The 52914-nt window shown below is 59.1% G+C and carries 51 protein-coding genes (1 of these 51 cut by a window edge); 23 read left to right on the top strand and 28 right to left on the bottom strand.

All coding sequences use genetic code 11. The features are described from left to right. The 3 genes in view from IB252_RS27410 to IB252_RS27420 are tightly spaced (at most 17 nt apart) and all read left to right on the top strand, a layout consistent with a single transcriptional unit that may run on beyond the window. Window positions 1-497 carry the final stretch of an aromatic acid/H+ symport family MFS transporter gene (locus IB252_RS27410; RefSeq protein WP_192410875.1) on the top strand. 868 nt of this gene lie to the left of the window's left edge, so 497 of the gene's 1365 nt are visible here — the last part of the coding sequence; its start codon lies beyond the left edge, outside the window; it ends in the stop codon at window positions 495-497. After that, window positions 494-1714 carry a benzoate/H(+) symporter BenE family transporter gene (locus IB252_RS27415; protein ID WP_192410876.1) on the top strand — a complete coding sequence of 407 codons (1221 nt, stop codon included), beginning with the start codon at window positions 494-496 and terminating at the stop codon, window positions 1712-1714. Before IB252_RS27410 ends, IB252_RS27415 begins: the two co-directional genes overlap by 4 nt. A gap of 17 nt (window positions 1715-1731) precedes the next feature. Continuing rightward, window positions 1732-3000, top strand: a complete 1269-nt coding sequence (locus tag IB252_RS27420) for an OprD family porin (protein WP_192410877.1) — start codon at window positions 1732-1734, stop codon at window positions 2998-3000. A gap of 8 nt (window positions 3001-3008) precedes the next feature. Here the strand turns inward: IB252_RS27420 and IB252_RS27425 are convergent, their stop codons facing one another. Then, window positions 3009-3251, bottom strand: coding sequence for a DUF2790 domain-containing protein (locus IB252_RS27425; RefSeq protein ID WP_192410878.1), 243 nt, complete (start codon window positions 3249-3251; stop codon window positions 3009-3011). Between the two features lie 121 nt (window positions 3252-3372). On the opposite strand from IB252_RS27425, the gene IB252_RS27430 reads away from it, so the two are divergent. The 3 genes from IB252_RS27430 to IB252_RS27440 all read left to right on the top strand — a co-directional run bounded on the left by IB252_RS27430 (window position 3373) and on the right by IB252_RS27440 (window position 5350). Next, complete coding sequence (locus IB252_RS27430) at window positions 3373-4305, top strand: LysR family transcriptional regulator (RefSeq protein ID WP_111451076.1); 933 nt, start codon at window positions 3373-3375, stop codon at window positions 4303-4305. A 76-nt stretch (window positions 4306-4381) separates the two neighbouring features. Continuing rightward, a complete protein-coding gene (locus IB252_RS27435; RefSeq protein ID WP_008153325.1) occupies window positions 4382-5071 on the top strand; it encodes an energy-coupling factor ABC transporter permease in 690 nt (229 codons plus the stop codon). 63 nt (window positions 5072-5134) lie between these two features. Further along, complete coding sequence (locus IB252_RS27440; RefSeq protein WP_111451074.1) at window positions 5135-5350, top strand: hypothetical protein; 216 nt, start codon at window positions 5135-5137, stop codon at window positions 5348-5350. A gap of 3 nt (window positions 5351-5353) precedes the next feature. On the opposite strand, the gene yacG is transcribed toward IB252_RS27440, so the two are convergent. Genes yacG through pilB form a run of 5 tightly spaced genes read right to left on the bottom strand, consistent with a single transcriptional unit; the run spans window position 5354 to window position 9965 of the window. Continuing rightward, window positions 5354-5554 (bottom strand): DNA gyrase inhibitor YacG, encoded by a 201-nt coding sequence (yacG, locus tag IB252_RS27445; RefSeq protein WP_008153323.1) that lies wholly within the window; start codon window positions 5552-5554, stop codon window positions 5354-5356. Next, on the bottom strand, window positions 5551-6174 hold the full coding sequence (coaE, locus tag IB252_RS27450) for a dephospho-CoA kinase (RefSeq protein WP_192410879.1): 624 nt from the start codon (window positions 6172-6174) through the stop codon (window positions 5551-5553). Before coaE ends, yacG begins: the two co-directional genes overlap by 4 nt. Beyond that, complete coding sequence (locus IB252_RS27455) at window positions 6171-7043, bottom strand: prepilin peptidase (protein ID WP_192410880.1); 873 nt, start codon at window positions 7041-7043, stop codon at window positions 6171-6173. Before IB252_RS27455 ends, coaE begins: the two co-directional genes overlap by 4 nt. 1 nt (window position 7044) lies before the next feature. Continuing rightward, the gene (locus IB252_RS27460; protein WP_192410881.1) at window positions 7045-8262 is read right to left on the bottom strand and encodes a type II secretion system F family protein; all 1218 of its coding nucleotides are present in this window, start codon (window positions 8260-8262) and stop codon (window positions 7045-7047) included. A 2-nt stretch (window positions 8263-8264) separates the two neighbouring features. Next, on the bottom strand, window positions 8265-9965 hold the full coding sequence (gene pilB / locus IB252_RS27465; protein WP_192410882.1) for a type IV-A pilus assembly ATPase PilB: 1701 nt from the start codon (window positions 9963-9965) through the stop codon (window positions 8265-8267). Between the two features lie 225 nt (window positions 9966-10190). On the opposite strand from pilB, the gene IB252_RS27470 reads away from it, so the two are divergent. Next, window positions 10191-10601 (top strand): pilin, encoded by a 411-nt coding sequence (locus IB252_RS27470; RefSeq protein WP_192410883.1) that lies wholly within the window; start codon window positions 10191-10193, stop codon window positions 10599-10601. A gap of 310 nt (window positions 10602-10911) precedes the next feature. Beyond that, the gene (locus IB252_RS27475) at window positions 10912-11268 is read left to right on the top strand and encodes a BON domain-containing protein (RefSeq protein WP_111451068.1); all 357 of its coding nucleotides are present in this window, start codon (window positions 10912-10914) and stop codon (window positions 11266-11268) included. Between the two features lie 286 nt (window positions 11269-11554). On the opposite strand, the gene IB252_RS27480 is transcribed toward IB252_RS27475, so the two are convergent. From IB252_RS27480 to dksA, 16 genes are all read right to left on the bottom strand, one after another. After that, window positions 11555-11851 carry a DUF2845 domain-containing protein gene (locus tag IB252_RS27480; protein ID WP_111451067.1) on the bottom strand — a complete coding sequence of 99 codons (297 nt, stop codon included), beginning with the start codon at window positions 11849-11851 and terminating at the stop codon, window positions 11555-11557. Then, entirely contained in the window at window positions 11851-14835 is a 2985-nt protein-coding gene (locus tag IB252_RS27485) for a DUF748 domain-containing protein (protein ID WP_192410884.1), read from the bottom strand. The genes IB252_RS27480 and IB252_RS27485 overlap by 1 nt, the downstream gene beginning before the upstream one ends. A gap of 60 nt (window positions 14836-14895) precedes the next feature. Continuing rightward, the gene (locus IB252_RS27490; protein WP_192410885.1) at window positions 14896-15912 is read right to left on the bottom strand and encodes a class I SAM-dependent rRNA methyltransferase; all 1017 of its coding nucleotides are present in this window, start codon (window positions 15910-15912) and stop codon (window positions 14896-14898) included. 215 nt (window positions 15913-16127) lie between these two features. After that, on the bottom strand, window positions 16128-16997 hold the full coding sequence (locus IB252_RS27495) for an oxygenase MpaB family protein (RefSeq protein WP_192410886.1): 870 nt from the start codon (window positions 16995-16997) through the stop codon (window positions 16128-16130). Between the two features lie 65 nt (window positions 16998-17062). Further along, complete coding sequence (acs, locus tag IB252_RS27500; protein WP_192410887.1) at window positions 17063-19000, bottom strand: acetate--CoA ligase; 1938 nt, start codon at window positions 18998-19000, stop codon at window positions 17063-17065. A gap of 234 nt (window positions 19001-19234) precedes the next feature. Beyond that, window positions 19235-20899 carry a glucose-6-phosphate isomerase gene (gene pgi, locus IB252_RS27505; protein WP_192410888.1) on the bottom strand — a complete coding sequence of 555 codons (1665 nt, stop codon included), beginning with the start codon at window positions 20897-20899 and terminating at the stop codon, window positions 19235-19237. A 229-nt stretch (window positions 20900-21128) separates the two neighbouring features. Next, complete coding sequence (gene panD, locus IB252_RS27510; protein ID WP_008153310.1) at window positions 21129-21509, bottom strand: aspartate 1-decarboxylase; 381 nt, start codon at window positions 21507-21509, stop codon at window positions 21129-21131. Window positions 21510-21721: 212 nt separating this feature from the next. Continuing rightward, window positions 21722-22582, bottom strand: coding sequence for a pantoate--beta-alanine ligase (panC, locus tag IB252_RS27515; protein WP_008153309.1), 861 nt, complete (start codon window positions 22580-22582; stop codon window positions 21722-21724). Continuing rightward, window positions 22579-23379, bottom strand: a complete 801-nt coding sequence (gene panB / locus IB252_RS27520) for a 3-methyl-2-oxobutanoate hydroxymethyltransferase (protein WP_076029729.1) — start codon at window positions 23377-23379, stop codon at window positions 22579-22581. The genes panC and panB overlap by 4 nt, the downstream gene beginning before the upstream one ends. 363 nt (window positions 23380-23742) lie before the next feature. Next, window positions 23743-24228 (bottom strand): 2-amino-4-hydroxy-6-hydroxymethyldihydropteridine diphosphokinase, encoded by a 486-nt coding sequence (gene folK / locus IB252_RS27525; RefSeq protein ID WP_192410889.1) that lies wholly within the window; start codon window positions 24226-24228, stop codon window positions 23743-23745. A gap of 3 nt (window positions 24229-24231) precedes the next feature. Next, window positions 24232-25632, bottom strand: a complete 1401-nt coding sequence (locus IB252_RS27530) for a polynucleotide adenylyltransferase PcnB (protein ID WP_192410890.1) — start codon at window positions 25630-25632, stop codon at window positions 24232-24234. A 737-nt stretch (window positions 25633-26369) separates the two neighbouring features. Beyond that, on the bottom strand, window positions 26370-27806 hold the full coding sequence (locus tag IB252_RS27535) for a sigma-54-dependent transcriptional regulator (RefSeq protein ID WP_134103509.1): 1437 nt from the start codon (window positions 27804-27806) through the stop codon (window positions 26370-26372). Between the two features lie 22 nt (window positions 27807-27828). Next, window positions 27829-30783, bottom strand: coding sequence for a sensor histidine kinase (locus IB252_RS27540; RefSeq protein ID WP_162247459.1), 2955 nt, complete (start codon window positions 30781-30783; stop codon window positions 27829-27831). Further along, window positions 30767-30943, bottom strand: a complete 177-nt coding sequence (locus IB252_RS27545; protein ID WP_003176118.1) for a hypothetical protein — start codon at window positions 30941-30943, stop codon at window positions 30767-30769. Before IB252_RS27545 ends, IB252_RS27540 begins: the two co-directional genes overlap by 17 nt. A 77-nt stretch (window positions 30944-31020) precedes the next feature. Next, window positions 31021-31917, bottom strand: a complete 897-nt coding sequence (gene gluQRS / locus IB252_RS27550; RefSeq protein WP_192410891.1) for a tRNA glutamyl-Q(34) synthetase GluQRS — start codon at window positions 31915-31917, stop codon at window positions 31021-31023. 200 nt (window positions 31918-32117) lie between these two features. Further along, on the bottom strand, window positions 32118-32561 hold the full coding sequence (dksA, locus tag IB252_RS27555) for an RNA polymerase-binding protein DksA (RefSeq protein ID WP_008153293.1): 444 nt from the start codon (window positions 32559-32561) through the stop codon (window positions 32118-32120). A 332-nt stretch (window positions 32562-32893) separates the two neighbouring features. On the opposite strand from dksA, the gene IB252_RS27560 reads away from it, so the two are divergent. Both IB252_RS27560 and sfsA read left to right on the top strand, forming a co-directional pair. Next, a complete protein-coding gene (locus IB252_RS27560) occupies window positions 32894-34066 on the top strand; it encodes a pyridoxal phosphate-dependent aminotransferase (protein WP_192410892.1) in 1173 nt (390 codons plus the stop codon). Beyond that, window positions 34066-34779 (top strand): DNA/RNA nuclease SfsA, encoded by a 714-nt coding sequence (sfsA, locus tag IB252_RS27565; protein WP_192410893.1) that lies wholly within the window; start codon window positions 34066-34068, stop codon window positions 34777-34779. The genes IB252_RS27560 and sfsA overlap by 1 nt, the downstream gene beginning before the upstream one ends. On the opposite strand, the gene IB252_RS27570 is transcribed toward sfsA, so the two are convergent. After that, entirely contained in the window at window positions 34776-35093 is a 318-nt protein-coding gene (locus IB252_RS27570) for a Rieske (2Fe-2S) protein (RefSeq protein ID WP_008153288.1), read from the bottom strand. The two genes, sfsA and IB252_RS27570, sit on opposite strands and share 4 nt — an antisense overlap. A gap of 166 nt (window positions 35094-35259) precedes the next feature. On the opposite strand from IB252_RS27570, the gene IB252_RS27575 reads away from it, so the two are divergent. From IB252_RS27575 to IB252_RS27590, 4 genes are read left to right on the top strand one after another with little or no spacing between them, the layout of a single operon-like run. Then, entirely contained in the window at window positions 35260-36132 is an 873-nt protein-coding gene (locus IB252_RS27575; protein WP_192410894.1) for a heme/hemin ABC transporter substrate-binding protein, read from the top strand. Between the two features lie 50 nt (window positions 36133-36182). Beyond that, complete coding sequence (locus IB252_RS27580; RefSeq protein ID WP_178082221.1) at window positions 36183-37166, top strand: FecCD family ABC transporter permease; 984 nt, start codon at window positions 36183-36185, stop codon at window positions 37164-37166. Then, window positions 37166-37933: a heme ABC transporter ATP-binding protein gene (locus IB252_RS27585; RefSeq protein ID WP_192410895.1), complete on the top strand. Its 768-nt coding sequence runs from the start codon at window positions 37166-37168 to the stop codon at window positions 37931-37933. The genes IB252_RS27580 and IB252_RS27585 overlap by 1 nt, the downstream gene beginning before the upstream one ends. A gap of 20 nt (window positions 37934-37953) precedes the next feature. Continuing rightward, window positions 37954-38805 (top strand): ChaN family lipoprotein, encoded by an 852-nt coding sequence (locus tag IB252_RS27590; protein WP_192410896.1) that lies wholly within the window; start codon window positions 37954-37956, stop codon window positions 38803-38805. 232 nt (window positions 38806-39037) lie between these two features. On the opposite strand, the gene IB252_RS27595 is transcribed toward IB252_RS27590, so the two are convergent. The 4 genes from IB252_RS27595 to IB252_RS27610 form a co-directional block, all read right to left on the bottom strand. After that, window positions 39038-39838 (bottom strand): Crp/Fnr family transcriptional regulator, encoded by an 801-nt coding sequence (locus IB252_RS27595; protein ID WP_192410897.1) that lies wholly within the window; start codon window positions 39836-39838, stop codon window positions 39038-39040. A 15-nt stretch (window positions 39839-39853) separates the two neighbouring features. After that, window positions 39854-40126, bottom strand: coding sequence for a TfoX/Sxy family protein (locus IB252_RS27600; RefSeq protein ID WP_003228231.1), 273 nt, complete (start codon window positions 40124-40126; stop codon window positions 39854-39856). Between the two features lie 226 nt (window positions 40127-40352). Then, on the bottom strand, window positions 40353-40697 hold the full coding sequence (locus IB252_RS27605; RefSeq protein ID WP_008015079.1) for a pentapeptide repeat-containing protein: 345 nt from the start codon (window positions 40695-40697) through the stop codon (window positions 40353-40355). 91 nt (window positions 40698-40788) lie between these two features. After that, window positions 40789-42345 carry an AAA family ATPase gene (locus tag IB252_RS27610; RefSeq protein WP_192410898.1) on the bottom strand — a complete coding sequence of 519 codons (1557 nt, stop codon included), beginning with the start codon at window positions 42343-42345 and terminating at the stop codon, window positions 40789-40791. Window positions 42346-42463: 118 nt separating this feature from the next. Between IB252_RS27610 and mrcB the strand changes: the two genes are divergently transcribed. Genes mrcB through IB252_RS27625 form a run of 3 tightly spaced genes read left to right on the top strand, consistent with a single transcriptional unit; the run spans window position 42464 to window position 45874 of the window. Continuing rightward, entirely contained in the window at window positions 42464-44788 is a 2325-nt protein-coding gene (gene mrcB / locus IB252_RS27615; protein ID WP_111451045.1) for a penicillin-binding protein 1B, read from the top strand. 16 nt (window positions 44789-44804) lie between these two features. Next, a complete protein-coding gene (locus IB252_RS27620; RefSeq protein ID WP_192410899.1) occupies window positions 44805-45539 on the top strand; it encodes a tetratricopeptide repeat protein in 735 nt (244 codons plus the stop codon). Then, window positions 45539-45874 carry a YqcC family protein gene (locus IB252_RS27625; RefSeq protein WP_008156787.1) on the top strand — a complete coding sequence of 112 codons (336 nt, stop codon included), beginning with the start codon at window positions 45539-45541 and terminating at the stop codon, window positions 45872-45874. Before IB252_RS27620 ends, IB252_RS27625 begins: the two co-directional genes overlap by 1 nt. 108 nt (window positions 45875-45982) lie before the next feature. Here the strand turns inward: IB252_RS27625 and IB252_RS27630 are convergent, their stop codons facing one another. Beyond that, entirely contained in the window at window positions 45983-46405 is a 423-nt protein-coding gene (locus IB252_RS27630; RefSeq protein WP_192410900.1) for a DUF4124 domain-containing protein, read from the bottom strand. Window positions 46406-46805: 400 nt separating this feature from the next. Here IB252_RS27630 and IB252_RS27635 point away from each other — a divergent pair, with 400 nt between their 5' ends. The 6 genes from IB252_RS27635 (at window position 46806) to msrQ (ending at window position 52782) form a co-directional block, all read left to right on the top strand. After that, on the top strand, window positions 46806-48530 hold the full coding sequence (locus tag IB252_RS27635; protein ID WP_008156791.1) for an acetolactate synthase 3 large subunit: 1725 nt from the start codon (window positions 46806-46808) through the stop codon (window positions 48528-48530). A 2-nt stretch (window positions 48531-48532) separates the two neighbouring features. Then, window positions 48533-49024, top strand: coding sequence for an acetolactate synthase small subunit (gene ilvN / locus IB252_RS27640; protein ID WP_003176102.1), 492 nt, complete (start codon window positions 48533-48535; stop codon window positions 49022-49024). Between the two features lie 48 nt (window positions 49025-49072). Next, window positions 49073-50089 (top strand): ketol-acid reductoisomerase, encoded by a 1017-nt coding sequence (ilvC, locus tag IB252_RS27645; protein ID WP_007948647.1) that lies wholly within the window; start codon window positions 49073-49075, stop codon window positions 50087-50089. Between the two features lie 146 nt (window positions 50090-50235). Continuing rightward, window positions 50236-51090 (top strand): CDP-diacylglycerol--serine O-phosphatidyltransferase, encoded by an 855-nt coding sequence (gene pssA / locus IB252_RS27650; RefSeq protein WP_008156794.1) that lies wholly within the window; start codon window positions 50236-50238, stop codon window positions 51088-51090. A gap of 58 nt (window positions 51091-51148) precedes the next feature. Continuing rightward, window positions 51149-52162 carry a protein-methionine-sulfoxide reductase catalytic subunit MsrP gene (gene msrP, locus IB252_RS27655; RefSeq protein WP_192410901.1) on the top strand — a complete coding sequence of 338 codons (1014 nt, stop codon included), beginning with the start codon at window positions 51149-51151 and terminating at the stop codon, window positions 52160-52162. Further along, window positions 52162-52782, top strand: coding sequence for a protein-methionine-sulfoxide reductase heme-binding subunit MsrQ (gene msrQ / locus IB252_RS27660; RefSeq protein ID WP_192410902.1), 621 nt, complete (start codon window positions 52162-52164; stop codon window positions 52780-52782). The genes msrP and msrQ overlap by 1 nt, the downstream gene beginning before the upstream one ends. Window positions 52783-52914 lie beyond the last annotated feature (132 nt).

Consider the following 52914-nt stretch of genomic DNA (forward strand, 5'->3'; position numbering starts at 1 on the left):
TGTCGTTCCTGCTGGTGCTCAACTTCGGTGCCATTTTCGGCGCGGTGGGCGGCGGTGTGCTGGGAGACAAACTCAACCTGCCGCGCGTATTGGCGGTGTTCTTCGCCGTGGCTGCGGTGTCGATCACCTTGCTGGGTTTCAACAGCCCGATGCCGCTGTTGTATTTGTTGATCGCCATTGCCGGCGCCACCACCATCGGCTCGCAGATTCTGTTGTACGCCTGCGCCGCGCAGTTCTACTCCATGACCATTCGCTCCACCGGTTTGGGCTGGGCCTCGGGCATCGGGCGCAACGGTGCCATTGTCGGACCGCTGCTGGGCGGTGCCTTGCTCGGGATCAGCCTGCCACTGCAACTGAACTTCATGGCATTCGCCTTACCCGGTGCAGTGGCCGCGATTGCCATGACCGTGTACGCCGTGAGCAGTCGGCGCAGTGCCAAACAAACGTTGCCGGGTATCCACGGATCGCCTGACGGGGCTGTTGGCGAGGTTTCATGAAAACCTTATTCCAGGACTTTTCCCTGTCTGCGGCCGTCGCCGGTTTTATCGCCACAGTGATTTCCTACGCAGGCCCGTTGGTGATCATCTTTCAGGCTGCCGAGACCGCGCACCTCTCGCGGGAAGTGTTGTCTTCCTGGGTCTGGGCGATTTCCATCGGCAGCGCCGTGCTCGGCATCGGTCTGAGCCTGCGTTACCGCGTCCCGGTGATCATCGCGTGGTCGGCGCCGGGTTCGGCGTTGCTGGTGGCGCTGTTGCCGGGGATCTCCATGCCGGAAGCGGTAGGCGCGTATCTGGTCAGCAGCCTGATTATCTTTCTGGTCGGGGTCTCGGGAGCGTTTGACCGGATCATCGGCAAACTGCCCGCGGCGATTGCGGCAGCGATGCTGGCGGGGATTCTGTTCAGCTTCGGCACCGGGTTATTCGTCTCGTTGCAGGGCAAACCGTTGCTGGTGCTGGCGATGTTCGCCACGTACCTGGTCTGCAAACGGCTGATGCCGCGGTATGCGGTGTTGATGGTGCTGCTGGTGGGCTGCTCGATGGCTTTTCTCGCCGGTGATTTGCGCAGCGAGGCATTGGTGATCGGTTTGGCCACGCCGGTGTGGATCACACCCGCGTTCAGCCTGAGCGCGACCCTGAATATCGCCTTGCCGCTGGTGATGGTGGCGCTGACCGGCCAGTTCGTTCCCGGCATGGCGGTGCTACGTGCCAGCGGATTCGCCATGCCGGCCGGCCCGATCATCGCCAGCAGTGCGGTGGGCACGGCGCTGTTGGCGCCGTTCGGTTGCCATGGGCTGAATCTGGCAGCCATCACCGCGGCGATTTGTACCGGGCGCGAGGCCCATGAAAATCCCGGCAAACGCTATGTGGCCGGGGTTGTGGGCGGGCTGTGTTACCTGGTGCTGGGGATCTTCGGCGCCACCCTGGTTTCACTGTTTTCGGCGTTCCCCAAAGAACTGATCGCCGCCCTGGCCGGGCTGGCGCTGTTCGCCGCAATTGCCGGTGCGTTGGCCGGCGCAATGGCCGTGCCGAGCGATCGCGAAGCCGCGCTGGTGACTTTTCTGACCACCGCGTCGGGCATGTCGTTGTTGGGTTTGTCCGCTGCTTTTTGGGGGCTGATTTTCGGCATGGTCACCCACGTGTTGTTGAACGCCCGTCGTCCCGTTCACCGCCGCAAATCCGCTGCGGCTGAAGCACTTCAACCTGTCGATCAATAAAAATAAGAGAAAAAACAATGAAACAGATTCTTCCAACAACCGGTTCAGTGTTGTCCATGGCGGTCGTCTCGAGTTTCTCCGCCGGTGCGATGGCGGCCGAGAGTGGCTTCATCGAAGACACCACCGCCACCTTGCAAGCACGCAACTATTACTTCAGCCGGGACTTTTCCGACATCGTCGGGGCCAACCAGCAATCGAAGGCTGAAGAGTGGGCGCAGGGCTTCATCCTCAACGTCAAATCCGGTTACACCCCGGGCCCCGTCGGTTTTGGTGTGGATGTTATTGGCCTGCTCGGCCTCAAGCTCGACAGCAGCCCGGATCGGGTCAATACCGGTTTGCTGCCGGTGCAGGGTGACGGGCGCGCGGCGAATGAATACAGCCGTCTGGAAGGCGCGTTGAAGGTGCGTTTCTCCAAAACCGAACTGAAGGTGGGTGAACTGCAACCCAACCTGCCGGTGCTGGCTTTCAGCGATATCCGTTTGCTGCCGCCAAGCTATCAGGGCGCGAGCATCAGCTCGAACGAGATCAATGGCCTGACCTTACAAGGTGGTCACTTGAGTTCGACCAGCCTGCGCAACGAAGCCGGCGACGAAAAGATGCAAGCCATGCTCGGTCATGTGCCGCAGCGTCAGGTCAGCAGCGATGGTTTCAACTTTGCCGGCGCCGATTATTCCTTCAACGATAAACGCAGCTCGGTCAGCGCCTGGTTCGGGCAACTAGAAGATATCTACAACCAGCGCTTTCTCGGCCTCAAGCACAGCGAGCCACTCGGTAACTGGATCCTTGGCGCCAACCTTGGGTATTACGATTCGCGCGAAGACGGCAAAAAACTGCTGGGCAACATCGATAACCAGGCGTTCTTCTCCTTGCTGTCGGCCAAGCGTGGCGGCCACACGTTTTATGTCGGCTATCAGGGCATGTTCGGCGACAGCGCCTTCCCGCGAGTGTTTGCCAACATCAGCCCTCTGGGTAACGAGGTGCCGACCTATGAGTTTGCCTACACCGATGAGCGCTCCTGGCAGGCGCGTTACGACTACGATTTCGCCGCCCTCGGCGTGCCGGGGTTGACCAGCACCGTGCGCTACATCACCGGCAGCAATGTCGATACCGGCAAAGGGTTCGAGGGCAAGGACCGCGAGCGCGATCTGGACATCGGCTATGTGCTGCAGAGCGGCAGCCTCAAAGGCCTCGGGATCCGCGTGCGCAACGCGATGGCTCGCTCCAACTACCGCAGCGATATCGACGAAAACCGCCTGATCCTCAGTTACACCTGGACGTTGCTATGAAGCAGGGATCACAGATTGCTCATGCAGTTACCCATCACTTGATACGTCACGCGATGAGTCTCGCCCTGATGATCGATGTAGACCATGGTGGCTGGCACGACGTCGCAGGCGGTCGCGGTGTTCGACACTGAAACCACTTCGGCGATGTCCAGCCGCTGTGCCGGGTTGTACGAGGTGGCGGCGGGTTCGTTGCCGGCGGCCAAGGCTGAGGTGGCGACAACGGTCAGAAACAGGCTGATCAGGGTTTTCATTTTTCCGTGCTCCGTGTTGATTTCGATACCTGAATTCTAGTCTTTGCCCGCGACCGATAAAGGGGCCAGCGCCTGATGCAGCCTTACATGAAACGTAACAGTCACTGCCCGTGGAGGGCTTATGGATCTGCTCAATAACTTGCGGGTGTTCGTCCGCGTGGTGGAGTGCGCAAGCTTTACGGCCGCCGCCGACGCGTTGGAACTGTCGACCGCGCAAGTGTCCCGATTGGTGGCGGATCTGGAGCAGCATGTGCAAGCACGCTTGCTGCAACGCACCACGCGGCGGTTGAGCCTGACCGAGGCCGGTGAGCGCTTTTTGGTACGCAGTCGGCAAATACTCGAAGAAATGGAGGTGGCAACGGCAGAGGCTCGCGGCGCCCATCTCAAACCGAGTGGACGGCTGCGGGTTCACAGCATGAGTGGCCTGGGCGTGCTGATCACACCATTGATCGCCCGCTACAGCGAGCTTTACCCCGACGTGGTGTTCGAGTTGACCCTGTCGCAGCGCAATCCCGATCCAATGGAGGAAGGGCACGACGTGGTGATTTCGATTGCCCACGAACTGGCCGATTCGCAAATGGTCGCCCAGGCCATCGGGCAGATTTACAGCGTGCCCTGCGCCTCCCCGCACTACCTGCAACGTCGTGGCGTGCCGCGCACACCGCTGGCGCTGAACGATCATCAGTGCCTGCGCATGCTCGACCCTTTGTACAGCGATGAATGGGTGTTCCGGGACGAAGTCGGAGAGCATGCCGTCAGCCCGGCCAGAACCTTTCAATGCAATGTTGCCGAGTCGATGGTCAAGGCGTCGGAGGCCGGCATGGGGATCAGCCTGATTCCGTTCTACACCGCGACGCGTCCGTTGAGCGATGGCACGTTGTTGCGCTTGCTGCCGGCCTGGCGCCCCCGTGAACGCAACGTATATGCGCTGTACCCGTCGCGGCGTTTTCTCGATGCCAAGGTTCGGACCTGGGTGGACTTTCTCAAAGCCGAATTACCCAAGCTGTTCGCTGAACACGAGGCGGTGATGAACGATCCACGGCATTGGGCCTGAAGTCGAAGGGTGTACAAGGGGCGGTGTAGACTGAGGGCCTGTTCTCTTTCGGCAAGACAAGGGAGTGTGCCCAGCCATGATCGGCGCCGAGTTACTGTCACCTGAAACCCTCACGGCGGGGTGGTTGATCTATGTGCCGGTGCTGATCTGGGCCGTTGCGCGAGCACCGTGGGTCGAACTGTTCAGCGACAGTCGCCGCCAGCATCTGTTGTTCGGCACGGTGTTCGCGCTGTTCATGCTCTGGCTGGTGCGACAAGACTTCGATACCGGCGTGTCCTACCACTTTATCGGCATGACCGCCGTGACCCTGTTGCTCGACTGGCCGCTGGCGATTGTCGGCGGGTTGGTGGCGCAAGCGGGACTGGTGCTGCTCGGGCGGCAAGATCTGGCGGCGATGGGGGTCAACGGCGCGCTGCTGATTCTACTGCCGGTGCTGGTTACCGAATGCTGCGCCATCCTGGTGGAGCGAGCGCAACCGCGTAATCCCTTTGTGTATATCTTCGTGTCCGGTTTCTTTGCAGCGGCGCTCTCGGCGTTGCTGTGCCTGCTGCTGGCGCTGTGGCTGCTGTGGTTCGACGAACGTTTCGCCATGCCGTATTGGCTGGAAGATTTTGTCGGTTATCTGTGGCTGTTGATTTTTCCGGAAGCGTTCATCAACGGCATGGTGGTCAGCGCGTTGGTGGTGTTTTGCCCCGAGTGGCTGGAGACGTTCAATCGCACGCGCTACCTTTCGGCCCCCTGGAAAGACGACGATCCCAAATCTTGATCCACATCAAAGGCAAAAATCGCTCACGAATCCATGCTCTGGAAAACCTTCAGGAGCATCGAAATGAGTGTCTACGAATGGGCAAGGCAGGAGTTGCGTCACAGTCTGGATGGGGCGCAGGAAGTGGGTTTTGATCCGGGGTTGAGCCTGCGTGCCTTGCTCAGTGCAGTGGTGCAACAGAGCAAGGCAGTGCGCAGTGTCGAAGACCTGGCCGATGAGTTGCGTTTTCTTGCGGAAAACCTCGATGACAGCCAGGACTACGGTTTTATGCGGCCTTGAAGATCAGTGACGCGGCTCGAAGTCTTCGCTGAACAGGTCGTCTTCGGCATCCGGGCTGACCGGAATCTTGTGTTCTTCCGAGGCCCATGCCCCGAGGTCGATCAGTTTGCAGCGATCCGAGCAGAACGGCCGGTTGACGTTGCTGGCGACCCATTCGACAGGGGCGCCACAGGTTGGGCAATTGACGGTTGGGGTCTGGCTCATGACTGGCCTCCACGCAAAGTAAGGTAAAAGTGATGCAGGCGTTCGATCTCGCTGTGCAGCCAGGCGAGGTCGCGGTCGTTGACCACTACATCGTCGGCGTGGCTCACGCGGTCCTGTCGGCTGGATTGGGCCTTGAGGATCGCCTGGACCTGTTGCTCGCTGGTCTGGTCACGCTGCAAGGTGCGCTCGATCTGTAGTTGTTCCGGGGCATCGATCACCAGGACTCGCTGGGTCATGGCGTATTGCCCGGACTCGATCAGCAGCGGCGAAACCAGAATCGCGTAAGGCGATTGTGCCTTGGCCAGATGCTCGGCGATTTCCTTGGCGATCAGCGGATGCAGCAACGCTTCGAGCCAGCGGCGTTCCTCTGGCACTTCGAAGATCAGTTTGCGCAACGCCGCGCGATCCAGCTGCCCGTCGGCTTGCAATACGTCGGGGCCGAAGTGTTCGGCGATCCTGGCCAGCGCCGGGCGCCCCGGCTCTACCACCCAACGCGCCGCGTGATCGGCGTCCACTACGTGCACGCCCAAGTCGATGAAGTGCTGGGCAGCCGCGCTTTTGCCGCTGCCGATGCCGCCGGTCAGGCCGAGAATCCAGGGTTTTTCCACAGGGGTATTCATTTCAAACCGACAAACTGCCAATAGAAGCCGGTTATTTGACCACCCCAGAGCAAGGCAATCCAGCCGGCAATTGCCAGATAGGGTCCGAAGGGGATCGGCGTGGAGGTTTTCGCGTTGCGCAAACGCAGCAAAATCACGCCGACAACGGCGCCCACCATCGACGATAACAAGATGGTCAGCGGCAAGATCTGCCAGCCACCCCAGGCGCCGAACATCGCTAGCAACTTGAAATCACCGTAGCCCATGCCTTCCTTGCCGGTGATCAGCTTGAACAGCCAGAACACCGACCACAACGCCATATAGCCGGCCACAGCGCCCCACAATGCATCATGCAATGGCACGAACAAGGTGAAACTGTTGAGGATCAGCCCCAGCCATATCAGCGGCAGCACCAGCACATCCGGCAGCAGTTGGTGCTCGGCGTCGATCAGGCTCATCGTCAGCAACCCCCAGCTCAGGAGCAGCACCATGCAGGCCTGCCAGCCGAAACCGAAATGCCAGGCGATGAACGCCGAGAGCAGACCGCAGGCCAGTTCGGTCAGCGGGTAGCGTTTGCTGATGGCTGCCGTGCAGTTCGAGCATCGACCCCGTAAGAACAGATAACTGAGCAGCGGAATATTTTCCCAGGCGCGGATTCGATGGCCGCAATGTGGGCACTGGGAATGGGGCAGCATCAGGTTGAAGGTCGGCAGCGGTGTTTCGCCTGGCAGGCCCAGCACTTCACGAGCCTCCTCACGCCATTCGCGGTCAAGCATTTTTGGCAGGCGCCAGACCACCACGTTGAGAAAGCTGCCAATCAGCAGGCCGAGCAACATGGCTGCAATCACGAAGGTCAACGGGTGGAGGGTCGGAATGTCGTTCAAGGGCATGTCAGATCGCTGTGCCGAGTTGGAAGATGGGCAGGTACATCGCAACCACCAGGCCCCCGACGATAACACCCAGCACCACCATGATGAACGGCTCCATCAGGCTGGTGAGGTTATCGACCATGTTGTCCACTTCGTCCTCGTAGAAGCTCGCGACCTTGTCGAGCATATCGTCCAGCGCGCCGGACTCTTCGCCAATCGCAGTCATCTGGATCGCCATATTCGGAAAGATACCGGAGGCGCGCATGGAAAAATTCAGCTGCATACCGGTCGCCACGTCCTGCTTGATGCGCAGCACCGCGCGTTTGAACACGATGTTGCCGGTGGCGCCGGCCACCGAATCCAGCGCTTCCACCAGTGGCACACCCGCCGCAAAGGTAGTCGACAGCGTGCGGGCGTAACGGGCCACGGCGGACTTGTACATCAGCGTGCCAATCAGCGGCAGTTTCAGCAGCCAGGTGTCCATTCGGTCTCGAAAGGTTTGCGACGTTTTAAACGCGTGGCGCACGCCGAAGATGGCCGCGATCAGCACGCCGAGCATCGCCCACCACCAGTCCTGCATGAATTCCGAGAGGCCGATGACCATCACCGTGAAGGCTGGCAATTCGGCGCCAAACCCTTTGAATACCGATTCGAACTGCGGCACCACTTTGACCAGCAGAATCCCGGTCACAATGATCGCGACGAACACCACCGCCAGCGGGTAGGTCATGGCTTTCTTGATCTTGGCCTTGAGGCTTTCGCTCTTCTCCTTATAGGTCGCCACTCTCTCCAGCAGGGTATCGAGGGCACCGGCCTGCTCGCCGGCATCGACCAGGTTGCAGTAGAGCTCATCGAAATACTGAGGCTTTTTGCGCAGGGAGGCGGCGAAGCTGTTACCCGCTGCGACTTCCTGTTTCACCTCGTCAATCAGTGTGCGCATGGCCGGGTTATCAAAGCCTTCACCGATGATGTCGAAGGACTGCAACAGCGGTACGCCGGCCTTCATCATGGTCGCCATCTGCCGGGTGAACAGGGCGATGTCCTGGGCCTTGATGCGCTTGCCCACGTTGAAAATCGAGGCGGACTTCTTGCGTACCTTGCCGGGGTTGATGCCCTGCTTGCGCAATTGGGCCTTGATCAATGCCGGATTCTGACCGCTCAACTCGCCCGTCATTTTGGTGCCTTTGCGGTCTGTGCCTTCCCAGGCGTAGACGCTGATTTTTGCTGCTTTGACCGCCATATTCAGTCCTTGGTGACCCGGTTGATTTCTTCAAGGCTGGTGATGCCTTGCATGGCCTTGATCAGGCCTGACGTGCGCAGGTCGTTGAAGCCGTCTTTACGCATCTGGATGTCGATTTCCAGTGAGTTGCCTTCGGCCATGATCAGCCGTTGCAGGTCCTGTGTGTTCTTCACCACTTCATAAATCCCGACTCGCCCTTTGTAGCCGTTGTTGCAGTGATCGCAACCGACTGGCTCATAGATCGTGAATGAGCCGATGCGTTCCTCGGGGAAGCCTTCCTTGAGCAGCGCCTCCCGGGGAATCTCGATGGGCTTCTTGCAGTGGTTGCACAGCTTGCGAGCCAGGCGCTGGGCAATGATCAGGCTGATCGAGGTGGCAATGTTGAAACCCGCAATGCCCATGTTGTGCAGGCGCGTCAGGGTTTCGGCGGCGCTGTTGGTGTGCAGGGTCGACAGCACCAGGTGACCGGTCTGGGCGGCTTTGATGGCGATTTCGGCGGTTTCGAGGTCGCGGATCTCGCCGACCATGATCACGTCCGGGTCCTGTCGCAGAAAGGAGCGCAGCGCCTGGGCGAAGTCCATTCCCTGCTTGGGATTGACGTTGACCTGGTTGATGCCTTCCATGTTGATCTCCACCGGGTCTTCGGCAGTGGAGATGTTGATGTCCACGGTGTTGAGAATGTTCAGCCCGGTGTAGAGCGACACAGTCTTGCCCGAGCCGGTGGGCCCGGTTACCAGAATCATCCCCTGCGGCTGCTTGAGGGCGGCCATGTACAGTTCTTTCTGGTCGGGCTCATAGCCGAGGGCGTCGATGCCCATTTGAGCGCTGGATGGGTCGAGGATCCGGATCACCACTTTCTCGCCCCATAGGGTCGGCAGGGTATTGACCCGAAAGTCGATGGATTTGCTCTTGGACAGGCGCATCTTGATCCGCCCGTCCTGGGGCCGGCGCCGTTCGGAGATGTCGAGGCTGGCCATGACTTTCAGCCGCGCGGCGATGCGATTGGCCAGTTGAATCGGTGGCTTGGCGACTTCACGCAAAATACCGTCGGTGCGCATCCGCACACGGTAGGTTTTTTCGTAGGGTTCGAAATGCAGGTCGGAAGAGCCGCTTTTGATCGCGTCCAGCAACATCTTGTGCACGAAGCGCACCACGGGCGCGTCGTCGGCGTCTTGTCCGCCAATGGAATCCTGCTTGTTGTCATCGATCGACTCGATGTCCACACCATCGAGGTCAACGTCGGCCATGTCTTCCAGGCCGGTACTATGGCTATCGAAGAATTTTTCGATGGCATCAGTGAGCTTGTCGTCTTCAACCAGAATGGCTTCGGTATTCAGCCCGGTGCTGAACTGGATGTCATTGATGGCTTGCTGATTGCTCGGGTCGGAAACGCCCACAAACAACTTGTTGCCGCGTCGCCAGAGGGGCAGGGCGTGGTGCTGGCGAATCAGCTTCTCGCTGACCAGACCCTTGGGTTGGGTTTCCTTGTCCAGACTGTTGAGGTCGAGCAAGGCCATGCCGAAGTGTTCCGAAGCGATCTCGGCGACCTGGCGACTCTTCACCAGTTTGTTCTGCACCAGATAACTGACCAGGGAGATTTTGTTGCGTTGGGCTTGCTGATACGCCTGTTGCGCGCTTTTGTCAGTGAGCAGCTCGGCCAGGACCAATTGCTTGGCCAGACCGCTAAGGGCGATGTCATTCATTGGGATACCGGACGCAGACAGTTCATGAGTTATAGCCTAGTCAAGCGGAGGAACCAAACCAGCGGCGTTGAGGTGACAAAAAGTGTCAGATAGTGCGGATTCTGGGGGTAGGAAAGGGCATTGCATTCGCCTCGCGTCCCGCCAAAAGGGGGTGAAGGGCGTGGCATGGGCTTTGCTGCGGCTAGTTCAGATCATGAGATTTCGACTCATGCATGGAGCTTGTCTATGAATACTCAGAAAGGTTTTACGCTTATCGAGCTGCTGATCGTAGTGGCGATCATCGGGATTCTGGCGACGTTTGCGTTGCCGCAGTACTCCAAGTATCAGGCCCGGGCCAAGGTTACGGCCGGCCTGGCGGAGATTACGGCGTTGAAGGTTCCGTTTGAGGATCTTATGAATCAAGGGACCAATCCGGATCTGGCGGGGATCGGCGGGAATGCCACAACCTCCAACTGCACAACGACAGCCAGTGGCAAGGCGACAGATGGCACGGGCACTATCGCTTGCACCATTCTTAATGCTCCGGGCCCCGTGTTGAATAAAACCATTACCCTCACACGTTCGTTGACTGGCTGGATATGTGAAACCACAGTCGATCAGGAATACTCGCCTAAAGGTTGCACCGGTAAAAGCTGAATCATCACCGTGTCGCCAATGCCTCGCCTCTTATGCGGGGCATTTTTTTGTTCGCCGTTCGGGAAATTGTAGTGATTGAGAAAACTTCCAATAATTCATGGCCTTAGGCCTGCGGTAAAACCCGCAACTTGCATGTCGATAATTTGGAAGTCATGCATTTTGCATGATTCCGAAAATCAGGTGTTTTTGTAAGCTATTGATTTATATGTGTTTATTGGCTTTATCAAAGTTGGCACAACGTTCGCACTATCTCCAGTAACCCTGCTGACAAGACACGCAGCAGACTTTATGAAAAACAGGAGTTACTCGTATGAAGAAGTTCGCTATCGCTGCCGCTACTGCTACCGCGCTGACCCTGACCATGGCCAACGCTGCATTTGCACAGACCACTCAAACCACCCAGGCTCCGATGACTCTGGCGGCGGGTGAAGTCACCAAAGCCAAAGAAGCTACTTCCGATACCTGGATCACCACTAAAGTCAAAGCCGACCTGGTGACCGAGAAAGGCATTCCTGGTACCGACATCAAAGTCGAAACCAACAAAGGCGTAGTGTCCCTGTCGTCCACCGTTGCGGTGACTGACGCTCAGAAAGCCACCGCCGTGGCGATCGCCAAGAAAATCAAAGGCGTCAAAGCGGTTTCCGCTGACGGCCTGAAAGCCGAGTAAGGCAAAGCTTCTCGCCTGGACTGGGAGAAGGTGCGACAGACGGGCCGAGCAATACGTCTGCCGCCTCAGGAGAGTTCATGCGAAGGCCATAAGGATGTGGCCATTACAGGCCCCGGACATTCGTGTCAGGGGCCTGTTCTATTTGTGAGCGATGCAAAACCAAATGTGGGAGCGAGCCTGCTCGCGATTGCTGACTAACATTCGACATTAATGTTGAATGAAAGACCGCTATCGCGAGCAGGCTCGCTCCCACATTAAATTGTGCCCACATAAGATCTTGGTGGATTCAGTTACCGCGCTTGCTGGTGATCTGCTTCAACCGATTACCTTCAAAACGCAGGTACTGATACATCCCGCCGTTGGGCCCGTAGGTCCATTCCTCGACTTGAAATTCTTCTCGTCGGTTAGCGCTGCGCTTGTAGCCCAACAGATCACGGCTGACCGGTTCTCCGCATTTCTGCAGCACTTCGCTGGACCTGTCCCCGACACTGACCAATTGACTGCCGCAGCGCAGGGTGTCGGCTGCCGAGGCGTGACTGGCGATCATCGCCAGAGCCAGGCTCATCAACCATTTCGCGCCCATCACTCGGCGTCCAGATGCAGCGGCGTAACCACTCGACCGTCACTTTCCGCTTCGCCAAGGTTAGCGTCGATGAAGTACACGCGGTCATCGGCCAACTGACCCTTGTCGACCAGATAGTCCTTGATGCTGCTGGCGCGTTCCTGACCCAGCTGGCGTAAGAGCACGTCGCTGGAACTCCAGAACTTGATTATGCCTTCGCGCATTTTTGCCGTGCGTTCTTCCTTGCCCAAATCCTTCCACTCGGCGGGCGGCTGGGTCTTCAATCGCGTGCGATAGATCCCTTCCAGCAGCGGACCTTTCTCGTTATCCGGTACATCCAGCAATGAAGCCTGAGCCGGCACCTTGTCGCCGCGGCGCTGGAGCATTTTGTAGTAGTTGTACTGGTATTCCCGCTCCAGACGTTGCTCGGCAATCAGCGGACCATCGCTGCTGGCGGCCGCCGTGCCTTCGATTTCCAGGCGCAGGGCCGGACGTTCCTTGAGGGCCTGGGACAGTTTGACCAGCGAACCTTCGGCGTCCTTGCTCAGGTCGCTTGAACCCGGCGCAAACGACACGGTACCCAAATCTTCCGAACCGCCACCACTGACCAGCCCGCCAATCATTTTGAAGGGCGCCGCGGCGGCCTTTACGATCAGGTTGCGCAGGGTCTGCCAGATGATAGGCATGACACTGAATTGCGGGTTGTTCAGGTCGCCGCTCACCGGCAGCTCGATGGAAATCTTGCCGTCGACATCCTTGAGCAAGGCAATCGCCAGCTTCAGCGGCAGGCTCACGGCGTCTGGGCTGTCGACCTTTTCACCGAGTTGCAGCTGCTCGACCACCACTTTGTTTTCGGCCAGGAGTTGGCCGTTGGTGATCTTGTAATGCAGGTCGAGATTGAGTCGGCCCTTGCGGATGCGGTAACCGGCGAACTTGCCGGAGTAGGGCGTGAGCGTGGTCAGTTCAACACGTTTGAAACTGGTGGCGATGTCGAGGCTGGCCATCGGGTCGAACGGGTTGACCGAGCCCTTGATGGTGACCGGCGCATAACGGTCGACCTTGCCTTTGATATCGACGCTGGCCGGTTTCGCCTGACGGCTGTCGATGGTGCCGATTTGCCCGTTGAGCTGTTGAATGGCCGTGGCGAAATTCGGGGTCAGGCTGAAGTCGGCGAAGTTGGCCGAGCCGTCATTGATGACAATGCCGCCAATGTGGATGCCCAGCGGCTTTTCCTGGCTGGCCGGTTTGGCAGCGGCCGTTTTGGCGCCGGAGTCCGGCGGTTGCGGGATCAGCAGGTCGTCGATGTTGGTGGTGCGGTCATCGTTGATCATGAAGCGCGCATAAGGCTGGAACAGGTTGACCTTGTCGATCGACAGGCTGTCGCCGTGCTGATAGTTCAGGCCTTCGAGCACCAACTGCTGCCACTTGAGGAAGTCGCGGGTTTTGAGGGTGTCGAGGGTATGCAGTTGATCGACTTGAGCACGGCCGGTGACGCTGAATGCCAGCGGCTCGGTGCTTTTCAGATCGACCGCCAGATCACTGCCGAGCATGCCGCTGCGCAGTTCCAGGCGAATGAACGGAGTGATATAGGACTGGGCGATGCGCAGGTCGATGTCCTTGGTTTGTACGTTTAACCTGGCGCTGACCGGGGCGAGATTGACGATACCGTCTGCCGTGATCTTGCCTTGCTTGCCCACGCCCGTGTCGAGCTTGAGGTTAAAAGGCGCGCCATTGAGGCTGTCGAAATTCTGCAGGTCCAGGTTCAGCGGGCCTACATCCAGCGCCACGGCCGGTTGCGCCTTGCGGTCAGCCAGATGCACCTGGTAATTGCGCAGTTGCACGTCTTTGAGCAGCACCTGCCATGGCTTGCTCGGTGGCGCCGGGTCGGGTTTCGGTGAATCGGCGGCGGCTGGCGTGGCGGCCGGTTCGGCCTTGGCTTTGACGGCTGCTTTGGACGGTTGGCTGGCGAACAGTTTTTGCCAATCAAGTTGCCCGTCGGCCTCGAGGGCGGCCCAGGTTTCCAGTTTCTGGCTGCGGATCTTGCCGACGACCACTTGTTGCTTGGCCAGGTCGACGGTGGTTTCGCTGATGTCCAGCCGCTCGAGTTTCGCCAGCGGTCGGCCGTCTGGTGCTTTGATCGCGAACGGCGCGACGCTGACGGCGACGTTGCTCAACAGCAGTTCGGTTTCCTTGGACAGGTTGAGTTTGTAGTCGGTGCTCAGGCTGAGGACGCCGTCTTCAAGCACCAGTGGCACCGCGTCACGCACATAGGGCCAAAAGGATTTCATCTTGCCGTTGGTGATCTTCAGCTTACCTTCGGAGGTGATCGGGATCAGGCTGAAATTGCCGGTCCAGTCGATCTGTCCACCTGCCGGGCCGATGGCCACCAAGGTCATGTCGGCACTGTCTTCAGGCAGGGTACTGAGGTTTTTCAGTTCGAAGTCGAGTTTGTCGTAGAGGAATTCGATGGGTTCGCTGGGGCGTTGATCCTGGAAATGCACGGCACCGCCGGCCAGTTTGATCCGCTCGATGCGCAACGGGAACGGTTTGGCGTTCGGGTCGGCCGGGGTCGGTTCACTGGCGGGGATTTTGAACAGGCCAAGCAGATTGAGCTTACCGTCCTTGCCGAAGAGGATTTCGGTCTTGGGTTTGTCTATTTCGATATCGGACAGGTGCAGCGCCTTGGTCCAGAGGCTGTCGATCTGCAGGTTGGCGTACAGGCGCTCGAAGCCGACCTGCTCCTTGCCCGGCTCGCCGATGATCAGGCCCCACAGGGTGACTTCAAGGCTGAAGGGGTTGAGTTCGATCCGCTGGATCGTCGCGGGCGTCGTTGCATAACTGGCCAATTGTTGATTGGCCACCCGCAACGCGATACCCGGCAAAATCAGAAACCCCAGCAGGCTGTAGAGGGCTAGAGCGGTCAACAGAGCGCCAATAGCGCGAATCAATCCTTTGGGCATGTGCGGCTTCATCTGTCTGAATCGGAGTGCGTTGGAGTATGGCATGCGTTTCCGGTTCCGAAGTGATCCTGCTTTATAGGATTTATCTGATTTTTCGGACGAACCTCAGAGCTGAAGAATCAGGGTTTTCAGCGGTGGCTGTTCATCCATTGACGGAAAATCGCCGCCCGGTTTCATCACTGTCCACTCGCGCACCGGTCGGCCGGCTTTCTCTGCACAACGCAAAACTTGCTCGCGCCAGTCGTCCATGCTGACTTTTGCCAGGTTATTGCAGCAGATCAGCACGCCATTGTCGGCGGTGGTCAGCAGTGCCGGCTTGAGCAGGCTCTGATAGTCGCGCAGCAGGTCGACGGTGCCGAAAGCGCTCTTGGCCCAGGCTGGCGGATCCAGCAGCACCAGGTCGTACTGACGCTGTTCCAGATGTTGATAGCTCGGCAGTTTTTGCCCGCGGCGCTGGCTGATCGGCAGGCCGGCCAACTGGCGGATGGCCGGGAAGTAGTCGGACTGGATGAAGTCCATGGTCGGCAACTGCGGATTGAGCAGGCCGTTCTCACGGCCGACGGCCAGGTTGCCCTCAGCGAAATCGAGGTTGCAGACTTCACTCGCGCCGCCGGCCGCCGCACTCAGGCCGACGCCACAGGTGTAGGCGAACAGGTTCAGCACGCTTTTGTTTTTGCTGTGCTGCTTGACCCAGCCGCGCGTGTTGCGCAGGTCGAGGAACAGCAGCGGGTCCTGGCCGGCGTGGCGACCGCGAACCCGGTAATTCAAGCCCCATTCGTGACCGATCAAGTCTTGCAGGGCGGCCTCGTCGGCGCGGTAGACAGTGTCTTCACGGTCGATGCGCGAGTTGCCCCGGGAGCGATCGTTGTAGACCAGCAGCGTTTCGAGGCCCAGGTGCTGATTGATGGTGTCGTGCAGTTGCAGCAGCGCATCTCGTTCCAGCGACTGGTGAAAGCTTTGCACCAGCAATTGCGGGCCGTAGCGGTCGATTGTCAGGCCGCCGGCGCCTTCCTGGCTGCCGTGGAACAGGCGATAGCAATCGGTGCCTTGCTGATGCAGCTCGGCCAGCAGGTCTTGACGACGATTGAGGGCGGCGCGCAGCGCCTGATTCAAGGAAGACATGCTGGGCGCCTTGCAGGAGGGAATTTGGGCGCGGGAGTTTAACAGCTTGGCGCGGGACCGAGGTGCTGCCATCGCGAGCAGGTTCGCTCCCACAGGAAATCACTGATCGTTCCCACGCTCTGCGTGGGAATGCCTCACCGGACGCTCTGCGTCCGCTTGTGGGACGCGGAGCGTCCCTGGCTGCATTCCCACGCGGAGCGTGGGAACGATCAAACCTACAACAATCCCATCCGTCGTTTGGCCCGGTGCATCGAACCATTACGCACCGCCCAGCGCAGCATTGGCACGCTGCGATTGACGCTGGCGCGGATCAGCTTGCGTTGCAGCGGGCTCTGGCTGACGCCCAGCATGTCACTGGCCCAGTCCGGCAGCAGGTCGATCCCGGCCTTCATCATCAAACCGCCGAAAGGTCTGGCCAAACGGCTGGGGGACGGGGCGTTCAACAACAGCCGTAACACCTCTCGACTGCGCTCATCGCACAGTAGCTGTGGGCGAATGCACTCAAGATAATCGGCAATTTCCTGCCGCGAACGCGGCACGTTACGGGCACCGAGCCGTTCGGCGACCAACGCGATTTCCGCGTAGTAACGGTCCTGATCCGCCAGGGACAGGTTCGGATTGCGGTAACGCAAATGGGCCGCGAGGAAGTTGCTGACTTCGGCCACGTGCACCCAGGTCAACAGATCGGGATCGCTGGCGGCGTAGGGCCGGCCGTCCGGTGCCGTGCCGGTCACTTGCAGGTGGATGGTGCGGACTTTCTCGATCAGCCAGTCGGCGTCCTTTCGCGAACCGAACGTGGTGCCGGAAATAAACTGCCCGGTGCGACGCAGTCGGCCGATCATGTCCTCGCGGAAATTCGAGTGGTCCCAGACCCCGGCCAGGGCCAGTGGATGCAGGGCTTGCAGCATCAGGGCGCTGATGCCGCCGATCAGCATGCTGCTGAAGTCGCCATGCACTTGCCAGCACACCGAGTCGGGGCCGAACAGGCCGGGATCACCCTTGGGGTTTTCCAGGTCGAGCTTGCCCAGAGACAGACCGGTCAGGCTCATGATCTGGGTTTCGATGCGGGTTCGAATGAATTCCATGGCGACTCAGTGGCGGAAAAGGAGGCGCGGCCATTAACGGCCGCGCAGGCTTTTGAAACAAGCGATTACTGGTTCAGGCGTTTATCGACCAACTCCTGGACCACGCTCGGGTCAGCCAGGGTCGAGGTGTCGCCCAGGCTGTCCAGTTCGTTGCAGGCGATCTTGCGCAGAATGCGCCGCATGATCTTGCCCGAACGGGTTTTCGGCAAGGCCGGTGCCCACTGGATCAGGTCCGGTTTGGCGAAGCTGCCGATTTCCTCGCTGACGTGAGCCAGCAATTCTTTCTTCAATTCGTCACTGGGCTCGGTGCCGTTCATGGGGGTGACGAAGGCATAGATGCCCTGACCCTTGACGTCGTGCGGGTAACCGACCACCGCCGCTTCGGCGATGCTGTCGTGCAGAACGAGCGCGCTTTCCACTTCCGCGGTGCCGATGCGGTGCCCGGAGACGTTGATCACGTCGTCGATGCGCCCGGTGATCCAGTAATCGCCATCCTCATCGCGCCGGGCGCCGTCGCCGGTGAAATAGTAACCGGGGTAGGGCTTGAAGTAGGTGTCGACCATTCGTTGCGGGTCGCCGTAGACGCTGCGGATCTGCGCCGGCCAGCTGGATTTGATCGCCAGCACGCCGCTGCCGGCGCCTTTGATTTCCTTGCCCACTTCGTCGAGCAACACCGGTTGCACGCCGAACATCGGTTGCGTGGCGCAACCGGGTTTGATCCGTTGAGCGCTGACCAGCGGGCTGAGCATGATGCCGCCGGTTTCGGTCTGCCACCAGGTATCGACGATCGGACAACGCTGTTCGCCGACGGCATTGAAGTACCACTCCCACGCTTCCGGGTTGATGGGCTCACCGACAGTGCCGAGTAATCTGAGGCTCGCGCGGGAGGTTTCCTTCAACGGTTCGGGGCCTTCACGCATCAGGGAGCGCAGGGCGGTCGGGGCGGTATAGAAAATGTTGACATGGTGCTTGTCGATCACCTGCCAGAAGCGCGAGCTGCTCGGGTAGCTCGGTACGCCTTCGAAGATCAGCGTGGTCGCGCCGTTGGCCAGCGGACCGTAGACGATGTAGCTGTGGCCGGTGACCCAGCCGACATCGGCGGTACACCAGAAGACTTCGTCGTCGCGGTAGTCGAGCACGTACTTGAAGGTCATTGCCGCTTGCAGCAGGTAGCCGCCGGTGGTGTGCAGCACGCCTTTGGGTTTGCCGGTGCTGCCGGAGGTGTAGAGGATAAACAGCGGGTCTTCGGCGCCCATCGGTTCCGGCGGACAATCGTCGCTGACGTCACGCAGCGCCTGGTGATACCAGATGTCCCGGCCCTCGACCCAGTCCACTTCGCCCTGGGTACGCTCGACCACGATCACGGTGCTGACGTTCGGGCAACTTTGCAGCGCCTTGTCGACCTTCTGCTTGAGCGGCACGACTTTACCGCCGCGCACACCTTCATCGGCGGTGATCACGGTGCGGCAGTCGGCATCGAGAATCCGGTCACGCACAGAGTCCGGAGAGAAACCCGCAAACACCACCGAATGCACCGCACCAATGCGCGTGCAGGCGAGCATGGCGTAGGCGGTTTCAGGGATCATCGGCATGTAGATGCACACGCGGTCGCCTTTCTTCACGCCACGGCTTTTGAGCACGTTGGCCAGGCGGCAGACGTTGTGATGAAGTTTTTTGTAGCTGATCTGCGCGGATTCGGCAGGGTCGTCGCCTTCCCAGATGATCGCGGTTTGATCGCCGCGCTTTTCCAGATGACGGTCGATGCAGTTGTAACTGACATTCAACTTGCCGCCGGTAAACCAGCTCGCCTCACCGGTTTTCAGGTTATAGCGCTGGACGGTATCCCACGGGGTACTCCAGTCGAGAAAGCGTGTGGCCTGTTCGGCCCAGAAGGTGCTGGGGTGCTCGATGGATTGGCGGTACAGGCGCTTGTAGTCGTCTTGACTTAATTGTGCGGCCCGGCGGACGGCATCGGCTTGGGGGAACGTGCTGATATCGAACATGACGGTTCCTTATTCTTGTTGCTACAAGTAATAAAGATGCGCCGAGTGTGGGAAGGGTTCAAGTCGGCTGCCGATCGGTGTGGAAGGGGCTGGCTGCAAAATTTGTGACTGACGCAAACCAATGTGGAAGCGAGCCTGCTCGCGATGGGGGCATGACATTCAACATTAACGTTGTATGTCAGACCGCTATCGCGAGCAGGCTCGCTCCCACAAGGGCCGCCGAGTGGCGTCAGATCAGCCGCGGTGACGACCGCGGAAGTAGTTGATCAAGCCTTGGGTCGAGGCATCGTCAGCCGGGCTTTCTTCGCTGCCGACCAGGCGGTTGTAGACGCCTTTGCCCAGCTCTTTACCCAGTTCCACGCCCCACTGGTCGAAGGCGTTGATGCCCCAGATCACGCTTTGCACGAAGACTTTGTGTTCGTACATCGCCACCAATGCGCCGAGACGACGCGGGCTGATGCGTTCGACCACCAACGTATTGCTCGGACGGTTGCCCGGGATCACCTTGTGAGACGCAAGTTTCTGCACCTCTTCTTCGCTCATGCCTTTGTCGCGCAACTCGGCTTCGGCCTCGGCAAGGGTCTTGCCCAGCATCAGCGCCTGGCTTTGCGACAGGCAGTTGGCGTACAGCCACTGGTGGTGGTCCGACACCGGGTTGAAGCTGACGATCGGCACGATGAAGTCGGCCGGGATCAGTTGGGTGCCCTGGTGCAGCAACTGGTGGTAAGCGTGCTGACCGTTGCAACCCACGCCGCCCCAGATCACCGGACCGGTGTCGGTGGACACTGGTGTGCCGTCCTGACGCACGCTCTTGCCGTTGGATTCCATGTCCAGCTGTTGCAAATGCTTGGTGATGTTACGCAGGTAGTGGTCGTACGGCAGGATCGCGTGGCTTTGCGCGCCCCAGAAATTTCCGTACCACACGCCGAGCAGGGCCAGCAGCACCGGCATGTTCTGTTCGAAAGGTGCGCTCTGGAAATGCTGGTCCATGGTGTAGGCACCGGACAGCAGTTCCTTGAAGTTCGACATGCCGATGGCCAGGGCAATTGGCAAACCGATGGCCGACCACAGCGAGTAACGGCCGCCTACCCAGTCCCACATCGGGAAGATGTTTTCTTCGCGGATCCCGAAGGCCACCGCTGCTGCATTGTTGCTGGAGACGGCGATGAAGTGACGGTACAGCTCGGCTTCCGAACCACCCTGAGCCAGGTACCAGGCGCGTGCGGCCTGGGCATTCTTCAAGGTTTCGAGGGTGTTGAAGGATTTCGACGAAACGATGAACAGCGTGGTTTCGGCACGCAGCTTCATGGTCAGTTCGTGGAACTCACTGCCGTCGATGTTCGCCAGGTAATGGCAGCGCACACCCTTCTGGGCGTAGGACAGCAGCGCTTCGGAGACCAGCTCCGGGCCGAGGAACGAGCCACCGATGCCGATGTTCACCACGTCAGTGATCGGCTTCTCGGAGTAACCGCGCCACAAACCGTCGTGGATGCGGCCCACGAGGTCGGTGATCTGGTTCAGGACCTTGTGCACTTCCGGCATCACGTTGACGCCGTTGACCTTCAGCTTGTCGCCGACCGGACGGCGCAGTGCGGTGTGCAGGGCGGGGCGGCCTTCGGAGGAGTTGACGATTTCGCCTTCGAACAGCGCTTTGATCGCGCCCTGGAGGTCGACTTCGTTGGCCAGGCTCACCAGCAGATCGCGAGTCTGGGCGTTGATCAGGTTTTTCGAGTAATCGAGAAACAGGCCGCAGCTGCTGAGGGTGAATTGGGTAAAGCGCTGCGGATCGGCATTAAAGGCTTCGCGCATGCTGAAATCTTGCATGGCTTGGCGGTGGTCATTCAACGCTTGCCAGGCGGGCAGAGCGGTAACGTCTTGAGGGGTGCGGTAATACGCCATCGCTGCGGGTTTCCTTTTTACTTGAACGGCCTTTTGAACACTAAAAATACCGGAGCGCTGTAGGTGGGCGTCCGGTCAACTGCGTCGACACGATTTCATGACACAGGGCGAATACAGTAAACCTCGCGCTGCGATCTGTCTTGACTTTGTCTGACCCGTTCCCGGTACTTTTTTATACATCGAGCAGGGAACGGTCCGACAAACGGAAGGGGGAGGGGCTAAGACTGGATCAGGCGACCTGAACCGGAATGGCATTGCTGGTGTGGCTCAGTTCATTACCCGGGGCCATGTAGAGCATGCGTGGCTTGAAGTTGAGCAGCTCGGCTTCGCTGTAGTGGGCGTATGCGCAGATGATCACGCGGTCACCGACCTTGGCCTTGTGCGCTGCGGCACCGTTGACCGAGATCATGCGCGAGCCTTCTTCGCCACGAATCGCGTAGGTGGTGAAGCGTTCACCATTGTCGATGTTGTAGATCTGGATCTGTTCGTACTCACGGATGCCCGACAGGTCCAGCCATTCGCCGTCGATGGCGCAAGAACCTTCGTAATCGAGTACAGCGTGGGTGACTTCGGCGCGATGCAGCTTGGCTTTGAGCATGATGGCGTGCATGAGTGTTTCCCCAGGTCGGAATCGAACGGCGGGCATTGTGCCCAAAGGCTTGAGGGCCGGCAATACGGCGTGAGAACCCACACAGAACGCTGTAGGAGCCGAGCTTGCTCCGGGCGGCGTTCCGACGATGAGGGAGTGACATTCAACATATGTGTTGGCTGACAGTCCGCCATCGCGAGCAAGCTCGGCTCCTACAGGGGGGATTGCGGTGTTCAGGCGGGTGCGTCGAGGTTCAGATGCAGGTTATCGATCAGCCGCGTAGTGCCCAGGAACGCCGCCACCAGAATCACCAGATCCCGATCTTGCGCAGTCGCCGGGCGCAAGGTCAGCGCATGACGAATCTCCAGATAGTCTGGACGCAAACCCGCCGCTTCAAGCTGCTTGATCTGCGCGCCAATCAACGCCGGGAAATCCCGTTCGCCCTGTTTGATCGCGTCGGCAATCTGGCTCAAACCGCGATACACAACCGGCGCAACGGCCCGCTGTTCTTCGCTGAGGAAACCATTGCGCGACGACAGCGCCAGGCCATCGGCTGCACGTACCGTCGGTTCGCCGATGATCTGGATCGGCATGTTCAGGTCATGCACCAGGGCACGGATCACCGCCAGTTGCTGGAAGTCTTTCTGGCCGAAGATCGCCAGGTCCGGCTGGACCATATTGAACAGCTTGGTGACTACCGTCGCCACACCTTCGAAATGCCCGGGACGGCTGGCGCCGCACAGGCCTTCGGAGAGTTGCGGAACGCTGACGCGGGTCTGGCCGACCATGCCGTCGGGGTACATTTCTTCAACGGTTGGCGCGAACAGCAAGTGGCAACCGGCCTGGAGCAGTTTCTCCTGATCGGCCGCGAGGGTGCGCGGGTACTTGTCGAGGTCTTCGCCGGCGCCGAACTGCAACGGGTTGACGAAAATGCTCGCGACCACGAAATCCACTCGTTGGGTGGCTTTGGTCACCAGTGCCACATGACCGCTGTGCAGGTTGCCCATGGTCGGCACGAAGCCGATGCGCTTGCCTTCACTGCGGGCACGGGCCACGGCGGCCCGCAATTCGCGTACGGTTTTTACGGTGTTCATGCAGAGAATCCGTGTTCGATACCAGGGAAAGTCGCCGCTTTGACTTCAGTGACGTACGCACCAAGCGCCGCTTGAATGTTTTGTTGCCCGGCCATGAAGTTCTTCACGAACTTTGGCACACGGCCAGTGATCGACAGGCCGAGCATGTCGTGCAGAACCAGGACCTGGCCGTCGGTGCCGCTGCCGGCGCCGATGCCGATCACCGGAATACCCACAGCCTGGGTGATTTCCTCGGCCAGTTCACTCGGTACGCATTCGAGCAACAGCATGGCTGCACCGGCCTGTTCCAGAGCGATGGCATCGGCGCGCATCTGGCGGGCCTGGTTCTCGCTACGGCCCTGGACTTTGTAACCGCCCAGAATATTCACCGATTGCGGTGTCAGCCCCATGTGGGCGCACACCGGGATACCGCGTTCGGCCAGCAGACGGATCGAGTCCGCCAGCCACAGCGCACCTTCAACCTTGACCATGTGCGCACCCGCCTGCATCAACAGGGCGCTGTTGGTCATGGTTTGTTCGAGGGTGGCGTAGGCCATGAAGGGCAGGTCGGCGAGGATCAACGCATCGGTGTTACCGCGTTTGACGGATGCCACGTGGTAAGCCATTTCCGCGGTGGTGACCGGCAGGGTGCTGTCGTGACCTTGCAAAACCATGCCAAGGGAGTCGCCCACCAGTAGCACTTCGACGCCAGCCTCATTGCAGGCGTGGGCGAAGGTCGCGTCATAGCAGGTCAGCATGGTGATCTTTTCACCTTTTTGCTTGAGACCTTGCAGAGTGGTCAGGGTGATGGCTGGCATGAAAAGTTCCTCATTCAGGCGCTGTGGAAACTACTGCGAGTAACGCGCGTGATTCTTCGTTAAATACAGGCGCACGGTCTGTTGTCGTGCTTTTAAGGCCTGGATTGCGCCCTTCAACGCCGTGTTGACGGCAGCGGGACGCCTATAGTCGTGAGGAGAACTCGGGAAGTCAATTGCGTGTGTTACCGCATTGTTACGTGTGGGGTGTTACCGGGGTAACTGATGCGATTCAGCAGATTCTGCCAGAGCAACACAAAACCAATGTGGGAGCGAGCCTGCTCGCGATAGCGGTGGATCAGCCAGCATCAATGTTGAATGACAGGCCGCTATCGCGAGCAGGCTCGCTCCCACAGGGGATTTTTGTCAATTTTGGGAGAGGCGTTCCAGGCCGACGAACGGGCAGGCAGCGAGCAAATCACTGAGGCTGCGGCCATCAGCCAGACGCAAATCCGCAGGCGCCAGTTCGGCCAGTGGATAGAGAACGAACGCTCGTTCCTGCATATGGTAGTGAGGCACCTTGAGGCGAGGTTCATCGATCAGCCGATCACCGAACAGTACGATGTCGAGATCCAGCGTACGCGGCCCCCAGCGTTCAAGGCGCTCGCGGCCCTGTCCGTTCTCGATGGCTTGCAGCGCATCAAGCAGCTCCAGCGGCGGGAGCGTGCTGTCGAGGGCGGCAACCGCGTTGGTATAACGCGGTTGGCCGGGCAGCAGCGAGTCGCTCTGATAAAACCCGGAAACCCCAATCAGTTCGGTCTGCGGCAACTGTGTCAGCGCCTCGACGGCGCTGCGCAATTGTTCGGCGGGGTCAGCCAGATTGCTGCCCATGCCGATGTAGATGCGTTCCATGGATTACTCGCCCGTGGCGCTCGGTGCGCCGGCGGTGCGTTTGCGCTTGGCACCACCGCTGCGGCGACGCTTGCGTGGCGCGCCGGTGCCGTCATCCTTGCCGCTGAGGTCGCGGATCATGTCGCGACGTTCGCTGTCGTTGGCGTCCTGATAATCCGTCCACCATTCGCCCAGGCCTTCGGTCTGCTCACCGGCGCTTTCGCGCAGCAGCAGGAAGTCGTAACCGGCACGGAACCGCGGATTGTCCAGCAACAGGTCGGCGCGCTTGCCGCTGCGGCGTGGCAGACGCTCTTGCATGTCCCAGATCTCGCGGATCGGCATGGTGAAGCGTTTCGGAATCGCGATGCGCTGGCACTGTTCGGCAATCAACTCGTGAGCGGCTTCCTGCATGGCCGGAATCGGCGGCATGCCACGTTCTTGCAGGCGCAATACACGGGCCGGCAGGGCAGGCCAAAGCAGCGCCGCAAACAGGAACGCCGGGGTCACCGGTTTGTTCTGTTTGATCCGCAGATCGGTGTTGATCAACGCATCGCTGATCAGCGTGTGGGTGTACGTCGGGTTGTATTCCAGCGCCTCGGCACTGGCCGGGAACAGAGGATCGAACAGCTGCAGGTCGACCAGCATCTCGAAGGTGTCCGCGGCATGGCCAGAGAGGAACAGCTTGAGCACTTCTTCGAACAGGCGGGCCGATGGGATCTCGCGCAGCATCGGCGCCAGTTCACGGATTGGCACGGCGCTGTGCTTTTCGATGCCGAAATTAAGCTTGGCGGCGAAACGCACGGCTCGCAGCATCCGTACCGGATCTTCCTGGTAGCGTTGCTTCGGGTCGCCGATCAGGCGGATCAGGTGATTGCGGATGTCGTGTACGCCGTTGGCGTAATCGAGGATGCGTTCGCTGACCGGATCGTAATACAAGGCGTTGATGGTGAAGTCGCGGCGCTGCGCGTCTTCTTCCAGCGTGCCATAGACGTTATCGCGCAGGATGCGCCCGCTTTCGTTACGGGAAGACTGGTTGCTGTCTTCCTCTTCATCGTTTTGCGGGTGATTGGCGCGGAAGGTCGCGACTTCAATGATTTCGCGGCCAAAGTGGATGTGCACGAGTTTGAAGCGGCGACCGATGATCCGCGCGTTGCGGAATTCGGCTCGCACCTGCTCAGGCGTGGCACTGGTGGCGACGTCGAAATCTTTTGGCGTGATGCCGAGCAGCATGTCACGTACACAGCCGCCGACCAGGTAAGCCTGATAACCGGCGTTCTGCAGGCGTTCGACGATGTTCACCGCGTAGCGACTGAATTGGGCCTTTTGCAGCGAATGTTGGCCGCTGTTGAGCACTTCAGGCGTACTGCGAATGTGTTGCGTATGACGCTTGGGAGAACGGAATGACTGGAACAGCTTCTTCAGCATGGGATGCACTGTTTGAAGGAATGTTCGGCCAAAACGAAGAATGACCGCATGATGGGCGGGGATTCTAGCATTTAGTCGGGGGATGGTGTAGGAAGCTGCGCAAGCGCTTGAAGCAGGGGCTTATTGGTGCGGATTGGTTCTGTGTGCCGCTACAAGGGCCAAACACCAGAAACTACAAGGGGAGCCGAAGCTCCCCAAGAAAGTAGTTGCATGCTCTATTTTTATTTTTGATTCGGGCTTTTTGTTTTTGTTAAGTGCCCTCGCCATGAAGTTTTTCCTTCATGACCCTCCCAATCGGGAGCCAAGAGCAAACGGATTGCTTTGGTCGCTGTGTTGCAGTGATCTTGCGATCCAACCAGTTCAGGCTCTGTCTTGTGACAGTTTTTTGTTGTTCTCGGCCTGGTCGTGGGGCAAGCCCCAAATACAACGCCTCTCCAAAAGAATCAGTTAGCTACGCCTCTCGCCGTCTTGTTTTTATTGTGCGTGAGTCGATACGTCTTATTTTTATTGTCTTGTGCATTGCTTGTTATTGTTCTTGTACTAAACATATAGCAGGGTGCGTGCCAACTTTTGCGAGGCCCAGCAAAACAAGGGGTTAGGCCCGCTGGTTAGGTTTTCAGAGGCCAAAAAAAACCGGGGCTTCGTTACCGTAAGCCCCGGCTTCTGTTACGTGGAAAAGGTGAGGTAACAGTTTTTTCACCTTGTCACGTGTTACCCGCACATCAGACAGGTGAGGTTCAGCTCTCGCTGGCCACCCCGGTCTTGCGCCGCGGAATGCCCAGGCGCTGACGGCGTTCCCACAGGCATTTGCGACTGACACCGAGTTTGCGTGCCAACTCGGTTTCGGTCATGTGGTCCTGGTGTTCGAGAACGAAGTGTTGGAAGTAGTCTTCCAGTGACAGGTCTTCGGTCGGCTCATGGCTATTGTTACCGGCGGCGCTGCCCTGTTGTGGTGGCAGGCCGATGAAATCGTCATCGTCCAGATCGCTCAGTTCGATGTCGATCCCCAGCAGCTCGGCGGAAATCTCCGGGCTCTCGCACAGGATGACCGCACGTTCTACGGCGTTTTCCAGCTCCCGAACGTTACCCGGCCAGGAGTAGTGACGAATGGCTTGCTCGGCATCCGGGGCGAACTTCAGGTCGGTGCGGTTGACCCGCGCACTCTGCCGCGCCAGGAACGCGTTGGCAATTTCGTTGACGTCGGCGCCGCGCTCGCGCAGGGCCGGCAGTTTCAGGGCGATCACGTGAAGGCGGTAATACAAGTCTTCACGGAACTGGCCGATCTTCGCCAGGCTCTTGAGGTCCCGGTGAGTCGCGGCGATCAGGCGCACATCGACTTTCTGGGACTGCACCGAACCCACACGACGAATTTCACCTTCCTGCAGCACCCGCAGCAGGCGGGCCTGGGCTTCCAGTGGCAGTTCGCCGATTTCGTCGAGGAACAAGGTGCCGCCGTCGGCGGCTTCTACCAGGCCGGCACGCCCGGCGCTGGCGCCAGTGAACGCGCCTTTTTCGTGGCCGAACAGTTCGGACTCGATCAGGCTTTCCGGAATGGCCGCGCAGTTCACCGAAATCATCGGCGCCTTGGCACGTTTGGACAGGTTGTGCAGGGCGCGCGCCACCAGTTCTTTACCGGTGCCGGATTCGCCCTGGATCAGGACATTGGAGTCGGTTGGCGCGACTTTGCGGATCTTGCTGTACAGATCCTGCATCGGCGGGCAGGAGCCGATGATGCCGATTTCGCCATTGTTGTTGCTGGCGCCCGGTTTCGCGGCGCCATTACCGGCCTTGCCGACGGCAGGCTCACCGCTGGCTTGCACAGTTTGACGGTCACGCAGGATTCGCGCGACGGCTTGCAGCATTTCATCGTGATCGAAAGGCTTGGCGATGTAATCCACCGCGCCCATCTTCATCGAGTCGACCGCCGAACGCAGGCTGGCGTAGCTGGTCATGATCAGCACCGGAGTGCCCTGGCCGAGTTTGATCAACTCGGTGCCAGGCGCGCCAGGCAGACGCAGGTCGCTGACGATCAGGTCGAACGTGGGAATGGTGAAGCGTTCTTGTGCTTCCTGCACTGAACCGGCTTCGCTGACCTGGTACTGGTTACGTTCCAGCAGGCGGCGCAAGGCGGAGCGGATAATTGTTTCGTCTTCGACGATCAAAATGTGCGGCATTGATTCGATACTCTCGACGGTCTCAGTTCACAGCGGACGTCGCTTCGACATGACGCGGCAAGGTCACCCGGATACGGGTGCCGCGTTGGCTTTGAACATCAGCCGGGCTGTCGATGGTGATTTGTCCATAATGCTCTTCAACGATGGAATAGACCAGTGCAAGGCCCAGACCGGTGCCTTCGCCAGGATCCTTGGTGGTGAAGAAAGGTTCGAACAATCTATCCATGATGTTCTTCGGAATACCGCTGCCTTCGTCTTCCACGATCAAGTCGACCGTGTGCTCGCCGGCTTCGCTTTTGACCCGCACCGCACTGCCGGGAGGCGAGGCGTCGCGGGCGTTTGAGAGCAGGTTGATCAGTACTTGCGCAAGTCGCTGCGGGTCGCCTTCGACCCAGTGATCGGGATCGCACAGGTTGTAGAACTGCACTTCGAAATTACGTCGGTTCAGCGCCAGCAAACCGATGGCATCCTGGGCTACTTCGGCCAGACAGACGGGCTCGTCGCTGTGCTGATGACTGCCGGCGTGGGCGAAGCTCATCAGCGACTGAACGATGCGCGACACGCGTTTGGTCTGCTCCAGGATCTGCCCGCTGATTTCCTTCAGTTCGCTGTCTTCTTCGCGCTCTTCGCGCAGGTTCTGCGCCAGACAGGCGATGCCAGTGATCGGGTTGCCGATTTCATGGGCCACACCGGCGGCGAGTCGACCGATGCTGGCCAGGCGCTCGGAGTGCACCAGTTTGTCTTCGAGCATCTGGGTTTCGGTCAGGTCTTCCACCAGCAGCACCAGGCCGCTGTTACCCGGGGCCAACGGTTCATCGATCGCGGCTTTGTGCAGGTTCAGCCAGCGGGTCTGGCCGTCGAGGGCCAGGTGCTGTTTGTGCAAATGCTCGTCCGGCAGATTGATGAAACCTTGCAGCAGCTCTTTCCAGGGATCGGCAATGGTACTCAGCCGCGAGCCGACCACACGCTGTGCGGCAATGCCAGTCAGCTCCTCCATGGCTTTGTTCCACATGAGGATTTCCTGATCCTTGGCTAGCGAGCAAACGCCCATCGGCAATTCCTGCAGGGTCTGGCGGTGATAGCGGCGCAGGGCATCGAGTTCGGCGGCAAGCCCGGTCAGGCGCGAGTGGTAATCCTCGAGGCGACTTTCGATGAAGTGGATGTCTTCGGTGACGTAGTTTTCGCCGCCGGCCTTATAAGGCAGGAATGTCTCGACCATGTCCTGCGCCACACTCGGCCCCATCAGGCCAGAAAGGTTGGCTTCGATACGGTCGCGCAAGCGACGCAAGGCGTAAGGCCGGCGTTCATCGAAAGGCAGATAGAGGTCGCGCAGGGCCTGTTCGACTTCTTTCTGCGCAGCCTTGGCGCCCAGGGGCTTGGCAAGCTGTGTGGCGAATTCCTGGGGGGAGGCGGCGTGCAGTTCGCGGCGTTGCGGCCGACGCACGTTGTCCACGGCGCAGGCTTCAGCGGCGCTGGCTTCTTCGCTGCTGGCGTTGGTGAACAGCGAGATCAGGGTGAACATCAGCACGTTGGCCGCCAGCGAGGCGATCGCCGCCATGTGCCAACTGGTGTCGTCCAGCACGTAGATCATGTTTAGCAGCGGTATGTAGAAACCCTGCAGATTGCCGACCAGCGGCAGCAGCATGGTTACCAGCCACACCAGAATCCCCGCGAGCAAACCAGCGATGAAACCGCGGCGGTTGGCGGTCGGCCAGTACAGTACCGACAGCACGCCCGGCAGGAATTGCAGAGTGGCGACGAAGGCGACGATGCCCAGATTCGCCAGATCCTGCTCCGCGCCCAGCAGCAGGTAGAAACCGTAACCGGCCATGATGATCGCGACGATCAGCGCCCGGCGGGTCCACTTCAACCAGCGGTAGATATTGCCTTCGGCCGGCGGCTGATAGAGCGGCAGCACCAAATGGTTCAGCGCCATCCCGGACAGGGCCAGGGTGGTGACAATGATCAAGCCGCTGGCCGCCGACAAGCCACCGACATAGGCCAATAGCGCCAGGGCCTTGTTGTTGGCGGCGATGCCGATGCCCAGCGTGAAGTATTCCGGGTTGGTGGTGGCGCCGAGTTTCAGCCCGGCCCAGAGAATCAGCGGAACCGCCAGGCTCATCAACAGCAGAAACAGTGGCAAGCCCCAGCTCGCGCTGACCAGCGAGCGCGGGTTGAGGTTTTCGGTAAACGTCATGTGGTACATGTGCGGCATTACAATCGCCGAAGCGAAGAACACCAGCAGCAGCGTGCGCCATGGACCTTCTTGCAATGGCGTGTGCAAAGCGGCGAGGGCGGTCTGGTTTTGCAGTAGCCACAGTTCCAGCTGTTGCGGGCCGTCGAATACGCCGTACAACGCATACAAGCCAACGCCGCCGATGGCGATCAGCTTGATCACCGATTCAAAGGCAATCGCGAACACCAGGCCTTCGTGTTTCTCCCGCGTCGCAATGTGCCGCGAGCCGAAGAAAATCGTGAACAGCGTAATCAGTGCGCAGAAGCTCAGGGCCACGCGATGTTGCACCGGCTCGCGGGTGAGGATGCCGATGGAGTCGGCCACCGCCTGAATCTGCAACGCCAGCAGCGGCAGCACGCCGATCAGCATGAAGATCGTGGTCAGTGCGCCGGCCCAGGTGCTGCGGAAGCGGAAGGCGAACAGATCGGCCAGCGACGACAGCTGATACGTGCGGGTGATTTTCAGGATCGGATACAAAAGCACCGGCGCCAGCAGAAACGCGCCGGAGACGCCCAGATAGCTGGACAAAAATCCGTAGCCGTATTGATAGGCCAGGCCCACCGTGCCGTAAAACGCCCACGCACTGGCATACACGCCCAGCGACAGGGTGTACGTCAGCGGGTGGCGAATGATCGCCCGGGGGATCATGCCCCGTTCGCTGACCCAGGCTACGCCGAACAGCACCGCCAGGTAGGCGGCGCTGATCAGGATCATCTGGGTCAGGCTAAAGCTCATCGGCATCTTTTTGACTCTGCAGGATGAAGGTCACGACGATCAGAATCAGCCAGAGCAGATAAGGGCGATACCAGGCGCCAGTGGCGTCGATCCACCAATCCATGATGGCCGGGGAGAACAGATAAATCCCCACTACCAGGAGCAGGACCAAGCGATAGATGTACATCCCGGCCTCTCTTTTTTATGCGCGTGCCCGAAAACGTGCGGCGATGGTAACGGATGGGCGCGCCACTGCAAGTGCGATCACTGTAGTTGTGCTTCGGGCAGGTTGAGTGTGCGCGGGATCAACATGGCATCCCAGTGGGCGATGCCCCAGTTCAACACTTCCCGTGGAGTGGCGTAAGCCAGTTCGGCACCGGGATTGTGCCCCAGTGCGCGCAATGCACGCAGCAACAAAGGGGTTGCCTGATCTTCGGTCAACGGCGGCGAACGATAGGACTTGCCGAGCTTGTGGCCATCGGGCTGGGTGATCAGCGGGATATGCAGATAGCGCGGTTGCGGCAGGCCAAGTAATTCTTGCAAGTAGAGCTGGCGAGGCGTGGAGTCGAGCAGGTCGGCGCCGCGGACGATATCGGTAATGCCTTGCCAGGCGTCGTCCAGCACCACCGCCAATTGATAGGCGTAGAGCCCGTCGCGGCGACGAATCACGAAATCTCCGACTTCCCGGCCCAGGTGTTGGCGGTATTCGCCTTGCACCCGGTCGATGAAGTGATATTCCAGCTCGGGGACACGCAGGCGAATCGCAGCATCTTTAGTGTCATGACCGGCGTTGCGGCAAAAGCCCGGGTAAATCCCGTGATACGGCTCCAATTGTTTGCGCGAGCAAGTGCAAGCGTAGGCCAGGCCCTGATTGAACAGGCGATTGAGGACTTCGGCGTAGGCATCGTGCCGGTCACTCTGTCGGACCACTTCGCCATCCCACTCGAAACCGTAGCTTTCCAGGGCTTTGAGGATCGCCGCCTGAGCGCCGGGCTCTTCCCGTGGCGGATCGAGATCTTCCATGCGCATCAGCCAGCGGCCACCCACCGAGCGCGCGTCGAGGTATGAGGCCAGCGCTGCGACCAGCGAACCGAAATGCAGATGGCCACTGGGCGTGGGGGCGAAGCGCCCGATGTAGGGAGTGGAAGTCGTGGCGGTCATGGACGAATGTTACATCTCTGGTCGTGCGCGAGTCCCTGTGGGAGTGAGCCTGCTCGCGATAGCGGTTTCACATACAACACATTCGTTGACTGACACGCCGCAATCGCGAGCAGGCTCGCTCCCACAGGAGGGCTCGCCGTGGCGAATGTCAGAAACAAAAACGGAGCGTTCGCACGCTCCGTTTTTCGTTCAAGTCGAGATTACTTGCCGACTTGCTTTTCCTTGATTTCCGCCAGGGTCTTGCAGTCAACGCACATGTCGGCGGTAGGGCGGGCTTCCAGTCGCTTGACGCCGATTTCGACGCCGCAGGACTCGCACCAGCCATATTCTTCGTCTTCGATCAGTTGCAGCGTCTTGTCGATCTTTTTGATCAACTTGCGCTCGCGGTCACGGGCACGCAGCTCGAGGCTGAATTCTTCTTCCTGGCTGGCACGGTCTGCCGGGTCCGGGAAGTTGGCCGCTTCGTCTTTCATGTGATCAACAGTACGGTCGACTTCCTGCATCAAGTCCTGTTTCCACTTATTCAGGATCTTGGTGAAGTGAGCGCGCATGGGCTTGCCCATGTACTCCTCGCCCTTCACTTCTTTGTAGGGTTCGAAGCCGCTGATCGACTGGTTCTGTTGTTGCTTTGCTTGGGTGGACATGAAATAGACCGCCTCTACTCTTGTAATCCATTGCGCAGGATTGCTCCATCACCGACACCTGCCGGCCCTGCGGCTGCAAGCGGGCGAACTTACCAGATCAAATCGGGCCGCGCTACTCCCGGATGTCGAGGTAGTGGCCCGCTGTGCTTGCAAATGATTGCAAAGCCTTGTCTGGTGGCGCTGGAGACCTGATCAATTATTGATTTTAGTCAAACCTGAGACACGCGCTTGAGTCGTTTGAGAACAGCGTTATAACGGTCTGACCGCTTTAGGTTCTCGCTCGTTCCTGCGCTTGGGTAGAATCAGTTCTTTTCCCCGTTGAAGGAAGGCTAATGGCTCAGTCCTACAGTGCCCGCAGTCGCGCGATCGAACCTTTCCATGTCATGGCGCTGCTGGCGCGGGCCAATGAACTGCAAGCCGCTGGTCACGACGTGATCCACCTGGAAATCGGCGAACCCGACTTCACCACCGCCGAGCCGATCATTCAGGCTGGCCAGGCCGCATTGACGGCGGGGAAGACCCGTTACACCGCCGCGCGTGGCATTCCCGAGTTGCGTGAGGCCATTTCCGGCTTTTATCAGCAACGCTACGGTTTGAACATCGACCCGCAGCGAATTCTCATCACGCCTGGCGGTTCCGGTGCGCTGCTGCTGGCCAGCGCCTTGTTGGTGGATCCGGGCAAGCACTGGCTGCTGGCGGACCCGGGATACCCGTGCAACCGGCACTTTTTGCGGCTGGTGGAAGGCGCCGCGCAGCTTGTTCCTGTTGGCCCGGACGTGCGCTATCAGCTGACGCCGGAACTGATTGCCCGCCACTGGGACCACGACAGCGTCGGCGCCCTGGTGGCTTCGCCAGCCAATCCGACCGGGACGATCCTGACCCGCGATGAACTGGCGGGCCTGTCTGCCGCGATCAAGGAGCGTCACGGTCATCTGGTGGTGGACGAGATCTATCACGGTCTGACCTACGGCACTGATGCGGCCAGCGTGCTGGAAGTCGATGACAGTGCCTTTGTACTGAATAGTTTTTCCAAGTATTTCGGCATGACGGGGTGGCGACTGGGTTGGCTGGTGGCGCCTGAAGCGGCGGTCGGTGAACTGGAAAAGCTCGCCCAGAACCTCTACATCAGCGCCCCGAGCATGGCTCAGCACGCCGCTCTGGCCTGCTTCGAACCGGCCACGATCAGCATTCTGGAAGAACGTCGCGCCGAATTCGGCCGTCGTCGGGATTTCCTGCTGCCAGCCCTGCGAGAGTTGGGCTTTGGTATCGCCGTTGAGCCTGAAGGCGCGTTCTATTTGTATGCCGATATCAGCAAGTTCGGCGGCGATGCCTTCGCGTTCTGCCGACATTTCCTCGAAACCGAACACGTGGCGATTACTCCGGGTCTGGACTTCGGTCGTTATCAGGCCGGCCATCATGTGCGGTTTGCCTACACCCAAAGTCTTCCGCGCCTACAGGAAGCGGTCGAGCGGATTGCGCGCGGCTTGAAGAGCTGGCAAGGCTGATGCGTTTTCATCCTCCCCTCGAAGAAGGCCGTTTGATTCGTCGTTACAAGCGTTTTCTCGCCGACATCGAAACCGTTAGCGGCGAGTTGTTGACCATTCACTGCCCCAACACCGGCTCGATGCTCAATTGCCAGGTCGAAGGCGGGCAGGTCTGGTTCAGCCGTTCCAATGACCCCAAGCGCAAGTTGCCCGGTACCTGGGAAGTCGGCGAAACCCCGCAGGGGCGCTTGTTTTGCGTGAACACCGGGCGAGCCAACGGCTTGATCGAAGAAGCGTTGCGAGCGGGTGTCATCACTGAACTCAACGGCTTTACCGAGCTGAAGCGCGAAGTGGCCTACGGTCAGGAGAGGAGTCGCATCGATTTCCGCCTCGATTACTCGAGCGGGCCGGCGTATGTCGAAGTCAAAAGTGTCACGCTGGGCTTCGACGGTTCGCTGGTAGCGGCATTTCCCGATGCAGTGACCCAGCGCGGGGCCAAGCATTTGCGCGAATTGGCGCATTTGGCCCGGGACGGAATTCGTGCGGTGCAGTTGTATTGCGTCAATCTCACCGGCATCGACGCTGTGCGTCCTGCAAAAGAAATCGATTCGGCCTACGCCGACGCTTTGCGTGAAGCGGTGGCATGCGGAGTCGAGGTGCTGGCCTATGGCGTGCGGTTGACCCACGAAGAAATGGTGGTCGATCGGCGTCTGGAGGTGTTGCTCAACGGCTAAAGACTGACCCAGATCCCTTGCTCGTCTTCGCGGCAGGCGACGGTGGTCAGAGACTGACCAGCGCAAGGACCGGCGACGCATTCGCCGTCTTCGATCAGAAACAGTGCGCCGTGGGTCGCGCACTGGATCAGGCTGTTGCTGGGGTCGAGAAACTGGTCGGGTTTCCATTCCAGTCCGACGCCACGGTGCGGGCAGCGATTGATGTAGACGTAAACCTGGCCGCCACGGCGCACGGCAAAGAGCTTCTGGCCGTCGATGTCGAAGCCGCGACTGCTGGCATCGGCCAGCTCAACGCCTGCACAAAGAAACTTCATGTCTATCCTCAAGTCCGGCGGCTCGTGACTGGATATGTCCGAGCTTGACGTTCAAATGCAAACAATTATCAAATGGCCGCCTTGCCCTTCGGGTACAGATGCCAGGCGCCAAGGATACGTGGCCTGTCATTTCAATGCCCGGGAAAACCCTTAAAGGAAGCTGTTTATGCGCCTGAGTACCCGCGTTGCTGCGCTCTGTGTCGGATTCTTCGTCAGCTACCACGCCGCAGCGGCCGAGTCGCCACAACGTTGGGTCAGTGCCGGGGGAGCTTTATCGGAATGGATCAGCGCGCTGGGCGGTGAGTCGAAACTGGTCGGTGTCGACACCACCAGTCAGCACCCGGAATCGCTCAAGGCCTTGCCGAGCATCGGGTATCAGCGGCAGTTGTCGGCGGAGGGCATCTTGAGCTTACGCCCGCAGATACTGGTCGGTACCGAGGAAACGGGGCCGCCACCGGTGCTTTCGCAGGTTCGTAGTGCGGGTGTGCAGGTCGAACTGTTCTCGGCCCAGCCGGACCTGCCGACGTTGCAGGGCAATTTGCAGCGTCTGGGCAAATTGCTTGGCGCTGACGATCAGGCCTCACAGGTGTTCCAGGCTTATCAACAGCAACTCGATCAGCAAAAGATCCGGGTCACTCGGGCGCAGTTGAAAGGAAAATCTCCCGGCGTGCTGTTGTTGCTTGGCCACGCGGGCGGCAAACCGCTCATCGCTGGCAAGGACACCGCCGCCGATTGGTTGCTGCAACAGGCCGGCGGACACAATCTGGCCACGCATACCGGCTACAAACCCTTCTCTGTCGAATCCCTGGTCAGCCTGGATCCTGAGGTGCTGGTGTTTGCCGATCGCGCACTGACCGGCGATGCAGCCCGTGCGGCGTTGTTCAAGGAGAACCCTATCCTGTCCTCGACCCGCGCAGCCAAGGACGGGCGAGTCATGGAGCTTGATCCGACCTTGTTGGTCGGGGGCTTGGGGCCGCGGCTACCCGATGCGATGAAAAAACTGTCTGACGCCTTTTACCCCGATTCGGCCGGCCAATGACCATCCTGGTTAAACCCCGTGCTTTGTTCATTGGTCTGATCCTGCTGTGTGTGTTGGCCATCTGGTTGTCATTGGCGCTTGGACCGGTGAGCTTGCCGTTGTTCGACACCTTGCGTGCAGCCCTGCGGCTGGTGGGTGTACCGATTGCGCCCGACGGGCTGGAACAGGCTGAGCTGATCCTGGGGCAGATTCGCTTGCCGCGAACCTTGTTGGGCCTGGCCGTGGGCGGGGTGTTGGCATTGTCCGGTGTGGCGATGCAGGGGTTGTTTCGTAATCCTTTGGCCGATCCGGGGCTGGTCGGCGTCTCCAGCGGTGCGGCATTGGGCGCGGCCATTGCGATCGTCGGTGGTTCTGTGTTCGGCGGTCTGCCTGAATCCTTCGGGCCGTATGTGTTATCGCTGTGCGCGTTTCTCGGCGGGCTCGGCGTGACCGCGTTGGTGTATCGACTGGGCCGGCGCAACGGGCAGACCCATGTCGCGACCATGCTGCTGGCCGGTATTGCGTTGACTGCGCTGGCCGGTTCCGCCGTGGGGCTGTTCACCTATCTGGCGGATGACGCGACGCTGCGCACCCTGACGTTCTGGAACCTGGGCAGCCTCAATGGCGCCAGCTATTCGCGGCTCTGGCCGTTACTGCTGATCAGTGCCGGCGTGGCGCTGTGGCTGCCACGCCGGGCCAAGGCCTTGAATGCGTTGTTGCTGGGTGAGTCGGAGGCGGGTCACCTGGGCATCGACGTCGAACGGCTCAAGCGTGAGTTGGTGTTCTGCACGGCGTTGGGTGTCGGTGCTGCGGTGGCCGCGGCGGGGATGATCGGGTTTGTTGGTCTGGTGGTGCCGCATCTGGTGCGACTGCTGGCCGGGCCGGATCATCGTGTGCTGTTGCCAGCGTCAGTATTGGCCGGTGCCAGCCTTCTGTTGTTTGCCGATCTGGTGGCGCGACTGGCCCTGGCGCCGGCTGAATTGCCGATCGGGATCGTCACGGCTTTCATCGGTGCGCCGTTCTTTCTGTATTTACTGGTCAGGGGGCGTGCCTGATGTTGCGAGCGCAAAATCTGCAAATCCGTCGAGGCCGAAAAATTGTCCTGACGGACATTACGCTTGAGCTCAAGCCGGGCGAAGTTCTCGGCGTGCTGGGGCCCAATGGCGCCGGCAAAAGCACTTTGCTCGGCGCCTTGTGCGGCGAGTTGCGGGCTCATCAGGGCAGCGTCTGGCTCGACGAGCGCGAGCTGAGCGACTGGACGGGGACGTCGCGAGCGCAGCGTTTGGCGGTATTGCCGCAGGTGTCGACCCTGGACTTCGCTTTTCGTGTCGAAGAGGTAGTCGGCATGGGCCGCTTGCCCCATCAAAGCGGTCGGGCCCGCGATGACGAGATCGTCGCCGCTGCATTACACGCAACCGATGCCGAACATTTGAGTGGCCGCAGTTATCTGGCGTTGTCCGGTGGTGAACGTCAGCGGGTGCATCTGGCGCGGGTTCTGGCGCAGCTCTGGCCGGGCGAAGCAGGGCAAACGTTGTTGCTCGATGAGCCAACATCGATGCTCGACCCGCTTCATCAGCACACCACGTTGCAAGCTGTACGCGAGTTCGCCAATAGAGGCGCGGCGGTGCTGGTGATCCTGCATGATCTGAACCTGGCAGCGCGCTATTGTGATCGCCTGTTACTGCTCGAAGGCGGGCGCCCTGTGGCGCTCGATACTCCAGAGCAGGTGTTGCGCCCAGAGCCACTCAAGGCCGTGTTCGGGCTGGAAGTGCTGGTGCAGAAGCACCCGGAGCGTGGGCATCCGCTGATCATCGCCCGCTGAGTTTTTTATGGAGTGAAAACATGCGTGGGATTTTGATGCTGGCCTTGCTGTTGCTGAGTGCCTGTCAGCATGTTTCGACTGCGCCACCGGTTGTCGGCGAGATCCGAGACTTGCGCAGCGATCAGGCCCTTACGGCAGAGGAGCTGATTGAACGGTTGGAGAAGTCTTCACGGCTGATCGTGGGCGAGCAACATGACAATCGCGATCACCATGAGCTACAGCTGTGGTTATTGCAGTCGCTGGGTCAGCGGCGACCTCAAGGCAGTCTGCTGCTGGAAATGCTCACACCTGATCAACAGCCGCGTGTCGATGACGTTCGTCACGCCTCGACACCGCCAGCGGATTTGCCCGGTGCATTGGCCTGGCAGTCTGGCTGGGACTGGAATCTGTACGGGCCTATCGTACGTTTCGCCCTGACCCAACCATATCCGCTGCTGGCAGCCAACCTGGACACGCCTGAAGTCCGTGCCGTTTACGCCAACCCTCCGACATTGAGCGGTTCGCGCTCCAACGCTGCTTCAGTCAAGGACGAGTTATTGAAGCAAGTCAGCGACTCCCACTGTGGCCTGCTGCCGACATCGCAGATGCCGGCGATGCTGGCGGTCCAGCAGCAACGTGACCGACGGATGGCCGAACGCCTGCTGGCGGCACCCACGCCTTCACTGCTGTTTGCCGGCGCTTACCATGCGCGCAAGGATGTCGGCGTGCCGATTCATGTGCTTGATCTGGGTGAACCCCAGGCGCCTGCGGTGTTGATGCTGGCGGAGCAGGGCAGCGAGGTCACACCGGCCATGGCGGATTACGTCTGGTACACGCCTGCCACGCCGCCCCAGGATTACTGCGCGCAAATGCGTAAGCAATTTGGCAAGTGATCGAACGACTTTTCTCCAGGCAAAAAAAGACCCGGCAAAAGCCGGGTCAAATAACCGTGATTAGCCTGATGAGGAGATATCTGAGAGTCCGAACCAAGGGCTTTTCAAATATCGACCAGTCTCGCGACCGGATGCGCTAATCATAGCGATTCTCATTACCAAGTCAACCGCTGATTTTTCAGTTCTTTGAAATGCGCTGACCGTTCGCTTGAAACGCCCGTAATCATTGGTTTTAGCCTGTTCGCTTGCGCGAACTCATCAGAATGATCTGCTTGTTCAGCAGGTCGATATGTCGGGCCATGCTCGCAATCAGGCTATGAGCGATCTTCGGATTGCTTTGGGTCAGGCTGAGAAACTGGTCTTTGGGGATCAGCATGACAGTGCTGGGCTCGCTGGTGATCACACTGGCGTTACGCTTCTCGCCAGTGAATACCGCCATGGCGCCAAAAATCTCGTCCTTGGGTATATCGCCGACTTTGTGGCCGTCGACAAAGGCTTCGGCGTGGCCATCAATGATGACAAACACCTGATCCGGTTCATCGCCCTGGCGGATCAATACTTCGCCACTGGCCACGCGCTGAAAGCCATTGGTGCTTCGAAACTCGGGTAGTTTCAAGCGGGCGACGGCATCGGACAGCAGCGCGGACTGACCGGCCATGTATTGAAGAAACAACTCCGAACGCTCCGGGTCGGCGTAGATATGCTGAAAAACCTCGGATCGCAGATATGGCGTCAGTGCCAAAGGGTTATCGCTGCGAAAGCGGCAACGCGGCAGTTCCGTGCCCTGACGCAAGCCGATCAGATCGCCCTCGTGCAGATAGAACAATGCCCGATCGTCGATGCATCCATGCAGCAGGCCATTGTCCAGCACAAAAAGTTGATTGCCGGGTAACAGGACGGCCAGATCATCGACGGCTGAAAATTCCAGGCTCGGTCCGCAGGGCATCAAACCTTCCAGCAGCCGGACGGGAATATGTTGCAGTCGGTTGATCAGCGCGTCGGCGTAAGCCGGTTGTTCCCCAAGTAGGTACATGGCTGCTGCGTCCGTTCAGTTTTTGTGACGTGACGAGATAGCTTCCAGCTGTTTGTTCAAGGCGTCCTTGCGCTCGGCGGGAATGTCATTCCAGTGCACATCCATCAGGGCACCTTCGATGGCATATAACAACACCTTGGACGCCCGAAACCCGCGCGTGCGCACGGCCCGATAAGCATCCACCGCCCCCAGGCGACGCAAGTCCGAGGCGCTGTGGATGCCCACGGCATGCAGCCATTGCGCCGACGTCTTGCCAAGATTCTTCAGGTGCTGCAGTTCATCATTCATCAAGCCTCCTTGCGACGGCCGAACGGTGCGTGGGCGAGCTTCTCAGGAGTGTAGCCATCAGTAGGAAAAGCGTGATTGTTTGGTCGGTTTCGACGCAAAAGCTTCTAAGAAGCAGATGTCTGGAGAGAGAGGAAATGTCTGCGAGTGCAGTAGAGGCAGGCAACGCAATCTCTGTGGGAGCAAGCTCGCACAGGGATCGTGTCAAATTGGGGAGGCGATGCGGGTACTAGCGGGTGCGATAACGCAGGCGTGTACCGAAATTCATCGACATCAGGATCTCGTCAGCACTCAGCTCTGGCGGGAAGTAGGCGCCGGAGATCTGTGCGTGAGCAAGGCTCGCGCCTTCCAGGGAGGCGTTGCGAAAGTCGATGCCGCGCAAGTCGGCGGAGCGGAAATAGGCATCGGTAAAGTCGACGCCGTCGGCGTTCAGTTCACGCAGGTCCAGCCCCCGGAAATCGCCACCGACCATGTCGATAGGTCCGTCTTTTGGCCGCTCGTTGTTGAAGCCAGTGATGTCGTCTTTGTGCAGCAAAGCATAAAGCGGGGTATCGAGAAGTTTCGGCTGGCTCATGTCAGATCACCTGTTGGTTTTATGACGCCATTATAGTGCCACTATTTGGCAGCCGTGAAGCCGGCGAAGGCTTCACGGCTGAAATAGTTACTTACAGCCCCGGCAGGCGCTGGCGAATCTGCGCAATGACGGTGTCGAGGGTTCCGCTTTCATTGGTCTGAACGCGTTTGCTGCACAGAATCTCTGCTGGCGTCAGAGCCTCGCGAGTGGCTTGCTGGGCTTCGATAACCGCCAGGTTGGCGTCGGACGGGTCCTTTTTGTCTGCCTGACGCAGGGCCAGCCAGGTCTCGATCACCGCTTGCGGCGCATTGCAATCGAGGATCAGGAATGGCGCGCCGGTGGCTTCGGCGATTTTCGCTGCGCCGTCACGCTGGTCGCGCTTGAGATACGTCGCATCGATCACCACGGGGAAGCCCGCGCGCAGGATCACAGCGGCAACTTCATGCAGGCGGGTGTAAGTGGCGGCACTGGCGTCGGCGCTATAGATGCCGGCCTGAGGGTCGTTTGGCACGGTTTGCTCGCCGAACAGACGTTTGCGCTCTACATCGGAACGCAGGCGAATGGCGCCCAATGCTTCCACCAGACGCATGGCTACGTGGCTCTTGCCGACGGCAGAAACACCGTGGGTAATGGCCATGAAGCGCGAAGGAATGGTGCTGTAGCTTTCCGCCAGGTTGGCGTAATTGCGGTACTGACGCAGGGTGGTGGCTCGCTGCACCGGGTCGGCCTCGGCCGGCATGCTGAACAGGCTGACCTTGGCGCGAACCAGTGCGCGGTAGGCTTTATAGAAGTTCAGCAACTCCAGGCCCTGGTAATCGCCGGTCAATTCCAGGTACTGGCTGATGAAGCGGCGCGCCAGGCTCTTCAGGCCACGGTCTTCCAGGTCCATCGCCAGGAAGCCGGTGTCGGCATAAACGTCGGTGAAGCGGAACGGTTCGTTGAACTCGATGCAGTCGAAGATCACGACCTTGCCGTCGATCACGGTGGCGTTGCCCAAGTGGATGTCACCGTGGCATTCGCGGATGAAACCTTCGGCCTTGCGCTGGGCGAACAGTGGCTTGAGGCGTTCGAAGCTGCTTTCGGCCCAGGCTTGCAGCGCATCCAGTTGCAGCAGATCGGCCTTGTCGCTGAGGAACGGGCGGATCTGTTCGAAGTTCTGGCGTACCGGTGCCATCACGCTTTCCGGCGTGCCGGCTTCGTGTTCGGCAGGCACTTTCGGCGCGTTGAGGTGGAATTGGGCGATCTGCGCGGCCATCTCGTCGATGTGCGTGGTGGTCAATTCACCATTGGCTTGTAGGGTGCTGAGTAACCCGCTCTGTGGGAATTGACGCATTTTCAGTGCGTAATCGACGACCGGACCCTCGCCGCCCAGTTGTGGGGCTTCGGCGCTGCCGGTGATTGGCAATACTTCGAGGTACAAATCGTTGGTCAGGCGCTGGTTAAGACGCAGCTCCTCCCCGCAAAAATGCTTGCGAGCGTCGAGGTTGGTGAAATCCAGGAAGCCGAAATTCACTGGCTTCTTCACTTTATAAGCAAAGGGACCGGTGAGGATTACCCAGGAAATATGGGTTTCGATGACCTGGAACCCGTCTACGGGATGCGGGTAGAGGGCTGGGTTTTGCAGGGCAGCGATCAGGGATTGGCTCACAAGCGATCCTTCAGAGTCTGGGGGAAATTCACGGCCGTCATTATGGCCGCAAGTCCGTCTGACGCAAACCTCAGAGGGCTCCTGTTGAGTCTGAATAAAGTGCGTATAATCCGCCGCCATGACTCGTACTCGATCCCCCCGCACCCCCAAAAAACCACCTTCCAAGGGCCTGCGCCCCTGGCTGGGCTGGGCCCTTAAACTCAGTCTGGTCGGCCTTGTGGTGCTGGCCGGGTTCGCGGTTTACCTCGACGCGATCGTCCAGGAGAAGTTCTCCGGCAAGCGCTGGACCATCCCGGCCAAGGTGTACGCGCGCCCGCTGGAGCTGTTTACCGGCCAAAAGTTGAGCAAGGAAGACTTCCTCACCGAGCTCGACGCCTTGGGCTACCGACGCGAGGCCGTGAGCAATGGCCCCGGTGCGGCGGCGGTCAGTGGCAATACTGTCGACTTGAATACCCGTGGCTTCCAGTTCTATGAAGGCCTGGAGAAACCCCAGCCTGTGCGCGTGCGGTTCTCCGGCGACTACGTGGCCGAACTTTCGGCGACCAACGGTTCGAAGCTTTCTGTGGTGCGCCTTGAGCCGCTGCTGATCGGCGGGATTTACCCGAAAAACCTCGAAGATCGCATTCTGATCAAGATCGATCAGGTCCCGCCCTATCTGCTGGAAACCCTGGTCGCTGTGGAAGACCGGGATTTCTATAGCCATTGGGGCGTGTCGCCCAAGTCGATTGCCCGCGCCGTCTACGTCAACACCTCTGGCGGCAAGATGACCCAGGGCGGCAGTACGCTGACGCAACAGTTGGTCAAGAATTTCTACCTGACCAGCGAACGCAGCCTGACCCGTAAACTCACCGAAGCCATGATGGCGATGTTGCTTGAGCTGCATTACGACAAGCGAGAAATCCTTGAGGCTTACCTCAACGAAGTGTTCGTCGGTCAGGATGGCCAGCGCGCAGTGCATGGCTTTGGCTTGGCAAGCCAGTTTTTCTTCGGGCAACCGTTGTCCGAACTGAAACTGCATCAAGTCGCAATGCTGGTGGGCATGGTCAAGGGGCCGTCCTATTACAACCCGCGTCGCAACCCTGAACGGGCGCTTGAGCGGCGCAATCTGGTACTCGATGTACTTGAGCAACAAGGTGTTGCCACCGCCGAGCAGGTCGCTGCCGCGAAGCAAATGCCACTGGGTGTGACGACTCGCGGCAAGCTGGCGGACAGCTCGTTCCCCGGCTTCCTCGATCTGGTCAAGCGTCAGCTGCGTGAAGACTATCGCGACGAAGACTTGACCGAAGAAGGTCTGCGGATCTTCACCAGTTTCGACCCGATCCTGCAGATGAAAGCCGAGGCGTCGGTCAACGACACCTTCAAGAGACTCGCCGGGCGCAAGGGTTCCGATGAGGTTGAAGCGGCCATGGTCGTGACCAACCCGGAAACCGGTGAGGTCCAGGCCATGATCGGCAGTCGTCAGGCGAGTTTTGCCGGCTTCAACCGTGCGCTGGATGCTGTGCGACCGATCGGCTCTTTGATCAAGCCGGCGGTTTATCTGACAGCCCTTGAGAAGCCGAGCCAGTACACATTGACCAGTTGGCTGTCGGACGATTCCTTCTCGGTCAAAGGCGCGGACGGTCAAGTCTGGAAACCCCAGAACTACGATCGCCGTTCCCATGGCACCGTATTTCTGTATCAGGGCCTGGCGCACTCCTACAACCTGTCGACCGCGCGTCTCGGTTTGGCGGTGGGCGTGCCGAATGTCCTGAAGACCCTGGCGCGTCTTGGTGTGAGTCGCGAATTCCCGGCGTTCCCGTCGATGCTACTGGGGGCTGGCGGTCTGACCCCGATTGAAGTGGCGACGATGTACCAGACCCTGGCCAACGGTGGTTTCAATACGCCGATGCGCGGGATCCGTAGCGTATTGACCGCTGAAGGCGAACCGCTCAAGCGTTATCCGTTCCAGATTCAGCAGCGTTTCGATCCGGCCTCCATTTACCTGATCCAGAGCGCCATGCAGCGGGTCATGCGTGAAGGTACCGGTAGTTCGGTTTACAACGTGTTGCCGAAAACCCTGACCCTGGCCGGCAAGACCGGTACCAGTAACGATTCGCGGGACAGCTGGTTCGCCGGTTTCAGTCAGGACCTGCTGGCAGTGGTCTGGCTGGGGCGCGATGACAACGGCAAGACGCCGTTCACCGGCGCCACCGGTGCGTTGCAGGTCTGGACCAGTTTCATGCGCAAGGCCGATCCGTTGCCGCTGGACATGCCGCAGCCAGACAACATTGTTCAGGCCTGGGTCGATTCGCGTACCGGACAAGGCTCTGATGCCAACTGCCCAGGTGCGGTGCAGATGCCGTATATTCGCGGCAGCGAACCGCCTCCCGGTGCTGCTTGCGGTGGCGAAAGCCCTGTTTCCGGCGAAACGGTGATGGATTGGGTCAAGGGCTGGATGAATTAAGCAAAGAGGGTTTCAAGTGAACAAGTGGTTGATTCCAGCGGTTACCGCCGTGGCTTTGCTCAGCGGTTGCTCCTCCGTACAACGCGGGTCGATTCCGGTTGTGGATTCCGGTAGCGCCGTTTCGAACAGTGAACGGATTTCGGCGAATGGCGGTTTCCGTCAGACGACGACTAAACGTCCTGCGCAAGCCCAGACTCAGGCGATTCCACAAGGTGATACCGGCGTCGTCGTGATGGTGCCAGGTGGTGGCGCAGTGACGTCGGCACCGATCAGCACTGCGCCGATCACGCCAGGCCCGATTACCCCGGGGCCGATCGATACCTCGCCGGTCCAGTCGGCACCGGTCAATCAGGGCAGCTACAGCATGCCGTCGACGCCGAGCGGGATTCCTTCGGCGAACTCCGGTGGCTTGTCTGCCGACGAGCAATTGGACGGTCCGGTTCTGGCCTTGCTGACTACCGCTCAGCAGCAACAGGCGAGCGGTGATCTCAACGGTGCTTCCTCCAGTCTCGAGCGCGCCCAGCGTGTTGCGCCGCGTGAGCCGCAAGTGCTTTATCGTCTGGCCCAGGTGCGTATGGCTCAAGGCGATGCGCCACAAGCCGAGCAGTTTGCTCGTCGTGGCCTGACCTTCGCCAATGGTCGTCCGGCACTTCAAGCCAGCTTGTGGGAATTGATCGCTCAGGCGCGTGAGAAACAGGGTGATTCTGCTGGCGCAGCATTGGCCCGTCAGAAGGCCAAGGTTTCGCTGTGATGGATGCGCGCTTTCCGAAGATTGCCGAACAGTTGCTGCTGATCGAGCGCGAGCTGCGGGTTCAGGGTTGGTGGGACGAGGTCTCGCCCTCCGCCGAAGCGCTTTCCAGTGTCGAACCCTTCTCGGTCGATACGCTGGATTTCGAGCAGTGGCTGCAATGGATCTTCCTTCCGCGGATGAAGGTGATCCTCGAGCAGGATCTGCCCTTGCCAAACGCTTCGGGAATTCAGGAGATGGCCGAAATGGTCTTCGCTGCCCGCAATGTTCAAGGCAGGGATCGGCAACTGCAGGTGCTGCTCAAAGAGTTTGATCTACTGATCACCGCCTCCCGCTGAATCCGATTTTTTGTAGGAGCCGAGCTTGCTCGCGATAGCGGTGTAACAGTCAGCAGATCTGTTGAATGTTATGCCCTCATCGCGAGCAAGCTCGGCTCCTACAGGTGTCTACTGGCAGTTTTCCGCAATCTGTTTCTGTGTTTCGCTAATGCGCTCCTGCCGCTGCTGGTCGGTCAGGCGGCGCATCTCGCCTTCGACATCCTCCCGTATTCGCGGATTGTTCTGCAGTTGAGCCAGGTTCGTCCGCGCCTGTTCGCAGAATGCCTTGAGCTGGGCTTGCTGCTCGCTGACCTGCTTTTTCACTTTTTTGTCGATGGCCTGTTGATCGCCAATGGCACCGCTGCGTGGCGGCGGGGGCTGGTTGCTGGCAGGCGAGGAGGGCGTGACCACGGTGGTGGCTTCCTGGCCTTGGGGTGGCTGGGCGTCGAAGTGGGTAACGCCCTGGGCGTCGACCCATTTGTAGATCTGAGCGGCCACGCCCAGAGGACTGATGCCAATCAGCAGGCTGACGGTCAGGAAAAACGTTCGCATGCCATTTCCTTGTATTGGGTTGCGCAATTGAAGCTAACACAGTTGCTGTTTAGCGGTTTTTTCTTGCTTTCTCATGTGCTTAGTTCAATAAAGCACATAGACGACTTGACTTGGAGAGGACGAAACAGAAGAATCCAAAGTCCGCTGTAGAGGGACTGCCAGAAGCAGGCCCGCTCAGCAGATCATGAGGCGCACATCCGCGCCGACCTGTTACACCCGCAACGCGTTACCTCGCGCTGGGTGGGAAAGGCCCGCAACACTTGGGACGATCCCAATACTTGCTCAGTCAGTGCTGACGTAGTCGGCGACCACCGTCGCTCATGCTCTGCTGAGAAGTAAACCTATTAAGACCCGTCCTCTGTTATGTGGGCGGTATTCTGGCGTTTTAGAGGTGAACAACGTGGAGCTTTTATCTGGCGGTGAGATGCTCGTCCGCTTTTTGCGTGACGAAGGCGTCAAATATATCTACGGGTACCCGGGTGGTGCTCTTCTTCATGTCTACGATGCCCTGTTCAAAGAACCGGAAGTGACCCACATCCTGGTTCGTCACGAACAGGCTGCGACTCATATGGCTGACGGCTATGCCCGTGCCACCGGTAAAGCCGGTGTGGTACTGGTGACCTCCGGCCCGGGCGCAACCAACGCCATTACCGGTATTGCCACGGCCTACATGGACTCCATTCCGATGGTGGTCATTTCCGGCCAGGTGCCTAGCACCATGGTGGGCACCGATGCGTTCCAGGAAACCGACATGATCGGTATCTCCCGGCCGATCGTGAAGCACAGCTTCATGATCAAGCACGCGTCGGAAATCCCGGAAGTCATGAAGAAAGCATTCTACCTCGCGCAATCCGGTCGTCCTGGTCCGGTCGTTGTCGATATCCCGAAAGACATGACCAACCCGGCCGAGAAGTTCGAATACATCTTCCCGAAAAAAGCCAAGCTGCGTTCCTACAGCCCGGCCGTTCGCGGTCACTCCGGGCAAATCCGCAAGGCGGCAGAAATGCTCCTGGCGGCCAAGCGTCCTGTGATGTATGCAGGCGGCGGCGTGATTCTCGGTGGTGGCTCCGCGCCGCTGACCGAGCTGGCGAAGATGCTCAACCTGCCGGTGACCAATACCCTGATGGGTCTGGGTGCCTACCCTGGCACCGACCGTCAGTTTATCGGCATGCTCGGCATGCACGGCAGCTACACCGCTAACCTGGCGATGCACCATGCCGATGTGATCCTTGCAGTCGGCGCTCGTTTCGACGACCGCGTGATCAACGGCCCGGCGAAGTTCTGCCCGAATGCCAAGATCATTCACATCGACATCGACCCGGCTTCGATCTCCAAGACCATCAAGGCAGACGTGCCTATCGTCGGTCCGGTCGAGAGTGTCCTGACCGAGATGGTCGCGATCCTCAAGGAAATCGGCGAGACCCCGAACAAGGAGTCCGTTGCCAGTTGGTGGAAGCAAGTTGATGAGTGGCGCGGTGATCGCGGCCTGTTCCCTTACGACAAGGGCGACGGCAGCGTTATCAAGCCGCAGACCGTGATCGAAACCCTGTGCGAAGTGACCAAAGGCGATGCCTTTGTCGCCTCCGACGTGGGCCAGCACCAGATGTTCGCGGCGCAGTACTACACGTTCAACAAGCCGAACCGCTGGATCAACTCCGGTGGTCTGGGCACCATGGGCTTCGGTTTTCCGGCGGCCATGGGCATCAAGCTGAGCTTCCCGGATGACGATGTCGTTTGCGTGACGGGCGAGGGCAGTATCCAGATGAACATTCAGGAACTGTCCACCTGTCTGCAATATGGCTTGCCGGTCAAAATCGTCATCCTGAACAACGGCGTTTTGGGTATGGTTCGCCAGTGGCAAGACATGAGCTATGGTAGCCGTCACTCGCATTCCTACATGGAATCGCTGCCTGATTTCGTCAAGCTGGCAGAGGCCTATGGTCACGTCGGCATGCGCATCACTGAATCGAAAGATTTGAAGGCGAAGATGGAAGAAGCGTTTGCCATGAAAGATCGCCTGGTGATCATTGATGTTTCGGTCGACACCAGCGAGCACGTCTACCCGATGCAGATCAAAGACGGCTCCATGCGCGATATGTGGCTGAGCAAGACGGAGCGTACATAATCATGCGGCACATTATTTCCTTGCTTCTGGAAAACGAACCGGGTGCTCTGTCTCGTGTAGTCGGCCTGTTCTCGCAGCGCAACTACAACATCGAAAGCCTGACTGTGGCACCTACCGAAGACCCGACCCTGTCGCGTCTGACGCTGACCACGGTTGGCCACGATGAAGTTATCGAGCAGATCACCAAGAACCTGAACAAGTTGATCGAAGTGGTCAAACTGGTCGACCTGTCGGAGAGTGCTCACATCGAGCGCGAGCTGATGCTGGTCAAGGTCAAGGCCACCGGCGCCCAGCGCGCCGAGATCAAGCGCACTACCGATATTTATCGTGGGCAGATCGTTGACGTCAGCGCTAGCGTGTATACCGTTCAATTGACCGGTACCAGCGATAAGCTCGACAGCTTCATTCAGTCCATTGGCACCGCCTCGATTCTGGAGACCGTCCGCAGCGGCGTAACCGGTATTGCCCGCGGCGACAAAGTACTCAGCATCTAAACCAAATTAGCGAATGGCCTGAACGGCCTGGATATATAGGGGAATTTCATGAAAGTTTATTACGAAAAAGACTGCGACCTGTCGATCATCCAGGGCAAGAAAGTTGCCATCATCGGTTACGGTTCCCAGGGCCACGCTCAAGCGTGCAACCTGAAAGACTCCGGCGTTGACGTTACTGTTGGTCTGCGTAAAGGTTCGGCGACTGTTGCCAAAGCCGAAGCTCACGGCCTGAAAGTGACCGACGTTGCTTCCGCTGTTGCGGCTGCCGACCTGGTCATGATCCTGACCCCGGACGAGTTCCAGTCCGCTCTGTACAAGAACGAAATCGAGCCGAACATCAAGAAAGGCGCCACCCTGGCCTTCTCCCACGGTTTCGCGATCCACTACAACCAGGTTGTTCCGCGCGCTGACCTCGACGTGATCATGATCGCGCCGAAAGCTCCGGGCCACACCGTGCGTTCCGAGTTCGTCAAAGGCGGCGGTATCCCTGACCTGATCGCTATCTATCAGGATGCTTCCGGCAACGCCAAAAACGTTGCACTGTCCTACGCCGCTGGCGTTGGTGGCGGTCGTACCGGCATCATCGAAACCACCTTCAAGGACGAGACTGAAACCGACCTGTTCGGCGAACAAGCCGTTCTGTGCGGCGGTACCGTTGAGCTGGTTAAAGCCGGTTTCGAAACCCTGGTTGAAGCTGGCTACGCGCCGGAAATGGCCTACTTCGAATGCCTGCACGAACTGAAGCTGATCGTTGACCTCATGTACGAAGGCGGTATCGCCAACATGAACTACTCGATCTCCAACAACGCTGAATACGGCGAGTACGTGACCGGTCCGGAAGTGATCAACGCCGAATCCCGTCAGGCCATGCGCAACGCCCTGAAACGTATTCAGGACGGCGAATACGCCAAGATGTTCATCAGCGAAGGCGCTACCGGCTATCCTTCGATGACCGCCAAGCGTCGTAACAACGCCGCTCACGGTATCGAAATCATCGGCGAGCAACTGCGCTCCATGATGCCGTGGATCGGTGCCAACAAGATCGTCGACAAAGCTAAAAACTAAGTCGCACACTTGTACGAAAAAAACGCGGCCTAGGCCGCGTTTTTTCGTTTGGGCGGCCGGTTCTGGTATAAAGCTGCATCGTTTGCGGCCGAACCGTCGTCCCAGACACCTGTCCAAACTTTCCACCCCGTTGCAAGGTAATGTCCATGAGCGAACGTCCCGAAGAGCCAAACCAGGCTTCTGACGCCGAAAGCCTGCTGCCCATCGATGAACACATTGAGGAAGGGCACGACGCTGAAGGCCGTAAAGTCCGGCATCGTGGTATCTATCTTCTGCCGAATCTGTTCACCACTGCGAACCTGTTCGCAGGGTTTTACTCCATCATCAACTCGATGAGCGCCCAGAGCGCCTTGAGTGCCGGTGATTCGATTGGTGCGAGCAAATATTTTGCTTTTGCAGCGATCGCGATTTTTGTCGCGATGGTGCTCGACGGCCTCGATGGTCGCGTTGCCCGTATGACCAATACCCAGAGCGCCTTCGGTGCCGAGTACGACTCGCTGTCCGACATGGTCGCCTTTGGTGTTGCGCCAGCATTGTTGGCATTCGGTTGGGCCTTGGGCGATATGGGTAAGGTCGGCTGGATGGTTGCCTTCATTTATGTAGCCGGTGCAGCGTTGCGTCTGGCGCGTTTCAATACCCAGGTCGGCACTGCGGACAAGCGCTACTTCATTGGTCTGGCCAGTCCGGCGGCTGCTGGTGTGGTTGCAGGCATTGTCTGGGCGTTCAGTGATTACGGCATCCAGGGTTCGAAGATGTCCTTCCTGGTGGCGCTGATGGTTGCGGCTGCCGGCATGCTGATGGTCAGTAACATCAAGTACAACAGCTTCAAGGAGCTGGACTTGAAAGGGCGTGTACCTTTCGTGGCGATTCTCGCCGTGGTGTTGGTGTTTGCCGTGGTGTTCAGTGATCCGCCGCGCATCCTGCTGCTGGTTTTCCTCGCTTATGCAGCCTCTGGCCCGGTTCAATATCTGTTACGTCTTCGTCGGCACAAAAACGCTTAGCTTCCCTCATACTCCGCAGTCTATTGGTGCATCTGTTCTCCAATGCTGCGGAGTTGCCATGCTGATCAAAGTCCCCAAAGCGTCTGACTGCCATGAGTCGGACGTCACGCCTGAATCCTTCTATCTATCTCGTCGCAATGTTCTCGGTGCCGCCGTTGCCGGTTTGGCTGTAAGCAGTCTGCCGCGTTGGGCCAGTGCCGAGGATGCTGCGCGTTATTCGGATGTCGAGCCCGGCAAGGCGCCTTCCTGGTTTGCCGAAAAACTGCCTTCTGCTAGATGGGGTGCGGTTAACGTCAAGGATGAGGCGATCACGCCATTCAAGGACGCGACCCATTACAACAATCTCTATGAGTTCGGCACCGACAAAGGTGATCCCGCTGCCAATACCGGCGCGCTGAAAACCGAACCTTGGAGTGTGGTAATAGACGGGGAGGTGGGCAAACCAGGGCGGTACGCACTGGAAAACTTCATGAAGCCTTATCAGCTCGAGGAGCGTATTTACCGTCTTCGCTGTGTAGAGGCCTGGTCAATGGTCATTCCCTGGATCGGATTTCCCGTCTCGGCCCTGCTCAAGGAAGTCGAGCCGACTTCCAAAGCCAAATTCATTCGCTTCGAAACCCTGGAAGACCCCAAGAGCATGCCCGGGCAACGTTCCGGTTTTGCCTTGATCGATTGGCCATATGTGGAAGGGCTGCGTCTGGATGAGGCGATGAATCCGTTGGCGATTCTTGCCGTGGGTATGTACGGGCGTGAGCTGCCCAATCAGAACGGCGCGCCTCTGCGTTTGGTGGTGCCGTGGAAATATGGCTTCAAGAGCATCAAATCCATCGTGCGGATCAGTCTGGTCAGCGAGCAGCCGAAGACCACCTGGCAGAGCATTGCTGCGGATGAGTACGGCTTCTATGCGAACGTGAATCCGACAGTCGATCATCCGCGCTGGACCCAGGCGCGTGAACGGCGTTTGCCGAGCGGGCTGTTCAAGCCCAATGTGCGGGACACGCAGATGTTCAATGGCTACTCGGATGAAGTCGCCTCTCTATATACAGGGCTCGATTTGCGGAAGAACTACTGATGCGATTTCCGTTTTGGCGAATTGGCGTCTTTATAGCTGCTGCGGTCTGGCCGCTGCTTTGGTTGTATCAGGCCTGGGAGGATGTGCTAGGGCCTGATCCGGGTAAGGTGCTGGTTGACCGGTTGGGGGTGGGGGCGCTTGTACTGTTGCTCATTACGTTAAGCATGACACCTGTGCAGAAGCTTACTGGTTGGGCAGGGTGGGTCGCTGTCCGGCGGCAACTGGGGTTGTGGTGCTTCGCTTATGTAGTTTTGCATTTGAGTGGGTATACGGCGTTCATCCTCGGCTTTGATTGGTCGCAGTTGGGTGTCGAGTTGCGCAAACGGCCGTACATTATTGTCGGGGCGCTTGGGTTTCTGTGTTTATTGGCCTTGGCGGTGACCTCAAATCGCTATAGTCAGCGGCGTTTGGGTTCTGGCTGGAAGAAATTACATCGTCTTGCCTATGGGGTTCTCGGGCTTGGATTGCTGCATATGTTGTGGATCGTGCGCGCTGATCTTAAGGAGTGGGCGGTTTACGCTTCTATAAGTGCATTGCTATTAGTATTGCGACTACCCCCTGTAACCCGCCGAATCCCACGATTAATAGCCAAAAAGACACCGTCTGCACGAAAAGCGTAATTAACGGTTGACGGCAGATTCTGGAAGTCTATAATTCGCCCCACTTCCGGCGCAGTCGAAACGGAAAACTCCTTGGTAAACAATGAGTTATACGGTTTTCGACAGCGAGTTGCTTCAGGTCATCGAAGCCCA

The sequence above is a fragment of the Pseudomonas sp. PDM10 genome (assembly GCF_014852295.1).
Taxonomy (GTDB): Bacteria; Pseudomonadota; Gammaproteobacteria; order Pseudomonadales; family Pseudomonadaceae; genus Aquipseudomonas.

Bases quoted from the DNA above. Each gene is read 5' to 3' on its own strand.
- IB252_RS27585 (WP_192410895.1), top strand. From the start codon at position 37,166: ATGTTGCGAGCGCAAAATCTGCAAATCCGTCGAGGCCGAAAAATTGTC.
- yacG (WP_008153323.1), bottom strand. From the start codon at position 5,554: ATGAGCCAGACCCCAACCGTCAATTGCCCAACCTGTGGCGCCCCTGTC.
- IB252_RS27475 (WP_111451068.1), top strand. From the start codon at position 10,912: ATGAAGAAGTTCGCTATCGCTGCCGCTACTGCTACCGCGCTGACCCTG.
- IB252_RS27600 (WP_003228231.1), bottom strand. From the start codon at position 40,126: ATGAATGATGAACTGCAGCACCTGAAGAATCTTGGCAAGACGTCGGCG.
- IB252_RS27490 (WP_192410885.1), bottom strand. From the start codon at position 15,912: ATGTCTTCCTTGAATCAGGCGCTGCGCGCCGCCCTCAATCGTCGTCAA.
- acs (WP_192410887.1), bottom strand. From the start codon at position 19,000: ATGTTCGATATCAGCACGTTCCCCCAAGCCGATGCCGTCCGCCGGGCC.
- IB252_RS27540 (WP_162247459.1), bottom strand. From the start codon at position 30,783: ATGCCGATGAGCTTTAGCCTGACCCAGATGATCCTGATCAGCGCCGCC.
- panC (WP_008153309.1), bottom strand. From the start codon at position 22,582: ATGAACACCGTAAAAACCGTACGCGAATTGCGGGCCGCCGTGGCCCGT.
- dksA (WP_008153293.1), bottom strand. From the start codon at position 32,561: ATGTCCACCCAAGCAAAGCAACAACAGAACCAGTCGATCAGCGGCTTC.
- msrQ (WP_192410902.1), top strand. From the start codon at position 52,162: ATGCGATTTCCGTTTTGGCGAATTGGCGTCTTTATAGCTGCTGCGGTC.
- ilvC (WP_007948647.1), top strand. From the start codon at position 49,073: ATGAAAGTTTATTACGAAAAAGACTGCGACCTGTCGATCATCCAGGGC.
- IB252_RS27480 (WP_111451067.1), bottom strand. From the start codon at position 11,851: ATGGGCGCGAAATGGTTGATGAGCCTGGCTCTGGCGATGATCGCCAGT.
- coaE (WP_192410879.1), bottom strand. From the start codon at position 6,174: ATGAATACCCCTGTGGAAAAACCCTGGATTCTCGGCCTGACCGGCGGC.
- IB252_RS27420 (WP_192410877.1), top strand. From the start codon at position 1,732: ATGAAACAGATTCTTCCAACAACCGGTTCAGTGTTGTCCATGGCGGTC.
- pgi (WP_192410888.1), bottom strand. From the start codon at position 20,899: ATGGCGTATTACCGCACCCCTCAAGACGTTACCGCTCTGCCCGCCTGG.
- IB252_RS27485 (WP_192410884.1), bottom strand. From the start codon at position 14,835: ATGCCATACTCCAACGCACTCCGATTCAGACAGATGAAGCCGCACATG.
- IB252_RS27535 (WP_134103509.1), bottom strand. From the start codon at position 27,806: ATGCCGCACATTTTGATCGTCGAAGACGAAACAATTATCCGCTCCGCC.
- pilB (WP_192410882.1), bottom strand. From the start codon at position 9,965: ATGAATGACATCGCCCTTAGCGGTCTGGCCAAGCAATTGGTCCTGGCC.
- IB252_RS27575 (WP_192410894.1), top strand. From the start codon at position 35,260: ATGCGCCTGAGTACCCGCGTTGCTGCGCTCTGTGTCGGATTCTTCGTC.
- pssA (WP_008156794.1), top strand. From the start codon at position 50,236: ATGAGCGAACGTCCCGAAGAGCCAAACCAGGCTTCTGACGCCGAAAGC.
- IB252_RS27425 (WP_192410878.1), bottom strand. From the start codon at position 3,251: ATGAAAACCCTGATCAGCCTGTTTCTGACCGTTGTCGCCACCTCAGCC.
- IB252_RS27415 (WP_192410876.1), top strand. From the start codon at position 494: ATGAAAACCTTATTCCAGGACTTTTCCCTGTCTGCGGCCGTCGCCGGT.
- IB252_RS27605 (WP_008015079.1), bottom strand. From the start codon at position 40,697: ATGAGCCAGCCGAAACTTCTCGATACCCCGCTTTATGCTTTGCTGCAC.
- IB252_RS27470 (WP_192410883.1), top strand. From the start codon at position 10,191: ATGAATACTCAGAAAGGTTTTACGCTTATCGAGCTGCTGATCGTAGTG.
- IB252_RS27430 (WP_111451076.1), top strand. From the start codon at position 3,373: ATGGATCTGCTCAATAACTTGCGGGTGTTCGTCCGCGTGGTGGAGTGC.
- IB252_RS27625 (WP_008156787.1), top strand. From the start codon at position 45,539: ATGGATGCGCGCTTTCCGAAGATTGCCGAACAGTTGCTGCTGATCGAG.
- sfsA (WP_192410893.1), top strand. From the start codon at position 34,066: ATGCGTTTTCATCCTCCCCTCGAAGAAGGCCGTTTGATTCGTCGTTAC.
- panD (WP_008153310.1), bottom strand. From the start codon at position 21,509: ATGCACGCCATCATGCTCAAAGCCAAGCTGCATCGCGCCGAAGTCACC.
- IB252_RS27455 (WP_192410880.1), bottom strand. From the start codon at position 7,043: ATGCCCTTGAACGACATTCCGACCCTCCACCCGTTGACCTTCGTGATT.
- ilvN (WP_003176102.1), top strand. From the start codon at position 48,533: ATGCGGCACATTATTTCCTTGCTTCTGGAAAACGAACCGGGTGCTCTG.
- IB252_RS27435 (WP_008153325.1), top strand. From the start codon at position 4,382: ATGATCGGCGCCGAGTTACTGTCACCTGAAACCCTCACGGCGGGGTGG.
- folK (WP_192410889.1), bottom strand. From the start codon at position 24,228: ATGGAACGCATCTACATCGGCATGGGCAGCAATCTGGCTGACCCCGCC.
- IB252_RS27530 (WP_192410890.1), bottom strand. From the start codon at position 25,632: ATGCTGAAGAAGCTGTTCCAGTCATTCCGTTCTCCCAAGCGTCATACG.
- IB252_RS27440 (WP_111451074.1), top strand. From the start codon at position 5,135: ATGAGTGTCTACGAATGGGCAAGGCAGGAGTTGCGTCACAGTCTGGAT.
- IB252_RS27560 (WP_192410892.1), top strand. From the start codon at position 32,894: ATGGCTCAGTCCTACAGTGCCCGCAGTCGCGCGATCGAACCTTTCCAT.
- IB252_RS27460 (WP_192410881.1), bottom strand. From the start codon at position 8,262: ATGGCGGTCAAAGCAGCAAAAATCAGCGTCTACGCCTGGGAAGGCACA.
- msrP (WP_192410901.1), top strand. From the start codon at position 51,149: ATGCTGATCAAAGTCCCCAAAGCGTCTGACTGCCATGAGTCGGACGTC.
- IB252_RS27570 (WP_008153288.1), bottom strand. From the start codon at position 35,093: ATGAAGTTTCTTTGTGCAGGCGTTGAGCTGGCCGATGCCAGCAGTCGC.
- gluQRS (WP_192410891.1), bottom strand. From the start codon at position 31,917: ATGACCGCCACGACTTCCACTCCCTACATCGGGCGCTTCGCCCCCACG.
- IB252_RS27630 (WP_192410900.1), bottom strand. From the start codon at position 46,405: ATGCGAACGTTTTTCCTGACCGTCAGCCTGCTGATTGGCATCAGTCCT.
- mrcB (WP_111451045.1), top strand. From the start codon at position 42,464: ATGACTCGTACTCGATCCCCCCGCACCCCCAAAAAACCACCTTCCAAG.
- IB252_RS27590 (WP_192410896.1), top strand. From the start codon at position 37,954: ATGCGTGGGATTTTGATGCTGGCCTTGCTGTTGCTGAGTGCCTGTCAG.
- IB252_RS27495 (WP_192410886.1), bottom strand. From the start codon at position 16,997: ATGGAATTCATTCGAACCCGCATCGAAACCCAGATCATGAGCCTGACC.
- IB252_RS27545 (WP_003176118.1), bottom strand. From the start codon at position 30,943: ATGTACATCTATCGCTTGGTCCTGCTCCTGGTAGTGGGGATTTATCTG.
- panB (WP_076029729.1), bottom strand. From the start codon at position 23,379: ATGCCAGCCATCACCCTGACCACTCTGCAAGGTCTCAAGCAAAAAGGT.
- IB252_RS27595 (WP_192410897.1), bottom strand. From the start codon at position 39,838: ATGTACCTACTTGGGGAACAACCGGCTTACGCCGACGCGCTGATCAAC.